Raw genomic sequence first — 57,671 nt, 5'->3', positions numbered from 1 at the left:
GGGAGCCCATGCGGTACCGAAAGAATATAAAGAAAATCCTGACGAATATGTGCACCTCATGATAGAAGAAATGATTCCAGCCATATCGCAACAGGGAATTGCCGAGTTTTGTGATGTCTTCTGCGAGGAAGGCGTTTTTTCTGTCGGTCAAAGTCGGGCTATTCTTGAAGCAGCCAGAAAATACGGGATGAAGCTTCGTATTCATGCAGATGAGGTTCACGACACAGGAGGAGCAAAACTAGCAGCCGAACTTCCCACAGTTTCAGCAGAACACTTGCTTGCAGCCTCAGAAGAGAACCTAAATGCCATGGCTCATGCAGGAGTCATAGCCAACCTGTTGCCTGCCACTGCCTATAGTCTCCGAAAACCCTACGCTTCCGCTCGACGCATGATAGAACTGGGTGTCCCTGTAGCTCTGGCCACAGATTGCAATCCCGGCTCATGCTTCACAGAGTCTATGCCTTTTGTTTTCGGCCTTGCTGTTATGAATATGCATATGACTGTTGAAGAGGCCCTTGTAGGAACCACTCTCAATGGAGCGTGGTCTTTAGGGATGGAAAAGAAAGTAGGAAGTCTGAGCGTGGGGAAACAAGCCGACTTTCTGCTTCTCGACGGAGAGTCTCCCGCTGTTCTCGCCTATCATGCAGGGGTATCTCCCGTCTTTGCCGTCTACAAAAAAGGCGTTCGAGTAGCGTAAAACGCCTTTAAATCTTGTATATAGGAGGTGTTACATATGGAATTAACAAACAGTCTCATTGCTGAGGCCATGACTATCAAGCTTGAACCAGAGCTTCCGAAATATCCTGATTTTGTTGAAGGCATTCGTAGAGCACCTGATCGTGGCTGGACCCTCTCAAAAAAAGAGACCGCGCTGGCCCTTCGAAATGCTCTTCGATATATACCGGAGGAACTTCACGAAAAGCTCGCTCCAGAGTTTATGAAAGAGCTACAGACACGAGGAAGAATATACGGATATCGTTTCAGGCCTCAAGGACGAATTTATGGCAAGCCCATTCAGGAGTATAAGGGGAAATGTTTGGCTGGGAAAGCTTTCCAGGTTATGATCGACAACAATCTGGATTTTGACGTAGCCTTGTATCCCTACGAGCTGGTTACATATGGCGAAACCGGGCAGGTCTGCCAAAACTGGATGCAATACAGGCTCATAAAAAAATATCTGGAAGAACTTACTGAAGATCAGACTCTTGTTATAGCTTCAGGCCATCCTTTGGGATTTTTTAAATCTAAGCCAGATGCACCGCGAGTCATTATTACCAACGGTCTCTTAGTGGGAATTTTTGACAATCAAGAAGAGTGGCATCGCCTTATGCAACTTGGAGTGACAAACTACGGACAGATGACTGCTGGGGGTTGGATGTACATTGGGCCTCAAGGTATCATTCACGGCACTTTCAACACCATTCTCAATGCTGCCCGCCAAAGATTTGGCGTCGGTCCCCGTGAGAACCTTGCTGGTATTTTGTACGTTACTTCCGGGTTAGGCGGCATGAGCGGCGCTCAACCCAAGGCAGCCGAAATTGCCGGGGCTGTAGCTATCGTTGCCGAAGTCGATTACTCCCGCATTGAAACCCGCCACAAGCAGGGGTGGGTATCCGAGATCACCGATTCTGCCGAGAAGGCTTTCGCCATGGCTCAAAAGGCCCTTGAAGCCAAACGGCCTCTCTCTATTGCCTATTATGGGAACATCGTTACTTTATTGGAGTATGCCGACAAAAATAATATTCACATCCACCTTCTCTCTGATCAAACTTCCTGTCATGCTGTCTACGATGGCGGTTACTGTCCTGCCGATCTTACCTTCGAAGAGCGCACAAAAATGCTTCACGAAAATCAGGAGGAATTTCGCAAGCACGTGGATGCATCTCTGAAGCGCCATTTCGAGGTCATCAAAAGGCTTACCAACAAAGGGCCTTTTTTCTTCGACTACGGCAACTCCTTCATGAAAGCCATTTTTGATGCTGGTGTAAAAGAAATTGCCAAAAATGGGGAGAACACGTACGAAGGATTTATTTGGCCTTCATACGTAGAAGACATTATGGGCCCCATCCTCTTCGATTACGGTTACGGTCCTTTCCGTTGGGTCTGCCTGAGCGGCAAACCTGAGGATCTGCGAGCTACTGACAAGGCTGCCATGGAATGTATCGATCCCAATCGCCGCGGTCAAGATTATGACAACTGGGTCTGGATTCGTGACGCTGAAAAGAACAAGCTCGTAGTAGGAACTCAGGCTCGCATTCTCTATCAAGATGCCGAAGGTCGTACTCGCATCGCCCTGAAATTTAATGAACTTGTTCGGGAAGGTAAAATCGGTCCTGTTATGCTGGGGCGAGATCACCACGATGTATCCGGTACTGATGGCCCCTTCCGCGAAACATCCAATATTAAGGACGGCAGTAACATTTGCGCCGATATGGCCTCCCACTGCTTTGCCGGCAATGCCGCTCGTGGTATGACACTCTGTGCACTCCATAATGGCGGCGGAGTAGGCATCGGCAAGTGTATCAACGGCGGCTTTGGCCTGTTACTGGACGGTCGCCCTGAAACTGACGAAATCATAAAGTCTGCCATGATGTGGGACGTGCTTGGCGGTGTCGCTCGCCGCGCCTGGGGACGCTGCGGACATGCAATAGAAGTAGCGACTCAAGTCAATAAGACACAAAACAATTCCTATCACATTACCCTTCCATACATACCTAACACAAAACTTATAGAACAAACCGTAGAAAACGCCTGGGAAAAACGATAAGACATAAAAAATGCGAAGCGAGGAGAAAAAATTCTTCGCTTCGCTAATTATATTCGCGTTATTTCCTTAAGTTTTTTGTCGCACTCATCGTGCTAAAATTTTCTGAAAGATGACTTTTGCATAGTATTGGGGTGAATTGTGGAATGTATTTGCTTACAGAACAGATTCTGAACGGCCTTGCAACTGGATCCACCTACGCCCTCATCTCTCTTGGTCTCGCATTAGTCTATGGCATTCTCGGCGTTCTTCACGTAGCTCACGCTGGGATTTATATGGCTGGGGCTTATATAGGCGTTGGCATATATACTGTAACAGGAAATATTTTTCTCGCCGCCCTTATCAGTATGATAGCCTGTGGATGCCTCGGCATAGCTATCGAACGATTGGTGTATTTCCCTCTTCTCAAATTTCCTCCCTATGTACCTCTTATCAGCAGTATCGCAATATTTACCGGTATGGAAGAGCTGGTACGTCTCGTCGCCGGTCCTACAGTTCAAACCTATTCTCTAACCCTTCCATTTCCTCACTTTGAGCTAAAGGGGATAGCTATCTCCTCAAACTTAGTAGGGATCTATGTTATTACTGCAGCAGTTTTTCTAATGCTTTGGTATTTTTCAACTCGAACAGAAACAGGACTTGCCATGCGGGCTGCGTCTCAAGATATGGCTGTAGCCAGCTCTTTGGGTATTAATAGCCAGCGAATAGTAGATTTGAGTTTCTTCATAAGTTCAGCCATTGCAGCTCTGGCAGGTATTCTCGTGGGAATTTATTACAATACTGTCTCCCCAGGCATGGGGGCTGTCCCTGCCTATAAAGCCCTAGCTCTTATTGTTGTAGGGGGGTTGGGTTCCGTGCCTGGAGCTGTAGTTGCTTCCCTCGCATTGGGTGTGGCAGAAACTGTTCTTATAGGCTATGCCCATGTGCCTCTTCCCAGAGATGCCCTGGCTTTCATTGCCATGATTATCGTGCTCATGTGGAGACCTCAAGGTCTCTTTGGTCGAAAAGGCTAAGGGGGGACAACTATGAGTTACGCTATTACCATCGCCACTTTTATCGCTATTCAGGCTATTGTAGCCTATGGCCTGAATATCATTGTGGGGTACGCCGGGCAAATATCCCTCGGACACGCTGCTTTTTTTGGCATAGGGGCCTATTCGGCAGCTCTTTTAACCACGAAAGCCGGGCTTTCTTTTTGGGGGGCTCTCCCCTGTGTCATTATTATTTGTGCTGTAGTAGGTATTCTTTGCGGCCTGCCAAGCTTGCGGGTACGAAATGATTTTCTGGCCATTACCACTATTGGAATCAACTTTATAGTAGAGGCTATCTTCCTCTACATCCCTTTTTTCGGTGGGGCTTTAGGTCTTGGCGGCATCCCCAGGGTCGTTTTTTTAGGAGTGAAACTTAAAAGCGGAAGTTATCTTCTTCTCTGCATCTTTATTTTAGGGCTTGTTATTCTTATAAACCGATGGTTTTCCAAACGCTGGATGGGATTAGCGTGTATTGCCCTTCGCGAAGACGAAATTGCAGCATCAAGCATGGGAATCTCTCCCATACGTTTTAAGCTCATAGCTTTTGTTATGGGAACTGTCATCGCCGGGATTGGCGGTTCTCTATACGCTCATCAAATGCACTTTATCGCACCCTCAGATTTTGGATTTCCAGTTTCCGTAATGCTTCTCTCCTTCGTTGTACTTGGCGGAATGGGAACCCTTTGGGGACCTTTGTTGGGAGCTATTATCCTGGGTTCCCTTCCCGAACTCGCTCGACCTTTAGCAGACTATCGAATGCTTCTCTATAGTGTGTTATTACTGCTCATGATCCGATTCCAGCCGCAAGGACTTTTAGGGAAGGGAAGTCTCCTTCTTTCCCTTTTCCCATCCCAAGAGAGGGGAGACCGATGATGGGTCGTCCAATTCTTCTTTCCGTAGAAAACATCTCCAAAAAATTTGGTGGTCTCCAGGCAGTGGATCATGTTTCTTTCCAGATTCATCCTGGAGACATATTAGGACTTATCGGCCCTAACGGAGCAGGGAAAACCACATGTTTTAATATGATTTCAGGCATCTACAAGCCTTCTTCCGGGGAAATTTATTTGGATGGACAACGTATAGATGGTTTACCTCCCCATAGCATTGCGCGTCTCGGCATCGGGCGAACGTTCCAAATTGTAAAACCATTTTCGAACCTTTCCGTCCTAGAAAACATTTTGGTAGCTCTTGGGGTCCAGCATTATGCTTCTCTATTGGATATAACTCATAAATGGCGTCCCCCCTCTGTTGTTGATGAAGGGATGGCTATTCTTAAACGGGTCGGACTGGAGAGCTATGCCTTTAAACAATCGGCAACCCTTCCTCTTGGCGACCTTCGCCGCCTTGAAATCGGGCGGGCACTAGCACTAAACCCCAAATTGCTCCTTTTGGATGAGTCTTTCTCCGGGCTTCGACAGGAACAAATCGTCAAGATGGAAGAGTTTGTTCTTTCACTCGTTTCCCAAGGTGTTTCTATCCTTCTCATTGAACATAACATGAAAGTGGCCATGAAGCTTTGTAATCGTATCGTGGTTTTAGACCACGGGCGATGGCTTACAGAAGGCTCTCCGTCAGACGTTACATTGAATCCAGATGTTATCGAAGCATATTTGGGGAAAGGAGAACTGGATCATGCTGCTGCGCATTGAAAATCTCCATATCACATACGGGCAAGTGGAGGCTGTTCATGGCGTTTCTTTTCATGTAGACAAAGGGGAGCTTGTTTCCATTATCGGAGCCAACGGGGCCGGAAAGACCTCTCTTATGAATGCCATTATGGGCATCGTCCCAGTTCATAGCGGTTCTATTTTCCTCGGTGAAGAGGATATTACATCTCTTGGGGCTCATTTAAGAGCTCGAAAAGGCATCCGACTTGTGCCGGAGAGGGCCCGGGTTTTTCCATCCCTCTCCGTGTATGAAAATCTCCTTACAGGTGTTTACGGAATGAGAGAACACATTGATCTCCAACAACGCCTGAATTGGATCTACTCTCTATTCCCAGTTTTAAAAGAAAGAAATTCTCAAGCTGGAAGCACTCTTTCCGGGGGAGAGCAACAACAACTTTCCATTGCCAGAGCCCTTATATCAAGCCCCGGCATTTTGCTTGTAGATGAAGTATCCATGGGGCTCATGCCTAAGCTTGTCAACACAGTTTTCCAAGTATTACAGCATATTAATAAGGAATTTGGCATCACCATCCTTATTGTGGAACAGAACGCTCTCGCCTCACTTCAGATATCCCATCGAGGATATGTGCTGGAAGCTGGGAACCTCGTCATGGAAGGGACGTCTCAGGAACTCATGAATGACCCAGGAGTTCGGGAAGCCTACCTGGGCATTTGAGTAGGTTACTTAAAAATTTTATTGGAGGTGCTGTTCATGAGATGCAGTCGGTTGGTCAAGGTTTTTGCTTTAGTATGCTGCCTCACCCTTGTATTAAGCGGTATGGCTCTAGCGGAAGAAACCATTAAAATCGGACTTTTAGCTCCCCTCACAGGTCCCGCTGCTGACGACGGTATCAACGTGAAAAACTCTGTCGTCATGGCAGTAGAGAAAGTCAATGCAGAAGGAGGCATCCTCGGGAAACAGATAGAGCTTGTAACCTATGATGATCGCGCCGACCCTAAAGAAGCTGTGGCCCTTGCTCATAAGCTCATTGAGCGCGACAGTGTAATAGGGGTTGTAGGAGGATCTTACAGCTTTCCGAGCAGAGCAGTAGCGCCTATCTTTCAAGAAGAGAAAGTTCCTTTTGTAGCAGCCTATGCCCTTCACCCGGAAGTTACATCGGCTGGAGAATTTTGCTTCCGCGTGGGTATGCTTGGAGACGTGGAAGGACGTGCCTGTGCCTATGTAGCCGTTCATAATTTTAAAGCCAAAACTGTGGCTCTTATTCACGCGGACAACGACTTCGGACGTACCCTCTCAACTGGAACACGAGAATATCTTGAAAAACACGCTCCAGATACAAAAATACTCATAGAACAAGCTTATCCTTTCGCAGAAAAAGATTATAAAGCGTACCTTTCCAAGATCAAGGAAGCCAATCCAGACGTGGTTATCTCCAGTGGTTATTTCTTCCAGGTAGGTCCAATGGTGAAGCAAGCCCGCGAAATGGGCATTACAGCTCCTTTCATCGGTGAGGAAGGCGCCGACTCCCCAGAAATGATTAAAATCGCCGGGGAAGCAGCAGAAGATTTTGTAATTGTCACCAACCTTGATCGAGATGACAAACGAGCTTTTGTTCAGGATTACCTTCGCCAGTACAAAGAACGTTTTGGCGTAGATACATGTATGGTAGGTGCTTCTGCCTATGATGCCTTCATGGTCATTATAAACGGTATTAAAGTGGCAGGAGAGCTGGACACACAGAAAATCAGAGATGCCATTGCCGCCTCTGAACTTGAAGGCCTTACTGGCGTCAGCAAGTTTACAGAACAGGGAGAAGTCATAAAACCCATGGTAGTACAGATTGTAAAGGATTGGGGGTTCCACTATCTTGACACAGTAGACGACCCCGCAGTGCTTGAAAAGTAGGGATCAGAAAAAGAAAAGGCTCCCGGACTTTCTTTCGGGAGCCTTTTCTTTTTTTGTAGAAAACATGAAAAAACGGGCTGCTCTACTCTCGAGAACAATTGGACTCGCTTTTTCTCATTAGGCAGAGACGTTACGTATCATTTGCAAGTCAGTGTTTATGGGCATCGACACGCCGTATGGATTTTTATTTGACAGAAGCCCCTCCTTTGATTATTATTTAAATGGATACGCAAGTGGCTACTTTATAGTTTTTTTGTGAGGGGAGAAAAGTATGTCTCTTGAGCAAAAAAAACACTCGAAAATAAAAGTAGAAGATATGGTTCAACAATATATTGTTGATGAAATCATGTCTCATAACATAAAACCTGGAGAACGCGTTTACGAGACCCAGCTGGCAGAACAACTTGGAGTAAGTCGTACTCCAGTACGTCACGCTATCGGTCGCCTCGTCTCCGAGGGAATTCTTGAAGATCCCCATCGAGAAAAGGGGTATGTTGTTCCTATCCTCACTCCTCAAGACATGAAACACGTATACGTAATGAGAGAACTGCTTGAAGGTGAAGCGGCTTTTGAAGCTGCTCAATCCATATCTCAAAAAGATATTGCGTATCTTAAGGAATTAAACGTAAAAGAAGAACAATCTTTTAAAAATAGCGATCGTAAGGCGTATACAGCTATCAATAAAGAACTTCACAGCAAAATTGTTCAAATGAGTGGGAATCTTTATTTACAACGTTTTTTCCGACAAGTTTTTTGGAAGTCCCAACTCTATACATTCTACCTTTCTAGTTTTTACTCAAGCTCCACCGAGATTTTCCCTCTTTCTTCCCAAAAACCTTTAAGTTACCTCGAACATGCTCGTGTTATTCATGCTATTGCATCAAGGGATCCTGAAAAAGCTCGCCAAGAAATGATCACCCATATACGAATGAGCTACAAAGAAAGATTTGTTGACATTGGACATTTCTTCGAATCATAGAAACTTCTCATAACACATAAAATAAGAATAAGGGATTTTTTTAAAATTAAAAAATGGATACTTTGAAGGACTCAGAAAATTTCACCAATAGTAATGGAGGGGGCGCGTTGAATATGTTGCGAAGTACCAAAGATGTTGTTGATGGACTCGACCATGCCGGTAACAGAAGCCATCTTAAGTGCATTGGTCTCTTAGAAGAAGATCTGCACAAACCTTTTATAGGTGTTATTAATACATTCAATGAAATGCATCCCGGGCATAAACATCTCCGGGAAATTTCAGAGGCGGTTAAACGGGGGGTCTACACCGCAGGTGGTATTCCCTTTGAAGTTAACACTATTTCTATTTGCGATGGAATTACCCAGAGTAACTTTGGAATGTGTTATGTTCTCCCAAGCCGCGAGATTATAGCCGATTCTGTCGAAGTCATTGCAGAAGCGCAAAGACTTGATGGCCTCGTGTTAATCGCCTCTTGCGATAAAATTGTGCCTGCCATGATGATGGCAGCTGGCCGTTTGAACCTTCCCACTGTTATTGTTACTGGTGGGCCTATGTTAGCGGGCAAATTCCAGGGTAAAGATGTTGCTATTTACGAAATACGCGAAGCTGGGGCGAAAGTAAAGCAGGGACTTCTCTCCGAATTAGAGTTCAAAGAGTTTGAAAATAATGTATGCCCCACTTCCGGTTCATGCTCCATGATGGGAACTGCAAACACTATGTCATGTCTCACAGAAGTCATAGGTCTCTCTGTCCCGGGTTCGACAACAACTCCCGCAGTGTACTCTAAAAAACTTCGTCAAGCCAAGCTGAGTGGGGAAATTGTTGTAGACCTCGTGAAAAAAAATATTCGCCCTCGAGATATTGTAACCCAGGACTCCATTGAGAATGCAGTTATTGTAAATATGGCTATTGGCGGGTCTACAAACTCTGTTTTACATCTTCCTGCTATTGCTCAAGAATTTGGTCTCCACCTTGATTCCGACGACTTCGAGCGCCTTTGTAAAAAAACTCCTCATCTCGTAAACGTAAAACCGTCAGGATATTACTCCCTCGAGGATTTCGATTTTGCCGGTGGAATTCCTGCTGTCATAAAAGAACTTGGGGAATCGCACCTTCACCTTAGTGCCCAAACTATCATGGGTGAATCGTGGAAAACGCTATGTAAAGATGCAAAAATAACAAATACGGATGTGATCCGAACCCTCGAAACAGCTCTTCACAAAGAAGGGAGCCTTGCCATACTGAAAGGAAACCTTGCTCCTGAAGGCTCCGTAATAAAACAAACAGCCGTTTCAGACAAAATGAAAAAACATACTGGACCAGCCAAAGTTTTTGATTCCCAGGAAGACGCTATCACTGCAATGCTCAATGGTGACATAAAAGAAGGAGATGTTGTCGTTATCCGTTACGAAGGACCCAAAGGTGGTCCTGGGATGCGAGAGATGCTCGGAGCAACCGCTATTTTAATGGGAGCAGGTCTCGGAGAGAGCACCGCTCTTGTTACCGACGGTAGATTTTCCGGCTGTACTCATGGACCATGCGTAGGGCATGTGGCCCCTGAAGCAGCCAAGGGTGGAGCAATCGCCTTGGTTCACGACGGAGACATGATCACTATTGACATTCCAAATCGTTCCTTAGAGTTACACGTCTCCGAAGAAGAGCTAGCAGAAAGGAAAAAGAACTGGAAACCCATTCCCTGCAAAGTAGACAGCAAATACTTACGTCGATACAGCAGAGAAGTTGAGAGTGTCTGGAAGGGTGCCATCCTGCGGGATGAGGCATAACCCAGAAAAGATATAAACACAGCATTTTTTACAATTAAGGGGGATTCAGGTATGAAAAAACGTTTTTCTTTATCCATTGTTATGTGCTTTATCGCTGTATTCGTTTTCTGTCTTGGCTTTTCCAACCAAGCACTAGCCAAGGAAGGTTGGCCCAAAACCACTGTCAACATTATTGTAGGGTACAACCCTGGCGGTTCCACAGATACGTTTGCCCGCCTTCTCGCCAAACATCTTGAGCCTGTTTTCGGTCATCCTGTAGTGGTTCAGAACGTCCCTGGCGGCGGCGGCGCTGTGGGGTATGTCAAAACTATGACAAGTAAACCAGATGGCTATACCGTTGTCGTTTCCAACGGTTCCCTTCTCACCTTAGGTGGCATTGGGAATGTAGACTTTCAGTATAGCGATTTTACGAACTTAGGACGTGTCATTGTTGAAGACGAAACCATTTGCGTAGGAAAAGACGCTCCCTGGAACAACGTTGCAGAGCTCATTGCCTATTCAAAAGAGAACCCCGGTAAGCTTCGTATCGGATTTGCTGGAATTGGCGGATTTACCTATCTTGCCGCTAACCAGTTCATCAAAACGGCTGGGATCGAGATTGACGGAATCGGATATTCCAGCGGAGCAGAAGCAGTCGCAGGTCTCCTTGGCGGTTTCGTCGATGTTATTGTTCAGCAACCTGGAGAAATTTTCTCTCACTGGCAGGGCGGTGAAGTAAAGATTCTCGGCACCATGGGTGAGGTTCGCCACGTACTCTTCCCAGATGTTATGACATGCGAAGAGCAGGGTTTGAATCTGAAACTTTTCCAGTGGCGAGGAATTTCTGGTCCTAAAAATATGCCTGAAGATATCAAAGCCGCATGGATAGACGCTCTCGACAAAGTGCAGCAGTCTGAAGCATTTAGAAAAGACATCACCGAGATCCTTTGCGCTGGAACAAGCTTCATAGGTGGGGATGATTTCGAAGACTGGCTCAAGAAAGAAGCAGACTGGATTTATCCTCTCATTGATGAGCTCGGTTTAAAACAGAAATAGAATAGCACTTTTCAAGGGGCGACCCTCTCTTAACCTATCTAAGGCTCGCCCCTTTTTTAGAACCAAGGAGGAATGTAATTATGCGTAAGGCCGATATAGCAACATCCCTTACCATGATATGTGTATCTGGCTTTTTTCTAATCCAAACAACAAAAATCAAAGATGCTTCTGGAGCTATACTTGGTCCTCGTTTTTTCCCATATGTAGTTCTTACAGGCATAATTTTGCTCTCCCTTCTGGTGCTTTTTTATTCCTGTAGGAAAGAGAAAGCTTCTTCCGAAGAGACTACATTGGATCTTCAGGGGAGAGCTAAGGTATTTGTTACGCTTCTTATCGCTTTCATCTACGTTGCACTTTTAGAGAAGCTCGGATTTGTGTTTGCTTCCGTTCTGTTTATGAGCGCTTTGGGGCTTTTCTTTTATGGAAAATTTGACAAGAAGAAAGTATTAAATATCTTTCTCTTTTCCGCTGTCGCTCCAGTGGCTCTGTTCTTTCTCTTCACAAAATTTTTCCACACATTACTTCCATAAGGAAGCGGGGGGATATAAAAAATGACGGCACTTATTCAGGGCCTTATTGGTGCCTTTCAACCAGAAGCAATTCTTTTTACTGCAGCAGGGACTATCCTTGGCATTATTTTCGGAGCACTGCCGGGGTTAACTTCCACTATGGCCGTAGCGCTACTGATCCCTGTAACATTCGGGCTCTCTCCTGTGGCTGGGATGGGCATGCTTATGGGGGCTTTTTGCGGTGGGACAGCCGGAGGATCCATTTCTTCCACTCTCCTTCGCATTCCTGGGACACCGGCTTCCATTTGCACAACTTTCGATGCGTATCCCATGGCCCAAAAAGGGCAAGCGGGGCTGGCATTGGGGACATCCCTTCTCGTCTCCCTCATCGGAGGTCTTTTCAGCGCGGGAATCCTCATGTTTATTGCTCCTAAACTAGCCCGTTTTGCTCTCGGATTCGGACCAACAGAGTACTTTTCTCTTGCAGTACTTGGTCTTACCGTTATTGCCAGCGTCTCCTCTAAATCTCTTCTCAAAGGGGTTATCGCCGGGTTTATTGGCGTTTTTATCTCATTTATTGGGACAGATCCTGTTACAGGAATGGTACGTTATAGTTTCGGAATTCCTAATCTTCTCAGCGGCCTCAATCTTTTGCCGGTTCTTATTGGACTTTTCGCCGTGTCAAAAGCGCTGGAAGACGCTGAAACCATTGGAAGTTCTGTTAAACTAACGAGCAATAAGGGACTCAAGGGAGAGTTCCCCTCTTTTGTTACCCTTCTGGAAAGGAAATGGATCATTCTCTCTTCTGCTGTTATTGGGACAATTGTAGGAATTTTGCCCGGCGCTGGTTGTAGCATTGCTTCCTTTGTATCTTACGATCAGGCCAAGCGGCTCTCTAAAACTCCAGAGGAATTTGGGAAGGGCTGTATAGATGGTGTTATTGCTTCAGAAACAAGCAACAATGCGGTAACAGGGGGAGCCCTTGTGCCCATGCTCACTCTCGGCATTCCCGGAGACTCTACTACTGCTGTTATGCTTGGAGGCCTTCTTATTCACGGACTTCGCCCTGGCCCTTTGCTTTTTAAAGATACCCCTGAAATTATTTATGGCATTTTTGCTATGTTGCTATTGGCCAACGTATTCATGTTTGCCTTCCAATATTTCGGGATCAGGCTCTTCGTAAAAATGCTCAAAATACCCAGATACATGTTGACACCCTTTATCCTTGTAATGTGCACTATAGGTGCGTACGGTGTTGGCGGAAGTTTATTCGATGTATTTGTCATGATGGTCTTTGGTGTAATTGGATATATCTTTAATAAATTGCATTATGGTGTGGCCCCTGTGGTACTTGGTTTCATTCTTGGTGGTATGGCAGAAACTCACTTTAGACGAGCATTTTTTATGTACAGAGGAGATCTGGGTGTTTTTGTAACCCGCCCTGTAACCCTTCTTTTACTCGTCCTGAGTCTGTTGTTGATAGCCATTCCAATTATCAGGAATCATAAGCAGAGCAAGAAAAACTTGACTGCTGCATAAAAAGTTAGATTTACGAAGGAGTGGTTTTATTATGGACCTGGGACTTGAATCGAAAGTTGTCATCGTCACAGGAGGTGCCAGCGGCTTAGGCAAGGCCATGGTAGAGGCCTTTGCAGAAGAAGGAGCCACTGTAGTTATTGCAGATGTAAACAAAGCAGATGGCCTTCAGTTTGCCAGCGATCTCTCATCTCAAGGGAAACAGGCAGATTTCCTTTTTCTCGACGTCAGCGATGCAGAGCAGGTAAATACTGCTATCGATTCCGTGTTCAAAAAATATGGGAAAATAGATGTCCTCTGCAACAATGCCGGTATTAACGTTAGGAAGTTTGCTCTCGACATATCTCCTGAAGAGTGGCAAAAAGTCATTAATGTGAACCTTTCCGGGATGTTTTATTGCGCACAAGCTGTAGGCCGGGTTATGGTTCAGCAAAAATCAGGGAAAATCATTAATACCGCTTCTGTTTCTGCTGTAAGAGGACACCTGAAACGAGCACCTTACGCCAGCGCCAAAGGCGGAGTGTATCAAATGACCAAAGTGCTCGCCCATGAGTGGGGGCAATATAACGTAAATGTCAACGCTATTGGACCTGGTTTTGTTGAAACTCCGCTCACATCGAAACTGATCAATGGACCTGGCGTTCGAGAAGAAATGACTTCAAAAATTCCCATGAAACGTCTTGGGAAAACGGAAGATATTGTTGGCCCTGTTCTTTTCCTCGCCTCCGACTGTTCAAGCTATATTACAGGCCAACTTATCCTCATTGATGGCGGACGAACCATCGATTAGATTTTTTAGCAGAAAGGAAGCCTATTATGAGCACTGTATTAATATATGACCCTATATCTGAAGATGGACTCAACATTCTTCGAAAAGCTGGTCACACCCTTATTACACGGCAAGAACTCAACGAAAAGAATAAAGACTCTATTGAAGGGCTTGTTATCCGAACATCCCCTTTGAAAGGAGACTTCCTTTCTCAACTTCCACATCTTAAAGTTATTGGTCGTCATGGTGTAGGAGTTGATAACATCGATCTCGACTACGCTACAAAAGCAGGCATTATTGTGGGAAACACCCCTTATGCCAATGCTGTATCTGTAGCAGAACATGTTCTTGGTATGATGCTCTATTTCATTAAAAAATATACTCTGAGCGACTCCCTTATCAGAGAGGGGAAATTTAGAGAAAGAGACCATATAGGGCTCTCAGAGCTAAATGGGAAAACCCTTGGCATTATTGGTTTTGGAAAGGTCGGCAAGGCCGTGTATCGTATCGCCCATGATGGTTTTGCAATGAATGTTGTCATCTATGATCCATACATAGAGATGCCCAAGGATGTTCATAGCATTGAAAAACTCGAAGAGCTTCTGAAGAGTTCTGATTTCGTAACAATTCATACCCCTCTCACAGAAGAAACACATTGCATGATCGACACAAAAGAGCTCTCTCTTATGAAAAAAGGCGCTATCCTCATCAACGCAGCTCGTGGCCCTGTCATTAATGTAGACGCTGTAGCTCAATCTCTTCGTGATGGACATCTTGGGGGATTAGCAGTAGACGTTTTCCCAGAGGAACCACCTCGTCCCGATTCCTCCATCCTCACAGCTCCTCATGTTCTTATGACACCTCACAGCGCAGCTTTAACGTATGAAGCCATCTATAGGATGGCGACAGGTGCTGCAGAAGCCGTTGTTCGCGTGTTAAATGGAGAAAAACCAGATTATATTGTCAACCCGGAAGTTTTAAAGGAGGGGAAGAAATAAAATGACACACTACCAAACAGAGAACTGGTGGACAAGCCCGTTCAACGAAGAATATCGTCAAACATTGGCTCTACCTGAGCATGTTCAAATTCATGACGCAACCCTTCGAGATGGGGAGCAAACTCCAGGAGTTGTCTTCACTCCTGAAGACAAGCTGAAGATCGCTCGTATTCTTGCCAATATGGGTGTTGAACGTATTGAAGCCGGTATGCCTGCCGTATCCGAGGCAGATAAGGAAGCCATTAAATCTATTGTAAAAGACAATCTTCCAGCAAAAATATTCACATTTGCCCGAGCTATGGTCAAAGATATAGAGATGGCTACGGAATGTGGGGCTCATGGAGTCGTCATTGAGGTTCCTATAGGAAAGCCCAAGCTTCTCTATCAATTTGGCTGGACATGGGAAGACGTGGCAAAAAAAACGAAAGAAGCAGTCAAAGCATCGAAAGATGCTGGCTTATATACGGTGCTTTTCCCTTACGATACAACCCGAGCTGATTGGGAAGATCTTAAGAACCTTCTAGGCTCCGTTTGCGACTATTGTGCTCCCGACAGTGTGGGAGTTGTTGACACTACAGGATGTATCCTTCCAGGAGCCATGTTCCAACTTGTACGCAGGGTCAAAAACCTTACCGGACTTTCTGTTGAAGTCCACACACATAACGATTTTGGCATGGCCCTAGCCAACAGCCTCGCTGCTGTGGAAGGAGGAGCAGACGTTATCCACACATGCTTGAATAGTTTAGGCGAACGTACTGGAAACACATCCCTTTTCCAGGTGCTCATGGCACTAAAAGTTATGTTTAATATGGACTACGGCACAGACTTTGGAGCCTTCAAAAAAATTGCCGATGAAATATCTGCTATGTGCAACGTCCCTCTTGCAGGGAATGAACCTATTATTGGCGATCGCATCTTCACCAGAGAATCTGGCATCGGCATTGAGATGTTGAGAGAAAAACCTCTTGCCATGTTCTCTCTGAATCCGGAATTTGTGGGAAATGAGCCTCAGATAGTACTTGGGAAGAAGAGCGGCGTCAAATCTGTTGAAGTCAATCTTGAGAAACTCGGTATAAAAGCAACAGAAGACCAGATGCGGAATATTCTTGCTGGAGTTAAGGATTTTGGCATAAAGAACCGTCGCCTTCTTACAGACGAAGAGTTCAAAGCTATCGCATCAAAAGAATTGCAATAGGGAAACACAAAAGCACCACACCTCCCAATACACGCTAGAACAAGAGCTGTCTTGCAAGACAGCTCTTGTTCTATATTTATAATTCAATTCTATATGATAAGAAATTCCAAATTACAGTACATAACTCCCCCAAAAAATAAGGAAGAGAAGCAATTTAAAGTTGCTGCCAAAAACTCACATAATAAACATATGAATAACACTCATGGCGATATTGACTACTACTCCCTTTTCACTTAATATGAGTCCTTGGAATAATGCATATTACTTAAACAAATAGACTAAGGAGGACACACCGTGAAAAAAGTACTTGCAGCCCTTTTATTCGCCTGTCTTGTTATGTTTTCTGGCCCCATGGCTTTTGCCAGTGCCGATAAGACCTTGGCTGGACAGACTATCAGTATTTTTATTGCAGCTACCGGTATTGATGAAATTATGGCAGAGTTTACTAAAGATACTGGCATTAAGGTAAACTACCTAAACATGTCTTCTGGCGAAGTGCTCACTCGTCTGAGAGCCGCTAAAGGCAAAATTCTTGCTGATGCCTGGTTTAGTGGTGGGGTCGATAGCTACGTGGAAGCAGCACGGGAGGGGTTCCTCGAACCTTATATATCCCCAGAATCAGAAAAAATCCCTGCGGAATATAAGGATCCCGACGGATATTGGACTGGTTTATCTGTATGCGCAGTGGATTTTCTTATTAATAAAGACGTTATGAAAGAAAAAGGACTCCCTATGCCAAAGAGCTGGGCAGACCTTGGGAAACCAGAGTATAAAGGGGAGATTCTTATGAGCAATCCTGCTATCTCCGGTACAAATTACTCTGTCCTTTTTCACCTTATTCAAATTTTTGGAGAGGAACAAGGTTGGGAGTACATCAATAAACTCGACTCTAACATCCCCTTTTATACTAAAAGAGGAGCTGCCCCTCCTAATAAAGCTTCTCTTGGAGAAGTCGCCATTGGCATCGATCCCTATGACTGTGGCGTAAAGCTTATTGAACAAGGGTACCCTGTAGTATCAGTTTTTCCAGAAGAAGGAACACCTGGCTTTATTTCACCCATTGCTATCATGAAGGGCGCAAAAAATATGGAAGCAGCTAAAGCTTTCGTCGACTGGTGTCTTTCAAAGCGAGGACAAGAAGTCCAAATGGCTCACACTGCCAAAGTTGGGACAAGACCTGACGCAGATGTCCCAGAATATTTGCGGGGGCTTAAAGAGGCCAAGATTGTTGTTGTCGATGCTGTAAAGTCCGGTGAAATGAGAAAGAGCATCATTGAAAGGTGGCAGAAGCAATTTGGCAGTAAAGCGGAACAGTAAACTTTGCGGGGCATCTTTTGATGCCCCCTTTTGTCTTTATCTTTTTTTGGCCGTTAATGTTTTTATCTTCATTCTCTGGCCCACTTTAGCTGTATTGAAAGAGAGCGTTTTTGTTCATGGTGTTTTCAGCCTTGAACACTACAGAGATCTTTTTACTATCAATCAGTTTCTTGTGCGTAACAGCCTTTTTGTAGGACTATGGACTACTTTTTTCGCCCTCTTTATCGGCCTTTGCTGTGCTCTTTATGTTACCCATTCAAAAAATAAGGGTAAAAAGGTAGTGCTTGCGGTTCTGCTTCTTTCTCTTATTTCTCCCCCTTTCGTATCGTCATTGGCATATATCATGCTTTTTGGCCGACGTGGGCTCGTTACATGGAAACTGCTGGGCTTTCATTGGAGTCCTTATGGCCCCCATGGCGTTATTCTCATTGAATCTATTAGTTTTGCCACCATTGCTGCCTTCCTAATTATTGCTGTTCTTCGGGGAGTTGATCGAAGTCTGGAACAGGCTTCTCTTGACTTGGGGGCCAGCCGTTGGCATACTCTTTGGCACATTACCCTTCCTTTAGCAAAGCCCGGAATTATCACGGCAGCTCTTATTGTTTTTATTCGTTCCCTTTCTGACTTTGGAACTCCTATGTTCATTGGTGGGAATTATAATGTTTTAGCTACGCAAGCATATATGACTGCCATCGGGAGCTACGATTTCCCGAAAGCCTCTGCTATTTCCACGCTTCTTTTAATCCCTGCTTTCATCGTCTTCCTTCTGTACAGAAAAATCCTGGGAAAAGTTCCCATGTTTTCTCCAAAAACAGCAAGCGTAGATGAAGACTTACTTGGATTGCCTTTATGGGTCAACTGTATAGTCTTTATTGGTACATGGGGATTTGTTTTCTTTGAACTTATGAAGTATGGAACTATTTTCTGTGGTGCTTTTACAAAAACCTGGGGAGTGAACTTTTCTTTCACCCTTCAGCATATAAAAATCTTGAAGCTCGCCAAACTCAGCAGCCTTATTCGCAGCATCCAATACTCTGTAATAGCAGCGCTGACAGCAGGCATTATGGGAGTCCTTCTCGCCTGGTTTTTAGGAAGAAAGAATAGGCCTATGGCAAGAGTCATTGATTTCATCGCCGACCTCCCTTTTATTTTACCGGGTCCATTTTTCGGGATTGCCTACCTTCTCGCCTTTAACTGGTTACCAGAGTTTTTTCTAGGAACTGGCTTCCTTGTTATCACGAACTGTATTTACCGCCAGTTGACTCTGGGCATAAAAAGTGGAATTTCTGTGCTCAATCAAATCAACACAGAGCTTGAAGATGCCGTGAAAGACCAGGGTGGAAACGATATTTACGTGTTAAAAGATGTTATTCTGCCTCTCTTAAAATCTACTTTTTTGGTAAGTTTCATTAACACCTTTACTTTTACTATGACTACTATTGGTGGCATTATTTTCTTAATTACCCCTTATACAAAAGTTGCCACCGTCGAAATGTTCGATGCCATACAACAAGGGGATATAGGAGTAGGGTCTGTTATGGCCTCCGTTATTATTATTGTGGTAATGATCATTAACGCTGCTTTCTCTTATGTTTTGCTTCACAAGGGAAAGAATTCGTCTAAAAAAGTGAGGAGAAACCATGTACCTTCAATTGAAGCGACTCGATAAAAAATTTGGGCACCTTTATGCTGTGCACAATTTTTCTATTGATATAGAAGAAGGGGAACTTGTAGCTCTTCTTGGTCCAAGTGGCTGTGGAAAAACCACAACGCTCCGCATGGTGGGAGGGTTTCTTAAGCCAGACAATGGACACATTATTCTCGAAGGGGACGATATTACAGCTCTTCCTCCGGAAAAACGACCAACAGCTACTGTTTTTCAAAGCTATGCTCTTTTCCCTCATATGACAGTACTTGAAAATGTAATATACGGACTTAAGTTTCGAAAAATTCCCCGGGAAAAAGCCTGTACTATGGGAATGGAGATGCTCGAGAAAGTAGGACTCCCTCTCTCCGGCTCAAAAACAATCGGTCAATTAAGCGGAGGAGAGCAGCAACGAGTCGCTCTTGCCAGAGCTCTTGTAACAAGACCTAAAGTTCTTCTTCTTGACGAACCTCTCAGCAATCTTGACGCGAAGCTTCGGGTACGTATGAGGCGCGAAATTTGCCAGATTCAAAGTAGTTTAGGAATTACAACCCTTTACGTTACCCACGATCAGGAAGAGGCCCTAGCTCTCTCCCATAGGATTGTCGTTATGGAAAAAGGACAAATCATACAAATTGGGCCCCCTCAAGACATCTATAGGCGCGCAGAAAACTCCTTCGTCGCCGATTTTATTGGACGAAGCAACATCATAACCCTCAAGGGGGGAGAGAAAGTAGCCATTCACCCAGAAGATCTTTCTTTCTCTTATGAGAAAGGCATCCTTTCAGGATATATTAGCGGGCGCCAGTTTAAAGGTGCCATAACAACCTATTTTGTGGACGTAAGTGGGCAAACCATTGAAGTAGATATTTTAAGCCGGAAAGATCGCCAGAGGAGTGACGGGGAAAAAGTAGAGATTTCTTTCAATAAAGGCAGCGAAATGCCTCTCACAAGAGATTAACCGCGTTCTTCCTCATGCTATTATCTGTAATTCCTTGTGCATTTACCCTTTTGGAAGGTACAATTAAAGAACTATAAGCATAGCATTGTTTTCATCGTAGCTGTGCCAAGCAGGTGATATTCATGGAAACAGTTTTTCCTATGGGCATTGATCTTGGTTCAACTACAGTGAAGGTTGTGGTATGTCATCCCGAGGGGCAGTTGCTTTTTTCTGCTTATGAACGACACAACACAGATCCTTCTGGAACTCTTCTTTCCATTCTTCACTTATGCGCTGAAAAATTAGGAGATATGGCTCTTGACGTCGCTATCACCGGTTCGGCAGGAATGAATATGGCCTCACAGTTTTCCCTCCCCTTTGTGCAGGAAGTAGTGGCAGCAGCTCGCTATATTCGTCGCAGGATGCCGAAAGTGCGAACCATGATAGAACTTGGCGGAGAAGATTCTAAAATGATCTTCTTCGACGATAACCTCAACCCCGATATGAACATGAATGGAGCTTGCGCCGGTGGGACAGGAGCTTTTATCGATCAAATTGCATCGTTGTTAGGTGTTGGTCTCGATTCTCTCAACACTCTCTCTTCCAAAGGGAAAGCTATTTACACTATTGCCTCTCGATGTGGAGTTTTTGCCAAAACAGATATTCAGTCTCTTCTGGCACAACGAGCTAAACCGGAGGATATTGTCGCCTCTGTCTTTAAGTCTATTGCCCTTCATGTTCTCTCCTCACTCTCTCGTGGGAGAGCCATTCGCGGTCAAGTACTCTTTGCCGGCGGCCCCTTTTCCTTCTTCCCCGGCTTGCGCCAGTCTTTCATCTCTTATCTGGGCCTTGATCAAAATCACGACATTGCTGCATATGACCATCCCAGATTATTGCCAGCCCTCGGCACTGCCCTTTTTCATGAAAGCAACGAGAAAAATAGCGTATCTTTGGGCAAACTTATATCTCGTTTATCAGAAAAATCGGGGCATATCCATATCATTAGGACGGATTTACCTCCTCTATTCGAGAGCAAAAAAGAGAGATTCCTTTGGGAAGAACGTCACAGACAATACGCCCTTCCTTCCGTTTCAGTCCAAAAAGCAGAGGGGCCTCTCTTTCTTGGTGTAGATTCTGGTTCCACTACTACAAAACTCGTCCTCATAGACAAAAATCACAAGATGGTTCTTTCCCACTATGAAACAAATAAAGGGGATGTTCTGGGAATTACCCATCGTGCCATGACCAGTTTTAAGAAAACTCTCATGGGAAACCATCGAGAAGACCTCTCTATTGTGGCAGGAGCCAGTACTGGTTACGGGGAAGATTTAATCAGGAAAGCTTTGGACCTTCACCATAGCCTTGTAGAAACTATGGCGCATTTTATCGCGGCTCGCACCCTATGCCCCAACGTCTCTTTTATTCTCGATATCGGTGGACAAGACATGAAGGCCATGAGCATCAAAGACAACCACCTAGAAACTATAAAACTCAATGAAGCCTGTTCTTCTGGGTGTGGAAGCTTTATCCAAACATTTGCCGAGTCTCTGGGGCTTTCTATGGAATCTTTTGCTCAATATGCTTGCGAAGCTGGACACCCTTGCGATCTTGGAACTCGATGTACGGTTTTTATGAACTCAAGCGTGAAGCAGGCTCTTAATGAAGGAAGAGATATTCGAGACATTGCCGCAGGCTTGGCATACTCTGTAATACGAAATTCTCTCCATAAAGTCCTTAAAATACGTGACTATAGCGAACTTGGACCTGTTATTGTCGTTCAAGGAGGGACATTCCAAAATCCTGCAATCCTAAGAGCACTCGAAGTCATTACCAAGCGCCGCGTAGTAAGGCCAGTAGAAGCTGGTCTTATGGGGGCATGGGGAGCAGCTATTTATGTAGCAAAGCAGTGGCAGGAGGAAGCGGTGGAAGGGAAACATAAGGATATTTTCCATATTCTGGAGACATGGGAAGAACCTTCCGCCCAAAATTTCCGCTGTCATGGATGCACCAACAGCTGTACCGTAACAAGCCTTACTTTTTCAAGTGGGCAAAAATTTTATACTGGGAACAGATGCAGAAAGATTTTCAATAATGGACAAAGAGTTACTCGAGGGGATAATTTCTTCAAGACTCGCTACGACACTCTCTTCAACTGTCCCACAGAGCCGACAGGCTCCCCCGCGGGGACCATTGGGATTCCCAGGGCATTAAGCATGTATGAGCTTTATCCTTTCTGGTGCACGTTCTTCAGAGAGTGTGGTTATAAAGTGGTACTTTCTCCCCCTTCCAATGAAAACATCCATGAACGAGGCGTATCGTCCGTTATGGCTGAAAACATCTGCTTCCCGGCAAAACTTGCTCACGGTCATATTGTAGCCCTTACGGAAATGGGAGTAGACCGTATCTTTATGCCTATTATTGTTCATGAGCGGAATGAAATTAGAACAGCAAATAACAGCTATAATTGCCCTGTCGTCTGTAGCTACGCCGATGTAATCAGAAGCGCTCTCGACCCCGAAGGGCAATATCACATCCCCTTGGATAGCCCTGTTTTTTCCTTAAGAAAACTCGTCCTTTTCAATAAACAAGTCCACGAGTATGGGAAGTTCTTGGGAATAAACAGGCATCGTGTGGCAGTTGCTTTTAAAATGGCTCTCCATGCTCAACAACATTACGAAAAAACGGTACGAGAGGAAGCCCAAAAAGCTCTCGATGAAAGCAGAGCTGCGAAACGACATATATTGGCCATAGCCTGTCGCCCTTACCATATGGACCCTCTCATTAATCATGGGATATTTGACCTTATCGCTGATCTCGGGGCTGATGCCATACCGGCTGACCTCCTAACAGCACATTTCCCAGGGCATAGTCTCAGTAACTGCAAGGTCGTCACTCAATGGGCCTATACTAACCGTCTCTATGCTGGTGCCAAGGCTACCGCCAAGGAAGGCCTCGATTTAGTTCACATATCCTCATTTGGATGTGGGGTTGACGCTGTAACAGGAGATGAGCTGGAAGCTATCGTACGAGAAGCAGGATGCAGTTACTCTCTCATAAAAATAGATGAGATCGCTAATCTTGGAGCAGCAAGAATTCGACTCCGCTCCATTCTTGAATTCAATCGACCTTCACCTTCACAAAAACATGAAATTTTCTTCCATGAGGAACAAAAGATTTCACGAAAGAAAATCGTTATGCCTTGGTTTTCTGCTCTCTATTCACCTTTGTTACCTTCTCTTCTACAAGGATTAGGCCTAGAAGCAGAAATTCTTTCTCCGCAAACGCAACAATCCGTAGACATAGGGTTGGAATATGTTCATAACGATATGTGTTATCCAGCTATTGTAGTTATTGGTGACATTCTCAAAGCCTTTATGGAAAAGCAATATACAGCTAAAAACGCCGCTGTTCTTCTCACTCAAACTGGGGGACAGTGTCGAGCAACCAATTATGTGCCACTCGCCCGAAAAGCTTTAGCAAGCGCCGGTTTCCCCGATGTGGAAGTCCCTACTTTCGGTGTAGAAAATTTTGAAACGGCGGGATTTTATGTCTCTAAAAAAGATGCCGCACAGGGCCTACTCTACGGCTTACTCGGAGCTGATCTTTTAGCCTCTCTCTTTCTCTCTACGGCCCCAAGAGAGTTTTCAGGTGGAAGTGCAAAGACCATTTACCTGAAATACCTTCGCCATCTTGGAGATTTCCTTAAAAATAGAGGAACTTTTTCAGAACTTATAGACCTTATGGAAGAAGCAGTCGCTACATTTAATGGGCTTCCCATGAAAGAAGAGGATATTCCGCGAATAGGAATTGTGGGAGAGATATTTGTAAATTATAACGAGTTCGCCCAAGATTTTCTTGTAGATAAACTTATCGCCCATGGGGTTGAACCAGTGCTGCCTCCTCTCTCATCCTTTTTCTTTATGAAGTTCCGAAGCGATGTCTATAACTGGAAGGCGTATCTGTGTGAACCAGGATTACTCGATGTTCTAGGAAATCTCTTTATGGAAACGTTAACAGGTTATTTTGAAAGTAAATTAGAGGCCGTTTTAAAGAATTTCCGTTTCGCACTGCCTCGTCAAACTCTTAAAGCCCTCTCTAAGAAAGTAACTCGCGTCACCAGTCTAGCTAACCAGGCTGGAGAAGGGTGGTTACTCCCCGCAGAAATGATTGATATGTTAGAGAAGGGCATCAATCATATCGTATGCCTTCAGCCTTTTGGATGTCTTGCCAACCATATTACAGGTAAAGGAGTGGAAGGTGTATTGCGTCGGCTCTACCCTGAGCTGGATTTGCTCTGCCTCGACCTCGATCCCGGTACAAGTCGAACAAATAACGACAACCGTTTACAACTTTTAATTATGGCAGCAAAAGATGCTCTCATTCATGGGCAGGAGAAAAAACGGCTCGCTTAACTTTTTCTGTAAAAACGTCCTATCCAGACCTAGAAGGGGCATCCCTTCTAGGTCTAGCGCTGTGGAATAGAGAATTGGCATAACGAATGCGCTATTCTTCCACAAAACCTGCTAATTCCAGAATAGAAGCAAGAAGAATATCTGCACCCTTCTTAATATCTTCAACGTCTGTCTCTTCCTCTGGACAATGACTTCGCCCCCCAATGCTCGGGACAAAGATCATGCCCACATCAGTTATAGACCGAAGCAGTACCGCATCATGAACAGCTCCACTATTTATTTTTTTGTAAGGGGTACCTAGCTCTTTAGCTTTTTTCTCTAAAACTTCGATAACTTGAGGGGAGAGACGTACCGCTTCCAAAGAAGCAAGGGAAGAGATCCTGCTTTCTACATGACATGCTGTTGCAATATCTTGGATGCGCTCTTTCACTTTCTCTACAATCCTATCCATCGTCTTCTCACAAACATCGCGAATATCAATAGAAAAAGTTGCTCTCCCCGGTATAATATTCCATACATTTGGGCTGCACTCTATGTGTCCTACAGTTCCCACTGTAGTATCAGCCCCTTCCTTCCGCACAATTTCTTCTACCGCTAAAATCATACGGGAAGCAGCAAGAAGACTATCTTGCCGCAAGGCCATGGGAGTTCCGCCGGCATGATTCGCCACACCCTGAACATCTACCCTCATCTGCCGAAGACCGTTAATAGCTTCTACAATTCCTATTGGAACACCTGCTGCGTCAAGAGATGGCCCCTGTTCTATATGAAGCTCTAAAAAAGCTTTCACATCTCCAGGACGTAAAACACTGTTAGGCATGGAATCCGGATTATAGCCACACTCTTGAGCCATAGTGTACATAGACATACCCGCTGGGTTTTTCAGTTTTTTCAAGTCTTTCACTGTATATCGGCCAATCATAGCTTTGCTGCCAGCACAGCAAGGCCCAAAATTCGACCCTTCTTCTTCAGAGAAAATAACAACTTCCACCGGATGTATCGGAACAATCCCTTCATCTACCATTGTTCGCACCACTTCAAGAGCCGCGACAACACCGGCCACACCGTCAAATTTTCCGCCCTGTCGCACAGAATCAATGTGAGAACCACTCATCACTATAGGAGCATCAGGGTTCTTTCCTTCATATCGAGCACGAATATTACCTACCCCATCCACTGCAATAGAGAGATTCAGACCTTGAAGCGTTTCAATCAAAAAATCACGAACGTCTTTGTCCTGTTGACTATAGGTAAAACAGGTTCGTCCGGCCTTGTCTTTCCCCAATGAAGCAATGTGTTTTATATCGCGCTGAATACGTACCGGCCTTGTTTCGTAAACGGGAGCACAGGCCACTGATCATTCCTCCTTCGTATATTTATATTTGTTTATATAGTTTGACATTAATATATTATACCGTTAAATCCTGGATAAACCAAAAAAGGGCTAGACCTTCAGAAAAGTACACCCCAAATGTTAGATTTGAAATCTAACATTTGGGGTGCTGAACAAATGGGTAATGACGGCATCTACATGGTCTTACAAGCTGCACCATATCGTCTACGTGCCTTGAGGAAAAAGTTGCTTCTTTTCAATATCCATTTCGCCGAATTACGAGAGCATCTGCAGCTATTGCCCCTTCTCCTTCAGGCATAACGAAAACAGGGTTGATATCGAGCTCTAGTAAATCTTCTTCTATGCATGCCAACTGAGAGACCTTACTCACAATTTTCGCCAACGCCTCCACATCTCTATGGCGCTGTCCCCTCGCTCCTGAGAGGAAACCGTAGCCTTTCAACTTCTTAATCATGCAGAGGGCTTCTTTTTCATCTACCGGGGCATGACGAAGAGATACGTCGCTGAGCACCTCTACATAAATACCGCCTAAACCTACCGCTACAATAGGGCCAAAAACTGGATCCCGCTTTACTCCCACAATACACTCCATGCCGCCTTTTACCATTTCCTGAACGAGAAACCCTTGTATTTCGTGATCTGAAACATGTTTTTTTAAATTTTCTCTCGTCCTTTTCAAAGCATGGCGCATTTCATCAAAAGAGCGAATATCTAATGTGACAATATCAGCTTCCGTTTTATGAAGAATTTCTGCAGACATACCTTTGAGTGCCACGGGAAAACCAAATTCTTCTGCCGCATCAAAAGCCTCCTCCATATCGCGACAAAGCCGTTCCTTTGTTATAGGAATACGATATCTATCCAGTAATCGCTTTGCATCGTACTCTGTCAATTTAGGAGGGAAAGAGCGCAATATAGGATCTCGATACGCTACTTTCGTGATAGGGAAGGGGAGTCGATTCTCCCAATTTCTTAAAGCCTTCAAAGCCCGTGCACACTGTCTGAAACTTTGAAATATAGGGAAACCGGATGTTTTAAGGCGCTCAACAAAGGCTCCTCCATGATCGTTATCAATCATCCATACCGCTGCTTGAGGCTTATTGGTATTCTGGTAGCTCTTAACCAACTCATCTGCCATAAGGGCCCCCGCATCGCCAACAATCATGGAGAGAGCGGTGATCACCATGTCTATATTAGGATCATGAAGAGCCGCATTAAGAACGTGACGGAAATTCTCCGGCTTTTCTGAAATTTGAACGGTCATGTCCACTGGGTTTCTCGAAGCGCCAAATGAGGGAATCGCCTTCTCAATCTCTTGGCGAGCTTGACTTGAAAACTCTGGAACCTTCATTTTTAAATCGCTAAGACAATCAGCCATGACAATACCAGCACCACCGGAAGTCGTGAGAATAGCAGCCCTATCACCAGCAGTGCGGGGAGAAGCGCCAAAAAGCTGTCCAATACCAATAATATCGTCCATGTCTTTTAAAGGAATAACGCCATATTGGGCAAAAATTGCGTTCCAGACAGCATCATCTCCCGTAAGAGCGGCCGTATGGCTTCGTGCAGCTTCCTGAGCAGAGGGGGAACGCCCCGCCTTTAAGACGGCTACGGCAATATCTCGTTCTCTCGCTTCTCGAACCAGTTCCAAAAAGCGTTCCCCGTTTTCAATGCCTTCGAGATACATCATGAGAAGGCGAACTTCCGGATCGGTAATAACATATCCGGCACACTCTACAGCGTCAATATCAGCTTGATTCCCTGTCGTCACTACGTATCGATATCGAACGCCATGATCAAGCCCCACTCCAAAGGAAGAGAAACCAAAAGCTCCGCTTTGAGAAACAAAGGCCACGTGTCCAGGCGCTGGGGGTTCTGCATTGTAAAGAGCTCCTGAAAAAGTGAGGGGAATTCCTTCAGAGAGGTTCAGAAGCCCTTGACAGTTAGGCCCAAGAATGCGGATACTTCCTTTACGAGCGACATCCATCATTTCTTTTTGGAGCGATCCGTCGCCAGCTTCAGCGAAACCAGAAGAATAAATAATCACATGATGAATATCTTTTTCAATGCATGTTCGCAAAATAGATGGGACAAGATGGGCCTTAACACTAATAAGAGCCACATCAGCTGAAGTAGGGATATGAGCTAAATCTTTATAGCAGGGGAGGCCTCCCACTATATTGTACTTGGGGTTAACAGGGTAGATAGTCCCATCATATCCAAAATGTTGTAACGCTTTAACCGTACGTCCAGTAAGGCTATCAAGATTGGCAGACGCACCCACAATAGCAATGCTACGTGGAGCAAAAAGAGGAGAAAGGGGATGGTTCTGACAATTCATTATGCGATGGCCTCCTTTTCACTACTACACCATAAAGGTTCTAAAAGCCTCAAAGAACGGAGGCAGGCTCGGCAATATAAAAGATAGATCTTTATTGTCTCGCTTGAAGACTCTGAAGCAACAGCGCTCATCCAATCTCGAGCAGCATTGATAAGATTGAGGTGAGCTTCAACAAAGAGAGCCTTTTCTCTGCCCTTGAGTTGGATGTCTTCTTCGTGAGGAACAGAAATAGCCTCAATATCTTTCCGCAATGTGTTAATGAGTAAGCGCGTATTCTCAAGAAAATCTGCGGAAATTACAATATTTCCGTCCCTGTTCAAAGATCCGTTCACATAGGAAATGTATCGATCTATGGAAGAAAGGATGGTGCTGCGTGTATCTTCTTCTGGAAGGGACGCGTCATTTGCTTCCAGCGCATTTACCGTCTGCTCAAGCAAAGTAAACCCACTTGGATTTACGGAGTTCTGGAACAAATCCACGTGCTCTCGCTTCATAACTCTCATCCTCCTATAATAGAAAATGGCCGTCCCCCGAGGACGGCCATCAAAGGCTAAGAGCTTAAAAGCGAAATTGCCCCTTTATTTCAAGAGAGGCTTTTCCACAAGCCTTCCCGAATCCTCGCGGGAACTTGCATCTCTTCATCAGGCCGGTCTCCTGGCTTGCTCTCACTCTTTGGGCCCCCTTCCCAGAAAAGAACTCTTTCCAGTGGCATGTGGTCCCATCGTCAAGCACACAGTGGCGGGTCCGCGCCGGCTTTTCACCGGACTTCCCGTACACCTGCTGAAGTTTTATTGTATTTATTACTTTACACTCTATTCGACAAAAAAGTCAATACAATTTATTTTTTAAAAGCATTTTCTCTTTTTTCATAAAAAATTATTCCTTATTAATAATATTTTTGAGATAAAAAAGATAAAAACAATGAGACCTCAATACTCTTCACATTCATGTAAATAAAGGAGTCAGGCAGAAAAGGAGAGCCTAAAAAATATTCTATTTATTTTTCCCTTCTTTTCCTTTACAATACCACCATGTTTCCTATAAGGAGGTAAAGAAGATGGACTGGGGTATGGTTCCTGGAGAAACTGTGGTCATTAAGTCGAAGGACATTACGCTCCGTGACATAGTGCAGGCTATAGTAGATGGTGCTGATACAGTTCCTGCAGTAAAAGAAACTTTTGGTCTCACCGATGCTGATGAAGGGGTGAACGACCTGGAAGACATTCTAGATGTGTTCGTACCTGCTATCGACGCTCTCCGTAACGGCGGGTGCAGTGGATGCGGTGGAGGCTGTTCAGGCTGTCACGGTCATTGCTAGTGTAGAAAATACAGAGACCGCCTAAAAAGGCGGTCTCTTCTAACTTTTAAGTGGGCAGAGCCCTTTTAGAAGGGGGCTTTGTCCATGTGTTCTTTTGACTCTTGTATCGGGATCTTTTAGGAACGAATCCGCATGGAATTCAAAATAACAGAGATGGAACTAAACGCCATGGCTGTTTCAGCAATTGCAGGGTGGAGCAGGGCCCCCATGGCTAACGGAATAGCAATGATATTATAGGCAAAAGCCCAAAAAAGATTTTGACGAATAACCGTAAAAGTTTGCCTTGAGATATGAATGGCATCAACAATAGCAGAAACTCCACCTTTCACTACTACCATATCTGCGCTGTCAATGGCAAGATCAGTGCCAGAGCCAATAGCTACGCCAATGTCTGCGCCTTTTAATGCTGCCGCATCATTCATCCCATCTCCAACCATAAGAACTTTTCGTCCCATAGTTTGATATCTTCTCAATATATCCAATTTTTCTCCCGGTCGAACTCCGGCATAAACTTCATTAATTCCTACTTGCTTGGCAACCGCCTGCGCAGTCCTTTCATTATCTCCTGTCACCATTACAGGAACGATGCCAAGCTCCTTCAGATGAGATACTGCCCGAACCCCATCCTCCCGAAGAGAATCTTCTATCGCAAGAAACCCCACAACTACGCCACCCTTTTGAACCTCTACTACTGTACGCCCCAACAGAAGCTGTTCATTGTACCTTGAAGGATCCTGAGGTTTCCCAATAAAGTATTCCTCTCCTCGTATGGTTCCTTTAACTCCCTCTCCCATAATCTCCTCCACGGAATTAGGTTCTATGTCTGTTCTTTTCACTGCCGCTACAGCTTTTGCCAAGGGATGGAGAGAATGTCGTTCTAGTGCCGCAACAGCTTCTAAATCCTCTTCTGAGACCTGGATATCTACAACAGAAGGATGCCCTTGGGTGAGAGTCCCTGTTTTATCCATGAGCACAATCCCAACTTCTTTTGCCGTTTGGATAGCTTCGGCATTTCGAATAATAAGTCCCTTCCTTGAAGCCGCGCCAGTCCCCGTAATAAGAGCCATAGGAGTGGCAAGCCCCAAGGCGCAGGGACAAGCAATGACAATGGTGGATATGAAGCCAAAAATGGCAAGAGAGAGGGGATCTCTGACAGTTGTAACCCATGGGAGGTAGCGAGCAGCGGTATCAAGAAAAAAGCCGAACCGATCCACTCCAAAATACCAGAAAAAAGCACTTATAAGGGCAAGAGTTGCTACGGCAGGAACAAAATAATTCGTTACACGATCGGCAAAGGCCTGTATGGGAATTTTCGCCCCTTGGGCTTCCTGAATAAGAGAGATCATCTGTGAAAGAAAGCTATCCTCTCCAACGTGTGTCGCCTGAACTTTTAAGGGACCTGTAAGGTTCAGAGAACCTCCCGTTACTCCGTCACCTTGTTTTTTCTGCACAGGTAAGGATTCCCCAGTAATCATAGATTCATCTACTGATGTGATTCCATCTGTAATACGCCCATCTGCAGGAATTCTTTCTCCTGGGCGAACAACGAGGGTAAAGCCTTCTTTTACTGCTTCAATAGGAATAGCTATTTCCTTGCCGTTTTCGTCAAGAACTCGTGCTTCTCGAGCTTGAATTTCCAATAAGGCCTTTATCTCCTTGGAAGCCCGGTCTCTTAAGTGAGACTCAATAAAACGGCCAGTTACATGTAAAGCAATAATCATTGCTCCAATAGACCCAAAAGAGGTTACATGCACACCGCTCAAAGAGAGAAAAGAAGTAGCCCATGCTGCGAGAGCACCTAAAGAAACAAGAACATCCATATTCGCATGGAAATGTGTAAGAGCAATCCAAGCCCCTTTCATAGAAGAGCGCCCCGCCCCAAAAAGGACAATAGCACCGCCCAGAATTTCTATAAATGGGAACCACGACATATGAAAACCTGCCATATGAGCAAACATGAAGGCCATTAGAGGGGCAGTAATAATCCAGCTGAGGGTTAAATTTTTACGCGCGATTTGGTAACGACGACGATCCAGATCTTCCGGTGCTTCGTAGGAGACATTATATCCAGCGCTACGAACTGCTTCTTCTAAAATTTCCATGGGAACGTCCTTCTCAAGAACAACAAATGCCGTCTCTGTGGCAAGATTCACTCCGGCAAAAATGACACCATCCACTTTTTTTAGAGATCGTTCAACCATTCTGGCACAGGTTGCGCATGTCATACCTGTTACAGAAAAAGAAACTTTTTTAGCGCTTTCCCCATTTCCCATTATTTCCTTCACTCCTTTTTCTCTCTATAAAAAGACTATCAAAAAGATAGGATTTATAAATATCATATCATAATACCCTATATATGTATGTAAAAAGAGCCGACCTCTCTCTGTCTCAGAAAGAAATCGGCCCTTGCCAAGGTACTTTATTATATATCTACCAATCTACACTCGTCCTCTTATTTTCCAACAGGAACAAGACCTATCCGATAGTCTCGACACTCTTCTCCCTGTCGACAAAGAGCGCTCATATGTTCCAAGCTTTTTACCAATGTCTGGCTTATCTTTAACGCCTGAGCGCATACATTCTTAGCATCTTGGCTTTTTCCTGCTTCCATAGCGTCAAAAACGCTGTGACCGAGACGATGCAGCTCTTCATGGCATTTCATAAGATCGTTCCACTGGTGTTCATCAATAACTTCTGGTTTCTCCATAAAGGAAAGGAATATCCCAAATTGACATCGAGTAGGATCTGTTTCCACATCCCATTTCCCTCCGTCTATATACTCCTTAAGGTGAGAGATCCATCCTTTGTGTGCTTGAATAGCCCCATCGGCAATTTCGGCAAAATCACATCGTTCTATTACTTGGACACGAGCCATATTTTTTAAAAGGGTATAGGCTTGACTTGAGCCTTCCTGAGTAAAAGCAAGGAGTTCTGCCACCGATTCCGTGAAAGAATCTACATTCCTCCCTAAAAGCTGAAATTCATTCTTCATGCAACCAGTGAGTTTGGTAACAGTCTCTGCAGAAGTCGCCAACTCTTGCGATGAAGCAGAAAGCTCCTGCGCGCTTGATGCTACCTGATGAGTGGATTCAGTGACACTTGTAATATCGCTCAAAATATCTCCCACTCCTTGTAGAGCATCAGAAACATGAACTACAGTTTGTTCTACTCGCTCTACAATAGCAGAAGCGTCGTTAGAAGCTCCCTGAACTTCGGAAACTAGCTCTTCCAGATTATCCCCTATATCTCGAGCCGCCTTGCGACTTTCCTCTGCCAGCTTACGAACTTCTTCAGCCACTACGGCAAAACCTCGTCCTGCCTCTCCAGCTCTAGCCGCTTCTATGGAAGCATTTAAGGCCAAAAGGTTTGTCTGATCTGAAATACCTGTCAAAACTTGAACCACAGATTGGATTAAAGCCACTTTTTCAGAGAGAGAGGCCGATCGTTGAGCCACTCCTAAGACATCTTTGCCAAGCTCTCGAATAGAACTTTCTGCATCGCCGAGCTTCTTTTGCCCATCGCCAGCCCGATCAGAAACACGGGTTACCACCTCATTCAGATTCTCCGCTAGATGGGCAAGGGATTGAGCCGTTGTTGAAATCTCTTCTGAACTAGCGTATTGGGCCTGCATAGCATCTGTAACTTGATTCCCAGCTTGCACTCCCTCGTTTACTTCTCGAGCCATCTCTTCAAAAGCACGAGAAAAAGAACCTAGCTTTCTTTCAAGCCGAAAAAAAACAAAAGTGAAAGAATGTAATTTTTGTATTATTTCTAAAAAAATCTTTCGGAATGTCGTTATGAAATCTGTAAGCATACGTCCCAACTGCCCCATCAAAGAAGATTTCTTCGTAATAGAATCTGGCGCGGAATTTCGCAAATCCACTGTTTCCCCCGAATTAACAGAATGAAACCACGCAAGAATCTTTGCTGCAGGAACAGCAAAAACATAACGGTCCTTCAAAAGACAAACACAAGCTAAAAGCAGAGCCCATACAAGAAGGACTATATCTCGACCAGGTCCTCCATACCATTTGTAAAGAACGGGTCCCCATAGAAAAACAAAAGCTGCAACGCAATAAAAAAAAGAACGATTATGTACCATATAAAAACGAAGCTCCCTTTCTATACTTTCTATTTCTCTTTTATGCCACAGAAGCAGAGTATCCTGCCTCTTCAAGAGTTTCCAAAACAAAAGCAACGTTATCGGTCTCGATAACGACAGATTTATTTTCCAATATCACCTCAAAGTTTCTAAAACCCTTTTCTTCAAGAGCTTTTGTAATTCTTTTTACACAATGTCCACAAGCCATATCTGGAATGTTCAGTACATATTTCTTCATGAAAATCACTCTCCTCCTCTCTTTATTTTGCATTCACAATGATATAGTTCTCAAACTAGTATCTTTTATAGTCTAAATACCCTTCTCTGTAAAGTTTTTGTCATGAAAAATTCTTAAAATGAATACTATATTGAGTACAAATCTCAACTTTATGGAGAACCCGCTACTGCAATTGGGGGAATACCAGATAGGAAATGAGTTTATGCCATATACAATTGCAAATTTTCGTCCTTTTGGCGTAGAATAAGGGCAATTAAAGGGGTGAGATTTATTTTGTTGTTCTTTTGTTCTTTTGTTCTTTTGTTCTTTTTTCCTTCCTTCCACCCTTCTTTATATGGTCTCACTCTTCAAGCTGTTTTTCACGGCGCCACTTTTTTACTCACTAAAGAGGGAGGTATATAAATGAACCTGATCCACTTTATTGACCCTGAGTTGGGAGCTGCTATTGAAGGGGAAAAACAGCGCCAAAATTTGACCATTGAACTCATCGCATCAGAAAACTTTGTTCCAGAAGTTATTCTTGAAGCCCAGGGATCTCTCCTCACGAACAAATACGCTGAAGGATACCCTGGGAGGCGATACCATGGTGGTTGCGAGTTTATTGACATTGTCGAAAATCTTGCCATCGAAAGGGCTAAAAAACTTTTTGGCGCTGATCATGCCAATGTTCAGCCCCATTCTGGCGTTAATGCTAACCTCGCGGTTTTTATGGCTATTTTAGAGCCTGGAGACGCTATCCTTGGGATGGACCTCCGCCATGGAGGACACCTTTCTCATGGAACACCCGTCAATATTTCGGGGAAATTTTTTAAAGCTCATTCTTATGGAGTAAAAAAAGAAACTGGCCTTATAGATTATGAGCACGTGGAAGAAATGGCCCACACCCTTCATCCTAAGCTCATTATTGCCGGCGGCAGCGCCTACTCGAGATATATCGATTTTGAACGGTTCGCTCGTATAGCTCACGAAGTTGGCGCTTATTTTATGGTGGACATGGCCCACATTGCAGGGCTGGTTGCTGCAGGCGTCCATCCTAGCCCTGTTCCACACGCTGATTTTGTAACTTTTACCACTACTAAAACTCTTCGAGGAGCACGGGGAGGAAACATCCTTTGCCGAAAGGAATATGCTGACCGTATCGATAAAGCTATCTTCCCTGGGATCCAGGGTGGCCCCATTCCTCAAATAATGGCGGCAAAAGCTCTTACTTTTAAGCTCGCCATGACAGAGGAGTTCAAATTATATTCCCGCCAAATTTTAAAAAATGCCCAAAAGATGGCCGAAATACTTCAGCTTCACGGTTATACCATCGTCTCAGGGGGAACGAACAATCATCTCATGCTTGTGGATCTGCGCAATAAACGTATAACAGGTCGGGAGGCTGAAAAGAAACTGGAAAAAGCTGGCATTACAGTAAACATGAACCTCATTCCCTTCGACCCAGAAAAAGCCACCGTAACAAGTGGCATTCGAATTGGATTGGCCGGAGTAACGAGCCGCGGGTTCCGGGAAGAAGAAACAGAAGCTGTGGCACAGCTCATAATAAAAATTCTAGAAAACTCCCAGCCCCAAAAGATCCAGGAATTCAGAGAAGAGGTAGAAACTCTCTGTGTAGCTCATCCAGTATATATGTCTCGCACGGAGCTTGCCATAAAACGCAACAACTGAGAAGGAGAATGGGGAGCTTTTCTATTCACCGACTGGAGTGAACATTTCGTCATAGGCAAACGGAGGAGGGAGAAATATGTCCCTTGAACTCAATCTTGCCACTATATTAATATTTTTTGCCCGATGTACTGATGTTTCTCTGGCTACAATGCGTATGCTTCTTCTTGTCAAAGGCCAGCGCTTCAAGGCATCGGCCATTGGTTTCGTCGAAATATCTCTCTACCTCATGAGTTTAAAATATGTTCTCGACGCGGGTTTAAACAGTCCTTTAAGCTTTATCGCCTATGCTCTTGGTTTCTCTACGGGAAATTTCCTAGGCTCTTTATTGGAAGAAAAGCTTTTAAAAGGACATACTATCGTAGAAATTATTCTAAACGATACCGAAGAAAGTCGTCATCTTGCGGAAAGGCTTAGAGATGAAGGCTTTGGAACCACTATTGTTGAAGGAGAAGGGAAAGACGGCCCCCGGCTGATTCTTAAGGTCATCTGCGACAGGAATGATCGTCAAAAGGTAATGCAAATAGGGAGTCAGGCCGGAGGCTTTGTCTTTATGGTCGATATTCGAAGCATATGGGGCGGATATTTTAATAAGAAAAAATAGCCACGCCCTCTCGATCTGCTACATATTCCTGCTACGGTGATGCTCCTATTGCAACTAAGAGAACTCGCTATGCACCTGTCATAATAGCTACAATAATATCCCCGATTGTATAAAGATCTCGCTCGGAAATATATTCTTTTGTGGTGTGGACATTCTGAGCTCCAGTTCCGAGGTTCACTGCCGGCAAACCCTTTTCGTTAAAGATATTAGCGTCGCTTCCCCCTCCAGTGGAGATAAGCACTGGAAGCAACCCACTTCTCCTAACGGCAGAGGTCGCCCACTGTACCACTGGGGAGGTCTCTTTTAGAGAAAAACCTGTATAGGATTTTTGAACTTTCGTCTGGACGGAAGCCCCACGTTTTGCTACCCTTGCCTCCATAGCATCTACCATGCTCTTTACAAGGTCTTCCAGCTTTTTTTCACAGAAAGAACGGGCTTCTCCTTCTACATAAACGCTATCGCAAACAATATTTGTGGCTGTACCCCCACGAATAATACCCACATTCGAGGTTGTCTCATGATCTATTCTGCCAATATTCATGGCAGCAATCCCTTCAGCTGCTGCTACAATAGCATTCACACCTTTTTCAGGGGCAATTCCTGCATGAGCCGCTTTTCCGGCAACAATCCACGAGAGGTTCACATGAGAAGGCGCCTGTACTACGATATGGCCTGGATCGGAAGAGCTATCTACAATAAAAGCCATAGAAGCTTGTAAATCTTCGCTTGTTAGACGCTTGGCCCCGACAAGCCCTTCTTCCTCTGACACGGTAAAAATCACTTCGATACCAGGGTGGGGCAATCTCTTTTCTATAACCGTTTCGAGGGCCTCGAGAATGGAAGCAATCCCCACTCGATCATCAGCTCCAAGAATAGTATTCCCGGAAGAATAAATCGCCCCGTCTCGCAATACAGGTTTTACAGGGTTCTCTAAAGGGACCGTGTCCATATGAGCAGCTATAGCAATCCACCCACTCCGTCCAGGGGTAGGAGAAAGAGTCGCAATAACATTACCACTACTGTCTTCTCCGTTCTTTTTTACCGAAAGCCCAAGCCTATGAAGACGGGGAGACAAATGTTGAGCAACAGCTTCTTCCCTACCTGATTCTGCTTTTATTTGCACAAGCTCCAAAAAAGTACGAAGCATGCGGGCATTATTTATCATTCCACAGCCCCCTAAATTAATTTGCTCCTATTATGCGTTTTTTTTCACAGAACGCAAGGATCACGAGACTTTTCAGAATAGTCTGTCCATTCCAAGCGCTATGGTAACGTCTCTTGAGAGTGCCCGACAAGAGCTTTAAGGTAATTCTCCAGAGTTCTGTCTATTTCCATGTTGAGATCATACATAAGAGACAAGGCTTCATTTCGAACAGATGCGCAAAACTCTTCATCCGAAAGTAAAGCAAGATTTGTTATGGCCGTAAGACACGATGACACCACAGTCCCTCTAATTAAAGCAAGGCCTGTTATGGCGTCGTTCACCGCAACTCTACATCCCAAAGCTGCCACATCTCGTAGCAAAGGGACAACTTCACGACAACATCGCAAGACCTCCAGAGGCACCACTACCGCTTTTTTCATGGTCTGCTCTCGAAAATGATCTCGAATATCCTCCTCTTCCGGAGTTTCTGTGGGAAGATGGCCTGTCTCGAGAAAAGAAGCATAGGCTTGAACGTCCTCTTCCATAAGGTAAAGGAATCGTTCGGCAAAGACCGTTGTTTTGTCTCGAATATGTTCCATATCAGGCCACACATGGTTATACCCCTCTTTCGAGCGAGTAAGGCGGGCCACCAAACCTCCCAGCGCTGATGCCAGAGCACCACACAGAGCAGCAACACTGCCTCCTCCCGGTGATGGGGTACCAGCAGAGAGCTGATCCACAAAACTTGCTACCGTCATATGTTGAAGCCTCATACTTCTTCACCTCCTTTTACCATCTTACACCATAATTTTCTCCGAAACGTCAGTCCAATACCCCCACAGCTTCTTCAACTGCATGAAGCACTTCGCTGCGATCCATAAGCTCGATAACTCTCCGAATAAGGGGGTGAATATAGTCGTCATGCTTCAAGAAGGGGACTGCGCTCCGAATAGAATCATAAGCGGCTCTCGTTCCTTTCCCCGGTTCCAACAAAATGCTGAAGTCCAAAGCTTGAGCAGCAGTAAGAAGTTCTATAGCTAAGACCTTGCGGGTATTATTCAAGATCATTCGACCTTTTCTTGCCCCATACGTTCCCATAGAAACATGGTCCTCCTGATTGGCAGAGGTAGGTATGGAATCCACAGAGGAAGGATGCGCAAGGACCTTGTTTTCAGAGACTACAGATGCTGCTGCGTATTGGGGAATCATAAAACCACTGTTAAGGCCACTTTCATTGATAAGGAAGGGAGGTAGCCCTGAAAGAGACCCATCTACAAGACGGGCAACTCGACGTTCTGAAATATTAGCCAATTCGGCCATGGCGATGCCGAAGAAATCCATAGCTAATGCTATTGGTTGCCCATGAAAGTTCCCCCCACTAATTGCTTCTCTGTCGTCTACAAATATAAGAGGGTTATCTGTTACAGCGTTGATTTCTACAGCAACCTTATCTCGAACATAGTCGAGAGCATCTCTACTTGCTCCATGAACTTGAGGAACACATCTGAGAGAGTAGGCATCTTGGACCCTGTTCTTCTTAAATTTCTCTATAATTTGGCTTCCTGAAACTATTCGGCGTACATTTGAAGCGACAGTCAGCTGACCATGGTATGGACGAAGAGCGTGGGTCCTTTCATCAAAAGCATAAGGAACGCCATGAAGGGCCTCAAGAGAGACACATGCCGCAATATCCGCTATTTTAGCCGTATTGTACCCATCATATACAGCAAGAGCAGCAATAGCTGTCATGACAGTTGTTCCATTATTAAGAGCAAGTCCTTCCTTCGCTTCTAGGGAGAGAGGTGTCATGCCAAGTTTACGAAGAACTCGTCGAACAGGCTGACGGCGCCCCTGATGAAAAACTTCCCCCAAGCCTAAGAGGGTTATAGCGAGATGTGAAAGAGGGCACAAATCACCGCTGGATCCAACAGATCCTTGAGAAGGTATAACAGGATGAATTCCACTATTTAGATAATCAGTAAGGCGTTGTAAAGTGCTCACTCGAATGCCAGAGTGCCCACGAATCAACGTGTTAATCCGAAGAAGCATAATGGCCCGAACTGTCTCTTCGTCAAAGGGTTCTCCTATGCCACAAGCGTGACTTTTCAGAAGGTTTTCTTGAAGTTGACGACGATCTTTTCTCGAAATAGGAACAGTGGCCAAGTCGCCAAAACCGGTATTGATCCCATAGATAACGTCGTTTCCTGAAGCCCATTCAGCAACAAGAGCAGAAGCTTTTTCAACCGCCTCAAGAGCCCCTTCGTCTAATTCCACTTTGGCATTATACCTTGCAACTCGTACGACATCTTCAATAGTAAGAGAGCAACCGTCGAGTTTTACGACGCCATTATGCATTAAGAGCCACCTCCTGGTATAATCGTAATATTTTAATTTAGTGTATACCTAAAAGCACACTTCTGGCAATCACTTTTCCCAGGAAGGACGAAAAAAATTCACAATTCTTTCTTTTTAGAATAAAAGCCAGGAGTCCTTATTTCTCCTGGCTTTCTTGTAAAAATGTTTACGCTCGGTAATTCTAAAAGTATTCGTTACCCCAGAATGGCTTTTAAATCTTCTTCCGGCGTCGTAATGGGCATGAGATTCAACTTTTCATGAAGGATATCGAAGGCAGGCTTTTTCACAAAAGCTGGTAGACTTGGACCAAGTCGCATATCTCGAATACCGAGATAGAGCAGGGAAAGGAGAATACAAACAGCTTTCTGTTCATACCACGAAAGTATCATGGAAAGGGGAAGGCTATTTACGTCTGTCTTAAAGGCATCAGCGAGAGCCATCGCCACTCGTACTGCCGAATAGGCATCGTTGCATTGCCCCATATCGAGAAGACGAGGGATCCCTTCGATTTCACCGAAATCCAGCTTGTTGAAACGATATTTGCCACAAGCAAGAGTTAGAATTATCGTATCTTTAGGTGTCATCGTAGCAAAATCAGTATAGTAACTCCGTCCAGGCTTCGCCCCATCGCATCCACCAATAAGGAAGAAATGGCGTATTTTACCTGCTTTCACAAGGTCTATAACTTTATTAGCAACAGAAAGAACTGTATTTCTAGCAAATCCTATGGAAATTCGATGTTCTGGTGAATCCTCAAGAAATCCAGGGGCATCAAGGGCTGCTTCAATGACAGGGGTAAAATCTTTTTCAGGACCAATATGTTTTACCCCAGGCCAAGCAACAAGCCCTGTAGTAAAAATCCTATTTTTGTACGAGTCCTTGGGCTTCTGTATACAATTTGTGGTCATAAGAATAGCACCGGGGAAACGATCAAATTCTTCCCGTTGATCTTGCCAGGCCCCACCATAATTCCCCACGAGGTGTTTATATTTTTTCAGCTTTGGATAGGCAAGACATGGTAACATTTCGCCGTGCGTATAGATATTGATATCCTTCCCTTCCGTCTGCTGAAGAAGAAGGTCTAAGTCTCGCAAATCATGACCTGATACTACTATAGATTTGCCTTTAAGCGGGGTTACTCGAACAGCGGTAGGCTCTGGATGGCCGTAGGTAGACGTATTTGCCTTGTCGAGAAGTTCCATAACGGAAATATTCCATTTCCCTGCCTCAAGAGCTTTCCCTACCAATTCATCTACGGTAAAAGTTTCACCACTGAGATAGCTCAAAAATTCATGGAAAAAACCGTAAATTGCCGGATCTTCCATTCCAAGAACATGAGCATGATCAGTATAGGCTGCACTTCCCTTCAGACCGAATAATATTAAGTCCCGAAGGCCCTGTATAACCTCCCCATATTTTGCGCTCCACGCTTCAGGGGTAACAGTAGCGCCATCTCTGATCATATCGTCTCTGTTTTGAGGCAGTACATAACGTGCTGGCCCAACAAGTATTTCTGGGATCTTCCCCGCAGTAGAACAGGCAACCTCATAGAGATGACGGGCTCTGTCTTTCATTGCCGCAGCCCGACGAAGCATGCTCTCCATCCGTTCTTCATCGAAGTTTACATTCGTAATTGTTGTAAAAAGAGCTTCTACAACAAAAACGTCCAATTCATGGTCACTAGAGCCGAGAAGCCTCGATCTGTGAGCATACATTGAAATTCCCTTTGTAATATGGATCAACAAATCCTGAAGATCGGCAACTTCCGGCGATTTGCCACATACTCCAAAAGCAGTACAACCCGTCCCTTTCGCAGTCTGTTCACATTGATAACAGTACATTTCTTCGTTCCCCTCCTTTTCTTCTCTCATCGACTCTATTAAGAAAATATATATTTTATAGACTCGCGATTTAAAATATCTCCGCGTATGCCTATCTTTACTACGTTCAAAGTAAGATTTACTTTTGCTTTCTCAATAGCGTTTCCCATAAGATGAATCAGGCCACTGCAACACGGAACTTCCATATGTACAACCGTAATGGTAGGGGGGGTATTCTCAGTAATAATTTGGCTCATTTTCTCGGCATACTCTTGAGCATCATCGAGCTTAGGGCATCCTATAAGACACACCGTGTCCTCTTTTTCAAGAAAATGTCTGTGGAAGTCAGCAAAGGCATAGGCTGTACAATCTGCTGCTACTACAAGATTCGCATTTTGAAGATATGAAGCATGAGCAGGTATAAGACGAATTTGAACTGGCCAGTTTCCGAGGCGAGACGATATGGGTTCTTTTTCTATTGTGTTTCTTATTTTACTTGAAGAAGAAACGTTTCTCAAATCTCTTGCCATAGATCCTGGGCAGCCACAAGAAAGAAGAGACGTATTATCTTTTACTCTAGATGCCAAATGAAGTTTCACCGCTTCCTCATCATAAGGAGCCGCTTCCCTTTCTTCAAAAGTAATGGCTCCTTGTGGACACTCTCCAATACAGTCTCCAAGACCATCGCAATACGATTCACTTACCAAACGGGCCTTTCCATTCACTATTTGAATGGCTCCTTCGTGACAAGCATGGGCACATATTCCACACCCATTACACTTTTCTTCATCAATTTTGATAATTTTCCGTTTCATACCCTCTCTCCTCTCTTCTTCCACTTCTCATAAAATCAGCTAAATTTTTTTCTTTCAAATACTCTATGAACGCTCGTGTCATCTTTTGTAACTCCCCTCCAAAAAGGCAGGAAGCAAAAGGACATTCCTCCGCTTTTAAAAGGCAGTATTCTCCAGAAGGTTCCCCTTCGATCTCCACATAAATCTGAAAAAGCGAAATACTATCAGCTGAACGAGCAAGTTGGAATCCACCTCCCGGACCACGAGATGACACAACAAGCCCTGCTCTGACAAGACGTTGAAAAACCTTGGCAAGATGTGTTTCTGAAACGCCTATTCTTTCCGCTATTTCTCTTGCACTCATACGTTCCCCTGAAATCGCCAAAAGCCCCATACCGTGGAAAGCCAAAGAAGCAGCTTCTGAAATGGCAATAATAGTATTCATAAAATAACCCCCAATAATCAATTCAAGAATTATAGTACTTAAATTCTTTATCTTGTCAAGGCCTCTTTGACAGCTATCAATTTCGAGATTAAACTTTTAAACGATATCGTTCTTTGACTTGCGAAAATGTTGGAGCCATCTTGCTTGCCAAGAGAAAGAGTAGGTGCCCCTTATGTCCATACGCGTCAAAACCTGCTTAATAATATTGTTGGCTTTCATCGCCAGCACTCTCGTCGCCTTCTTTATAGCTGACCATGTGGTATTACAGAAATTTATTGGATTGGAAGAAGCTTCATTTGAAGAAGATAACAAAAAAATCTTACAGTCCCTTAATGCTCTTCGCACGAGACTAGAAAGTATTGCAGGAGACTGGGCTCCGTGGGATGCTACGTATAATTTTCTTCAGGGAAATAACACTTCTTTTATAAAAAATAATCTTATGAATGAAACTTTCGAAAACCTCCACCTCAACATTTTTTTGTTATTCGATAGAGAGGGAAAGCTTGCTTATGGTACTCTTTTTGACCTAAAAAAAGTTCAGGAAACACCTCTTCGCGATGACCACGTTCAAGAGATTCAACATATGCTTTCTACTCTTGACGTAGGAAAAGAGTGGAAAGCAACAGGGTTCCTCAGTATAGAAGAACACATGATCTTAGCCGTAGCACCCGTGCTTAAAAGTGATTATTCCGGTCCCCCCATGGGGACACTTGTTATAGGTGAATTTTTTGGAGAAGAACAGCTTCAAAACATCGGATCGCTGCTTGGTCTTTTCCTCCGCATCGAACCTATTGATAAAAAGATGTCTTCTTCTCATAGAAATTGGGAAACAGTGCTTTTAGGAAAAACAAACGCCCGTGTTGAGGGTAAAATATTAATTCCTGACATTACGGGAGCCCCTCTTTTCTGTTTAACGGCCTCAAAACCTAGACTTCTCTTTCAATCTGGGAAAATGACCGTACGCATTATTCTTCTCTGGTTCACTATAGCGCAAGGAGCTATCGCTATGCTTCTCCTGTTACTTTTTCACACTACAATTTTATTTCGGTTGCAATCTATGGCAAAACAGATCCAGAACATATCTGAAACTGCTGACCTCCACCTTCGATTGGATGATCAAGGGGAAGACGAGATTGGTTTTTTCTCTCAAAACATCAACTCGATGCTCGAAAACATTCATAAACTTATAGATAAAGCTCCTGACCTATTTTTTCTTTGCAACTATGAAGGGAATATCGTTCTCGCTAATGAACTGGCTCATCATACCCTTGGCTATGAAAGCAATATGCTCGTAAATCAACCTCTATCCTCATTCATGAGAATAGCTCATTTCCCTCTCCTCGCTCCGAGAGAGACAATTTTAACGAAAAGAAATGGAGGGAAACTGCCAGTAGAGATGTATGTTCAAAAACTTACACTTGGCAATAACCACTTAATCCTCGCCATTGCAAGAGATATTTCGAAGAGAAAAAATCTACAGAACAAGCTGTACCATATGGCGTACCGAGATTCCTTAACAGGGCTTCCCAATCGGGCCAGTTTTATGGAAAAACTTTATCGCATGATTGAAGGCAATAAACGAGGGGAAAAAATCCCTTTTCTTTTCGTTATGTTGGATGTAGATAACTTTAAATCAGTTAACGACACTTTTGGGCACTTAAATGGTGACAGGGTTCTGCGGGAAGTGGGAAAAAGAGTTTCAAAACTTCTACGAAGCCAAGACATTCTAGCCCGATTGGGAGGTGATGAATTTGCCTTACTTCTTCCTGGAAGAAGCTGGGAGGAAGGCATTGCTTTCGGTAACGCGGTAAAAAATAGTATGGAACCACCTTTTAAAGCAGGGAAAACAACGATTCACCTATCGTGCAGCATAGGTATTGTTGCCCACTCTTTTCAATATCATTCTATAAATACCCTCTTCCAAGACGGGGATAAGGCTCTCTATAGGGCTAAGAGGAGGGGGGGAAAACAAACCGTTATTTTCGAGGAAGGGAAAGAAGAAAACCCTGCCCCAGTAAACAGGACCATGGAGCAGGATTTTTTCGCTTAACCCTTTAGAGCTTCATAGGTGCTGTTAAAAGAGCTTGAAGGGCCTGAAGACAACAATCTATATCTTTCTCCGTATTGAAGTAGCCCATGGATATGCGCAGCGCTCCTCCCATGCTGTCCGTACCAAGAGTCTTGTGGGCTGTCGGTGCGCAATGCAGGCCTGGCCTCGTTTCGATGCCTGCTTTTTCTACTAAATCGGCTGCCACAAGAGCATGGTCCAGACCTCGAAAATTAAGAGGAAAGACTGGGAGCCGCCTATCCATCGTTTTTTTCCCCGCCAGAAGAACTCCAGGAATTTGCTGTATTCCCTTCAGGAAACGGGATCCAAGAGCTTTTTCTTTGGCGTGAATATTATGAATTCCCTCCGCTATAAGCCATTTCATTGCTGCCCGAAGGCCAGCAATGCCAGGCAAATTAGGGGTTCCAGCCTCAAACTTATCAGGAAGAAGATCTGGCTGATACTCAAGGTGAGAAAAGCTCCCTGTCCCCCCTTCAATAAAACAATCAACTTGTTCTGCAAAGTCGGGACGCCATATAATGCCGCCAATACCTTGGGGGCCCATAAGGCCTTTATGCCCTGTAAAACAAAGAGAAGCAATATCAAGACCTGCTACATCTATAGGGATAATACCTGCTGTCTGAGCTGCATCCACAACAAGAGGAACGTTATGACTTTTACATAGTTTTGCTATCCCCTCAAGATCTTGAATTGTGCCGCATACGTTACTTGCATGATTGATCATAACCAAATCACAAGGACTTTCTAAAGCCTCTGTTAAAACGTGAAGAGGAAGATCTCCCTCTTGGGTGCAAGGAAGAACAGAAAGAATTACGCCCCGTTGTTCCAGACGTCTGAGAGGGCGCATAGAAGCGTTGTGCTCCATACTGCTTGTAAGCACTCTCATTCCTGGTTTGAGATAACCTTTAAGCACTACATTAAGAGATTCAGTTACATTGGCAGTAAAGGTAACATAACGAGGATCTCCATCTTCAAATCCATGAAAAAACTCTGCTAAGATTTCGCGACATTCCAGCACAAGATCCATAGTGCCAAGATCTCGCTTCGCCGCTGTACCCCTGGCTAAATTGGCTCCTGAATTCACCATAAAATCATACATAGCCTGTGGAACCACTTGAGGTTTCGGCCATGATGTTGCTGCATTATTTAAATAGATGGACATACTGTTTCACCATCCGTTATAAGATTTATAGATATATATTATCACCAAACATAAAAAAAGCCCCCCCTTTAAAGAGGACCCTTTACACTTTACTTCAATTGTATTAATTTGCCCTTTTAAAGACGCCGATGTCAATAAGCCTATTTATATGGTACTGAATATAGAAAATCAAGAAGAAAAAGGTCATAATGCCAGATCTCGCTACACTTTTCAATGCTTCCTCATCAGCAAAACCAGCTACATATTCACGAAGCATTTTTCGCATTTTAAAGGACAAGAAAACCCACGTCACAAAAGACAGAAGGGCTAAAATTTGTTCCCCTTCTCCTTCGTTTGCTCCCAAAACAAAAGAGACACCCCATAATATGAGGGGGAGGAGAGCGAGCCAGTCTTGAATTTTTTCGCTTACTTTCAACTGATTAAAAGAATTTCGCCTTAAAAAAACCCAAAAAGCCGGATACACTCCTAACGTAATGATGGAGAGAAATAATACAAGTCCCACACTAATTCTTTTAAACGCTATTCGTTCCCCAGGTAGTTTTATAGCAATAACACCCTCTGTTGCCCCTTCAACGCTCTGTACTTTTGGAAGCATAGTTCCGCAATAAGCACAATATGCTGTTTTTCCTTCATTTCTGGCTCCACAGGAAGGGCACACCTGCCTCTTTTCCACGTTCTCCGACGACATGTACGTTCCTCCTTGAAAAAATTACTTTATACGAGCGAGAAGAGCTTCTCTATCTTCGAGTCGCCTCATTAATATTTGTACTCGTTGTTTCATTTCTTGAACAATAGAGCTTTTCTTCTCATCCTCAAAATCTACCGATATTTCATCTATCTGTCGAGCCAGCCACTGTATATCCTCTACTATATCTTCTTCTAAATCGGCTGATTCGTCAGAACCTAATGGGTCTGTATAACGTACCTTTCCTAATGCCTTTTGGAGCATCTCTATAAGATCTTCATCGAGTTGATTAGCTTTCCCTTGCCGAATCATGCGGTTGATCTGGTCATCCCACAAGCGAATTGTATATCTCCCCTTTGTTTCGCGTCCTTCGCGCTCTGTAATGGACATGGCCGACATAAGAGCCATTCCTGATAGAGATAAAAACATAGCCAAACCAACGATATGAGTAACACTATAGGCGATAAGGGAAAACTCAAAACCTTTCCATGATACGACAGGGTTTATCACTAGAAAAAGGTCATAGAGGACAATAAGGGTTCCAATACTGAAAAATGCAGGAGTTGGGAGACCATGGTCCAAATGAATCCGAATCTGCAAAAAACCAAAAACACCAGAAAGAACTATTCCCAGAACAAGAAAAGCGAAGGTCATCCAGAAATACCCGGTCCTGCTGGCTGTATCAGTTGTCAAGAAAGATATGGACACAAGAGCCGTAAGTACAACTACCATGACAAAAAGCAACACAAGACTTATACGGTTTTTCGTCTTCATGAGAGACTCCTTTCCCAGCTAAAGCTAGTCTCTTTCAATTTTTTTGCCGCAAGAGGGACAAAAATGGGCCTGTGGTTCTATCTTTTCACCACAAACAGAACAAACTTTACATAAAGCCTCTCCGCAGAAAGGACAGAATTTCATTCCTGGGTTGATTTCCCTTTTACAATGAGGACACTCTACAGATAAAAGGGCTCCGCAATGAGGGCACTCAGATACCCCTTGAGGAACGGGGTTACCGCAGAGTGGACATCTGTTAATCTGGAAGCCACACTGGGGACAAAAACGTGCGTTCTTAGGAAGCTTTGCTCTGCAGGATGGGCACGACCCAAAGTCTGTAACTGCCATTTGGTTGCCCATCTGGTCTGAGACTTGTCCAAATGTTTTTCCTAGCCCAACTCCCATTCCTAGCCCTAAACCAGCCTGCATAGCTAACGCCCCGCCCCCCTCGTTACTAGCAGCTGTTTCCAATGTATCGAAACTTCTTTGCTGTTGATACGAATATCCTAAGATATCCATTTCAGCTCGTTTGGCTAAAGCATTTTTGAGCTGGATTACAGCAGGGTCATCATCAGGTACGTTAATAGAGTTTACAAAAAAATTCACCATCTCAATGCCGAAATCTTGCAATATGGGACGAAGAGTTTCTTCCATGTGAGTGGAAAATTCGTTGAGGAAGGCATTTAATTCCAAAATGCTCTTCTTTTCTAGCACTATATAGCTCGAAATAAGATCTTTAATGCGAGTCGTAAGGATTCCCCTAAAGAATTGAACGAGATTCTCCTTATTGAAAGCCGCTACGCTTCCTACAAGTTTGATGAGGAACTTCCTCGAATCAGCAATGCGGATACCGAATTGACCATGAGATCGAACTGGGAGCCATGCTCCGTAGCGAGGATCTTGAATTTGAATAGGAGTTGGAGTGCCCCACTTTATATCGAGAGAGTAAAGCTTATTTACAAACCATATTTCTGCCTTAAAGGGAGATTTTCCCCCTGAAGGGAGGTTCATAAACGTAGCCAGGAGGGGAATATTATGAGTGCTAAGAGTGTGTCGCCCAGCTGTAAAGAGATCGAAGGCCTGGCCATTTTTAAAAAGAATCGCCTCCTGAGCTTCCCGTACAATTAATTGAGTCCATGTAGAAAGCTCATCAGATCGGCCTGTTCTGTCAGTAAACTTCCACGCAAAAGTTTCATGGGGATCAGGCCCCTGATACTCTACTATTTTGACCACTGCCATCCTCGATCCCACCAATCTTTTTAGATTCTTATATCGGCCTTATTTTTACCAACTTCTTCTGTCTTCTACAAGGTACTCCTTTTCAAATCCTTTCCTTTTACGGCAAACCATATAGTTCCTGCCGCGCCACAAGCAAAAGCGACGTAAAAGTTCAAGGCTGGGCTGACCATCCATAAAAAAGCGCCACCAAAGGCCGCTATTGACACTATCACATCCCGAATTAAGTAGTAAAGCCCAAACATTGCCGCTTTTTTATCGCCAGGGGCGAGATCAAGAATAAGAGATTTGCGCGTCGGCTCCCCAAACTCTTTCAATCCTCTTATGACAAAAGCGCCTGCGAGAGGCCAGAAAGAGCGAGCATGATAAAGGACAAGAGGAAAGATTGTAAAAAAGCAAAAAGTAATAACTACAAAAATTTTCTTTCCACCTCTATCGGCTAGCCAAGCCACTGGAATATAGATCAACATAGCAACCGCCATTTCAATAGTGGTTAAAATACCAAACTGGAAAGCCGATACTGGATGCTCAATCACTTTCATAGCCCAGACTACGGCAAAAGCATAAGGAATCTGCTCACAAAATCGTACGAGTATATCAGAAATTAACAAATTTTTCAGTGCAGGACTCATCAGACGAAAAACAACAAGAGGGTTCTTTTCAGGGCGCTCGATTGCACTCTGATTCTCTTGAATAAGTTTTTGCTGCAAAACAAGGGCTACTCCGGCAAAAAGTAAGGCTAAGGCAAAAGCGACACGAACCCCTGTCGTTTCTCCCCAAAGGCCTATCATAATACCCCCTATAACAGGGCCTAAAGCCATAGGAATTCGTCTTACAAGAGAATGGAGAGAGACACCCATCGTTCGTTTATTTTGAGGAAGTACCTCCGAAATGAGTTTCATCGTAGCAGGAAGAGAGACAGCCGACCATGAAAGGAAAAGAAAAGATGCTCCAATAACAGCCCACCAATGGGGAACTAAAACCACAATCAAGAAACCTGACATGGCTAAGAGATTAAAAAGAGCCAACGCTTGTTTCGTTCCAAGTTGGTCAGCTAAATAGCCACCAGGGTAGGAATAAAGAGCGGAAAGAAGATTATCAAGTCCATTGAGGATTCCTACAGAGAAAGACCCCCCCCCTAAAGCGATGAGATAAATGGGAAGGAATCGCTCTGCCAATCTTTCTCCAAGCCCTACAAAAATTACCATCGACAAAAGACCAATCATACTTCGTCGAAGCCCCAAAAAATGAAGAATTTTTAGACGTTTCGAGGAAAAGCTCATGCTTTCACCTCCGCACTACGTTCTTAAGAATGATCCTCTCCCATTGCCGCCCTCAACAAATCTCCCAAGTTCGTACCCACTGATCGTTCCCGCTCCCGAATTGTCTGCACTGCAGTATAGAGCGAATTTTTGATCTGATCTTGAGAGTAAAAAGGAGGGAAATAAAGGGCAGCCGAATCATCATGTCCTCCCCCTCGAACTTTCTTACCATCCCGCAAGATTCCTACAACTTTCCCAGCCATGCCACTGCGACTGCGTAATGAAAGAACCCAGTCACCTATAGCCCTTCGCGCCGCCACAGCTACGAGGAAAGGGGGATTTTCGAGACGATCTAGCACAAGGCCTCCAAAATCCGATACATCTCCAAACTCCAATATTCCATCCTCCACAAAAGCTATATCCTTGGAATGACCTATAATGTTCAGAGCTCGAGTAAAACGATTCTCCTGTCTCTCTATAAAATAACGCGCCGCTTTTTCTTCAAAGGACCGAAGCTTCGAGGAGGGGTTCGCTGTTAAGCGCATCAGTATGCTTTCAGGGCCACATAAAGTAATCATAGCTTGCCAAAGACGGCTCTCTTCCTTCTCGTTCAACCATAAATCTCTATCATTAGCTATAACGACCAGATCGGCTAAAGAAGAGGCTGGCGTTTGGGGATATCTATGAATAATCCAGTTAAAATACACTTGAGCGGCGCACATAGAGGTGTCCACAACAAGCCATGGACGGTTGGCATATCGTTGGGCTGTCGTTTCATGATGATCAAAAAGAAAAGGGGACGAGTCCTCGCGGAAATGGCGGTCAATTTCTTCAATGGTGCGTTCTTTTTGGCAGAAAAGATCTAAAACAACCACCTCTTCTTCTGCTTTAAGACTTTCCAGAACAAGTCCATCCACACCGCCGTATCCTGTGAGAGAAACTTTTATGGGCATTATATCTCTATAATGATGCCACGCTACAGCAGCAGCAGTAATTCCATCAAGGTCTGTATGACTAATGATATGACAAATATTGGCGGTCATTTTATCCCTCCTCCGCATCATAATAATCTTATCTAGAATATATTATTGTAACCCGTCTTTTCCAAAGATGTGTAAAAATTATCCACAAGAAGTGGCAAAAAATATGATATGATTCCACCTGCATATAAAATGTTCTGCTTTCTCTTGAAAAAGAAAGTAATTTATCCACACTTATCCACAAGAAGTGCATAAGTTGTGGATAAGCTCGTATCCCCCCTTAACTGGGAATGGTAAGGAATAGTCATTTTGACACTTAATTTCTAAAAACTTCACTATGAGAGATATCACGCGGGTTTGCGCAATGTTAATAAATCGTGGATATATCGTGGATATGTGGATAACTTTTGTGGATGAGCTGTGGTAAGATGAGGTAAATCCATCGGTCGAGGTGAATAAATTGGTGGATAAAGGGATAAGTGACATTTGGGATGACGTTATCAACAAAATAGAAGAGACTATACCAGAAGGGACAGCAGACTTATGGCTTAAAACATGTGTCCCTCTCTCTATCGTTGACGATGTTCTTGTTGTGGATGTTCCTAATGTATTTGTAAAAGAACAAATTTCAAAACGTTTCCAAAATATTATTGAAGATGTTCTTACAGATAATGGGTACGCACATAACCTTGATCTCAAAGTAGCGTCAGAAACAAGAAAGGATGAGCAACAAAGAGCAGAAAGGGCTGCTCAGCAGACAAGCGCAATTTCTCACAGTGGATTGAATCCGAATTATGTTTTTAATACATTTGTTGTGGGCAAATCAAACCGCCTTGCTCATGCAGCTAGTCTTGCTGTCGCCGAAACACCTGGTGAAGCTTATAACCCTCTTTTTATATGGGGGGGAGTTGGCCTTGGAAAAACTCACCTTATGCACGCTATTGGGCACTACGTGCTCAATAAAAATAGTTCTCTGAAGGTAACATATGTGAGTTCAGAAAAATTTATTAACGAATTTATTCAATCTATTAAAAACAACAGGACTCAAGAATTTAAGTCTAAATATAGAAATGTAGATATTTTACTTATCGACGACATTCAGTTCCTCGGCAATAAAGGTAGCAGCCAAGAGGAATTTTTTCACACGTTTAATCAGCTTCATGTCAGCAAAAAGCAGATCGTCATCTGTTCCGATCGTCCTCCAAAAGAGATTCAAAACATAGAAGATCGTCTTGTAAGTCGTTTTGAATGGGGACTTGTAACTGATATTCAGATGCCCGATTTAGAAACGCGCATCGCTATTCTTCAGAAGAAGGCCCAAATACGAAATTACGAGGTTCCCGAAGATGTTCTCTCCTTTTTGGCCCAAAACGTCCCCAGTAATATTCGTGAACTTGAAGGAGCTTTAAATAGAGTTGTAGCCTGTGCTGAACTCAACCAGGAACCTATTACGGAAGACAATGCTGCACTATGGTTAAAAGATATTATTCGTCACGACGCAAGAGGGCCTATAAGTATTGACACCATTCAACAAATTGTCGCAGAAAATTTTAGCCTTACTGTGGAAGACTTGACTGGAAATCGTCGAACTTCGGACATTGCTTTAGCAAGACAAGTGGCAATGTACCTCTGTCGAAAACTTACAGAATCCAGTCTACAACAAGTTGGATTAGCCTTTAGAAAAAAAGATCATACTACAGTTCTCCACGCCCAAAGAAAAATAACAAAGCTTATAGAAGAACAACCTCGAATGAAAGAAATTGTGGATAACATTGAGTCTAAGCTGTGAAAATGCTCTGGATAAACTGTGAATAAAAGTTATTTCTAAGTTTTTCACAATTTTAATGTGGACAATGTGCATAAGTATGTAAAAAGTTGTGAGTACTTATCCACCTAAGAAACCATCTCTTCATCAAGGTTTGCTGTGATTTCCACATTATCCACAGGGGTTATTACTACCATTACTATATAAACTAAAATAATAGAGATAATAGCTATAGGAGGGAATAAGTCATGAGACTCCAGGTGAGCAAGCCAGATTTTATGAAAAGCTGGCAAACAACTGAACGAGTTACAAGCACAAAAAGCACTATTAGTTCTCTCGCCGGAATTCTATGTCGAGCTCACACTACCTCTCTGACTCTTGAGGCAACAGATCTTAAAACATCTATAAAATGTAATGCCGCTGGAGTCCAAATAGAAGAAGAAGGAGAGGCTATTCTTCCTGTTAAAGTCGTAGGGGAACTTTTTAAAAAAGCACCTACTGATACATTTACAGTCTCTGTAGAAGACGGGAAGGGAATTATCTTTGCAGGTCGAAATACATACCGTTTTTCAACTTTCGCAGTAGAGGAATTTCCTCACCTGCCAACGTCAGATAACGGACGTCCCTTCTGCACAGTAACAGCTGGAATGCTTTCCCAAATTCTAAGCGAAGGGACAGTCGCAAGTACTTTAGGAGAGGAGTTTCCGAAGTATTTAGGCGCTGCGCTTATTCAACTAAAAGCTGAAGACCTACATGTTGTTTCTACCGACGGCCGACGCCTCTCTCTTTCCAAATCCTCTATTGTTGGAGAAAATATTTCTTCAGGTAAAGAAGGAACTGATAGCAATGGGAAGGAAATACTTCTTCCACTTGCTGGATTGAAAGAATTACTCCGACAACTATCCTCTCTGGAAGAAGATCATCCGATACATATTCTTTACGATGATTCTTTAGCTTATTTTCAAATGGGGGACATGGAGTTTTCTGTTCGTAAAATTGAATCATCTTTCCCAAATTACGAAAAGATACTCAACCCGCAAAGCACTACAACACTAAAAATAGATCGTAATAACTTCATTAATGCCCTCGAACGTGTAGATGTGGTAGTTCGAGATTATAGTCGCATGGTTATTCTTAAGCTTTCTCCTAATGGAGACCTTCGGATGATTGGCCGCGCTCCTGAAATTGGCGAAGCAGAAGAAATATTGGATGCCCAAATAGACGGCGAGCCACTATTGATTGCTTTTAATGTTGGATATCTTTTAGATGGTTTGAAGGCTATGTATGGAGAACAGGTTTATATGACTTTTAATGGACCAGAAGGGCAAATGAGCATGCTTCGACCAGGTGTAAATGATTTCTTGTATATGCTCATGCCTATAAAGTTAAATGAGAGTGACATAGCCAGTGAGACGAATCCATCGTAGAGATGTTTTTTGAATATAGATGGTTTACTGTCATTTAACATCCTGGCGAAGTTTCAGGAATTTAGTGCCTCGTCGCCTTGAATGGGCTACGGGGCTTAATCTTCTTGTAGGAGACAATGGTTCGGGAAAAACAAATGCTCTAGAGGCTATTCATATACTTACTGGCTGGGGCCCGTTTCGGCCTTTACGGAAATCAGTGTTAGTGAATTGGAATGGAGAAGATAAACAAGCTTTTCTTCGAGGCTTTTTTTCTGGAGAAGAAGATTTTGACGTCGTAGCTACAGTGGGAGAAAAGAACATTATCCAATGTGATGGAAAACGTACGACTTATAGCACCATACGGTCCAATCTTCCTACATTGGCTTTTTTGCCTGGAGATATGGCTATTGTTGATGGAGCACCTTCCGTTAGGCGACAGTTTTTAGACCGTTTGTGTACATTACTTTTCCCTCTCTATGCGCGGAAACTTAATGATTGTCGTAAAGTGCTTCGGCATCGTACAATTCTTCTTCGAGAAAGGCGAGATCCTTCTCTGACCTCAAAAGTACTTGCGCCCCTTGTAGCTTGGCTCTGGTCTACACGTGCAGCTGCGATCGATTTATTAAATATAGGGCTTTCAGAATTTAAAGTGCTCCTTCCTGCAAAAGTAGAGCTTCTTTTTTTGAGAGGCGGTACAGTAGGTCTTGAGGATCCTATGGCCGATTACTGGGAATCGCTGCGAAAATGGCGAGATAAAGAACGTATGACGGCTATTCCACAAGTGGGGCCTCAAAGGGATGATATTGCTGTATTGTCAGAAGAAAGATTAGCTTCTGTTGTTATGAGTCGAGGTCAACGTCGCCGAACTGCAGTGGCTCTAATGTTAGCAGCTGGATGGGCTGTAGAGCGAAAAATGCGTCGTAAGCCCATACTTATACTTGATGAAATAGCTGCTGAACTTGATGAAGAAGGACGAAAAACACTTGTAGATGCTCTCGTGGCATCGTCATGGCAAATTTTCGCTGCTACAGCTGAAAGCTCTATGAATCAATGGCCTGGGTCAATATGGAAAGTGCATCGAGGCGAAATATGGAAAGTTTCAAAATAGGATCTTAGAGATGAGTAAAGGTGAGATGAAATATGTCACAAACTTCCTTTGACGTTATAGTAGTGGGAGGTGGACATGCAGGATGCGAGGCAGCTCTTGCTGCGGCTCGTATGGGTGCTCGCACTCTCATGTTAAATCTCTATCTTGATAATACGGCTTTAATGCCGTGTAATCCTTCTATTGGAGGACCAGCTAAGGGGCATCTCGTAAGGGAAGGGAATGCCTTAGGAGGCGAGCAGGCGCGAGCTGCAGATGCTTCAACGATGCTGATCCGATGGCTGAATACATCAAAGGGACCTGCTGTTCAGGCTCTTCGAGCTCAGTGTGACCTCCACGATTATCGAGATCATTTCATATGGGCTCTTGAGGTGACGAAAAATCTTGAGGTTCACCAAGATATTGTTACAGATTTATGGGTAGATGAAGGACGTATTCGCGGTGTAAAAACTCGTTATGGTTTTACATACGAAGCAGGGGCTGTCATCTTAACAACAGGGACATACCTTAAGGGGCGAGTACATATAGGGCTTTTAAATTACGAATCTGGACCTATGGGACAGATGGCGGCTACTGATCTTAGTTGTTCTATGAGAGAACATGCCCTTGAAATGTACCGCATGAGAACTGATACGACTCCCCGTATTCATCTCGATACAATTGACACCGCATCTCTTTTGGAACAGAACAGTGCAGAGGAACCTCTTTGTTTTGATTTGTGGGGAGAGAAGAAAATCTATAGCGGCTATTCCTGTTACCTTACCCGTACCCATAGACGCCTCCACGATATCATTCGTGAAAATCTTGAGCGATCCCCTTTGTGGACAGGTCGTTTGCAGGGGCTTGGTCCGCGATATTGTCCCTCAATAGAAGATAAGGTTATTCGTTTTCCTGAAAAAGATAGCCATCTCGTGTTTTTAGAACCAGTTTCTCGGCGGAATAAAGAAGTGTATCTTCAGAATTTTTCAACAAGTTTGCCTTATGATGTTCAGGTAGAGATTGTTCATGCCTTACCGGGGTGCGAGAAGGCACAAATTACCCGTGCTGGTTATGCCATTGAATATGATTATGTAGAACCTACCCAATTGATGCCGTGGCTTGAAACGAAAAAAATCAGAGGACTTTTCTGTGCTGGACAAATTAACGGAACTTCAGGTTACGAAGAGGCAGGGGCTCAAGGACTTATGGCAGGCATCAATGCGGTTCTTTCTCTCAGGAAGGAAGAGCCGTTGGTTTTAGAGAGGTCAGATGCTTATATAGGGGTTTTAATTGACGACCTTGTGACTAAGGGTACTGAAGAACCCTATAGAATGTTAACGAGCCGATGTGAATATCGCCTTCTTCTCCGCTTTGATAATGCTGATCGTCGCCTTGCCCCAATTGGACGACGTTTAGGACTTATTGATGACGAAAAATGGACAAGACTCCTTAAAAAGTGGAAAAATGTGGATGAAGAGAAAGAAAGGCTTTCTTCCTTTCGTGTCCTCCCTTCTGAAGAAGTAAACCAATGGTTACGACGAATAGGTTCTTCTCCTGTTCAAGAAGCTCTTCGGGCATGGGATTTGTTATGTCGGCCGGAAGTTACGTATAAAGAAATTGAGACATTCCTTCCTGCTTTGAGTTCTCCTCTCACTGAAGATGAGAGGAGAAGCGTGGAGATTGAAATTAAGTATGCGGGATACATTGAGAGGCAGGAACGGCAAGTTCGGCAGCTTCAAAAGTCTGAGAAGGTTTATATACCAGAAAAATTCTGTTATGAAGATGTTCCTGGTCTATTAACAGAAAGTCTTCAGAAATTAAAAAAAGTGCAACCTCGTACTCTTGGGCAGGCGAGTAGAATTTCCGGAGTGACGCCGGCAGATATTCAACTTCTTTCGATATATTTGGAAACGCGAAGGAGGCGAAAAGGAAGTGGGAGTACGACGGCATAATCAGGCTAATTCTATAGCATCTCTTTTGGAGGGTACTTTTTCTCGAGTAGCGAAAGAACGAATTTTGCTCGCGCATCTAGCCAAACGTTGGGGAGATGTGGTGGGAGAAGGTATAGCAAAGCGAAGCCAACCTTACTCCCTTGAAGAGACTATGCTTTGTATTCGTGCCGATAGTCCTGCTGCAGCTCAACGTATTTCTATGATGGGAGCTTGCATTGCTCGAAAGGTGAGAGAAGAATGGGATCTCCCTGTTTCAGGAGTTCGAGTTGTAGTTGGGCATATTTCCTCTAAATCGACTCAGAAGAGTATTGAAAGACAGAGGCGTATTATTACTCCGGCACCCAATGATATAGCGAAAAATCTAGACCGCGTAAGGGAACGGGTTGGGGATCCCGATGTGGCGCTTTCTCTTGCTCGTCTTATGGCTTTATGGACACGAAGGTTTGGCAAAAAATAAAGGCCTCTTTTGATCAAAGCGCTTCGTTGATTATTGGAAGCGCACTTTATTTGATGCTATGAGAGTTCTACAACCAAAATAGACTTTCTGGTGGGAAGCCCTCAATGTAACGAGGGCTGGAGGTGGCAAAGATGAGGAAGTTAAAGTGGAAGTATCTCTGGGCTATGAGTGTGGTTATCGTGTTTTGCACGGTTCAGATCGCTGGAGCTACA

47 protein-coding genes and 1 riboswitch (2 of these 48 running past the window's edge) are annotated in these 57,671 nt (G+C 44.0%); of the genes, 29 read left to right on the top strand and 18 right to left on the bottom strand.

Going from position 1 to position 57,671, the window contains the following annotated elements:
• From hutI to B4J50_RS05455, 19 genes are all read left to right on the top strand, one after another.
• Positions 1-697 carry the 3' portion of an imidazolonepropionase gene (hutI, locus tag B4J50_RS05545; protein ID WP_286847700.1) on the top strand. Its footprint begins 548 nt before the window's first position, so 697 of the gene's 1,245 nt are visible here — the last part of the coding sequence; its start codon lies beyond the left edge, outside the window; its stop codon occupies positions 695-697.
• A gap of 36 nt (positions 698-733) precedes the next feature.
• A complete protein-coding gene (locus B4J50_RS05540; RefSeq protein ID WP_286847701.1) occupies positions 734-2,767 on the top strand; it encodes a urocanate hydratase in 2,034 nt (677 codons plus the stop codon).
• Between the two features lie 143 nt (positions 2,768-2,910).
• Positions 2,911-3,777 (top strand): branched-chain amino acid ABC transporter permease, encoded by an 867-nt coding sequence (locus B4J50_RS05535; protein ID WP_286847702.1) that lies wholly within the window; start codon positions 2,911-2,913, stop codon positions 3,775-3,777.
• Between the two features lie 12 nt (positions 3,778-3,789).
• Positions 3,790-4,668: a branched-chain amino acid ABC transporter permease gene (locus tag B4J50_RS05530; protein ID WP_286847703.1), complete on the top strand. Its 879-nt coding sequence runs from the start codon at positions 3,790-3,792 to the stop codon at positions 4,666-4,668.
• Positions 4,665-5,444, top strand: a complete 780-nt coding sequence (locus B4J50_RS05525) for an ABC transporter ATP-binding protein (RefSeq protein WP_286953979.1) — start codon at positions 4,665-4,667, stop codon at positions 5,442-5,444. Before B4J50_RS05530 ends, B4J50_RS05525 begins: the two co-directional genes overlap by 4 nt.
• Positions 5,428-6,138, top strand: coding sequence for an ABC transporter ATP-binding protein (locus tag B4J50_RS05520; protein WP_024821312.1), 711 nt, complete (start codon positions 5,428-5,430; stop codon positions 6,136-6,138). Before B4J50_RS05525 ends, B4J50_RS05520 begins: the two co-directional genes overlap by 17 nt.
• Before the next feature lie 36 nt (positions 6,139-6,174).
• Positions 6,175-7,329 carry an ABC transporter substrate-binding protein gene (locus tag B4J50_RS05515; protein WP_024821311.1) on the top strand — a complete coding sequence of 385 codons (1,155 nt, stop codon included), beginning with the start codon at positions 6,175-6,177 and terminating at the stop codon, positions 7,327-7,329.
• Between the two features lie 271 nt (positions 7,330-7,600).
• On the top strand, positions 7,601-8,308 hold the full coding sequence (locus B4J50_RS05510; protein WP_024821310.1) for a GntR family transcriptional regulator: 708 nt from the start codon (positions 7,601-7,603) through the stop codon (positions 8,306-8,308).
• 113 nt (positions 8,309-8,421) lie between these two features.
• A complete protein-coding gene (gene ilvD / locus B4J50_RS05505; protein ID WP_286847705.1) occupies positions 8,422-10,092 on the top strand; it encodes a dihydroxy-acid dehydratase in 1,671 nt (556 codons plus the stop codon).
• Positions 10,093-10,143: 51 nt separating this feature from the next.
• Positions 10,144-11,127 carry a Bug family tripartite tricarboxylate transporter substrate binding protein gene (locus B4J50_RS05500; RefSeq protein WP_286847706.1) on the top strand — a complete coding sequence of 328 codons (984 nt, stop codon included), beginning with the start codon at positions 10,144-10,146 and terminating at the stop codon, positions 11,125-11,127.
• An 80-nt stretch (positions 11,128-11,207) separates the two neighbouring features.
• Positions 11,208-11,657, top strand: coding sequence for a tripartite tricarboxylate transporter TctB family protein (locus B4J50_RS05495; RefSeq protein ID WP_286847707.1), 450 nt, complete (start codon positions 11,208-11,210; stop codon positions 11,655-11,657).
• Between the two features lie 21 nt (positions 11,658-11,678).
• Positions 11,679-13,175 carry a tripartite tricarboxylate transporter permease gene (locus tag B4J50_RS05490; protein WP_286847708.1) on the top strand — a complete coding sequence of 499 codons (1,497 nt, stop codon included), beginning with the start codon at positions 11,679-11,681 and terminating at the stop codon, positions 13,173-13,175.
• A 31-nt stretch (positions 13,176-13,206) separates the two neighbouring features.
• Positions 13,207-13,962, top strand: a complete 756-nt coding sequence (locus tag B4J50_RS05485) for an SDR family NAD(P)-dependent oxidoreductase (protein ID WP_286847709.1) — start codon at positions 13,207-13,209, stop codon at positions 13,960-13,962.
• 26 nt (positions 13,963-13,988) lie between these two features.
• Positions 13,989-14,939, top strand: coding sequence for a hydroxyacid dehydrogenase (locus B4J50_RS05480; protein WP_286847710.1), 951 nt, complete (start codon positions 13,989-13,991; stop codon positions 14,937-14,939).
• 1 nt (position 14,940) lies between these two features.
• Positions 14,941-16,134 (top strand): homocitrate synthase/isopropylmalate synthase family protein, encoded by a 1,194-nt coding sequence (locus B4J50_RS05475; protein ID WP_286847711.1) that lies wholly within the window; start codon positions 14,941-14,943, stop codon positions 16,132-16,134.
• A gap of 294 nt (positions 16,135-16,428) precedes the next feature.
• On the top strand, positions 16,429-17,451 hold the full coding sequence (locus B4J50_RS05470; protein WP_286953977.1) for an ABC transporter substrate-binding protein: 1,023 nt from the start codon (positions 16,429-16,431) through the stop codon (positions 17,449-17,451).
• A complete protein-coding gene (locus B4J50_RS05465; RefSeq protein WP_286953975.1) occupies positions 17,429-19,120 on the top strand; it encodes an ABC transporter permease in 1,692 nt (563 codons plus the stop codon). Before B4J50_RS05470 ends, B4J50_RS05465 begins: the two co-directional genes overlap by 23 nt.
• Positions 19,092-20,057, top strand: a complete 966-nt coding sequence (locus B4J50_RS05460) for an ABC transporter ATP-binding protein (protein ID WP_286847714.1) — start codon at positions 19,092-19,094, stop codon at positions 20,055-20,057. Before B4J50_RS05465 ends, B4J50_RS05460 begins: the two co-directional genes overlap by 29 nt.
• Positions 20,058-20,179: 122 nt before the next feature.
• Entirely contained in the window at positions 20,180-24,448 is a 4,269-nt protein-coding gene (locus tag B4J50_RS05455; protein ID WP_286953973.1) for an acyl-CoA dehydratase activase-related protein, read from the top strand.
• A 91-nt stretch (positions 24,449-24,539) separates the two neighbouring features.
• On the opposite strand, the gene B4J50_RS05450 is transcribed toward B4J50_RS05455, so the two are convergent.
• From B4J50_RS05450 to B4J50_RS05440, 3 genes are all read right to left on the bottom strand, one after another.
• On the bottom strand, positions 24,540-25,802 hold the full coding sequence (locus tag B4J50_RS05450; RefSeq protein WP_286847716.1) for a M20 family metallo-hydrolase: 1,263 nt from the start codon (positions 25,800-25,802) through the stop codon (positions 24,540-24,542).
• A gap of 235 nt (positions 25,803-26,037) precedes the next feature.
• Positions 26,038-28,143, bottom strand: a complete 2,106-nt coding sequence (locus B4J50_RS05445) for an acetate--CoA ligase family protein (protein ID WP_286847717.1) — start codon at positions 28,141-28,143, stop codon at positions 26,038-26,040.
• Positions 28,143-28,637: a hypothetical protein gene (locus B4J50_RS05440; protein ID WP_286847718.1), complete on the bottom strand. Its 495-nt coding sequence runs from the start codon at positions 28,635-28,637 to the stop codon at positions 28,143-28,145. Before B4J50_RS05440 ends, B4J50_RS05445 begins: the two co-directional genes overlap by 1 nt.
• A 133-nt stretch (positions 28,638-28,770) precedes the next feature.
• A riboswitch (cobalamin riboswitch) is annotated at positions 28,771-28,939 on the bottom strand.
• Positions 28,940-29,200: 261 nt separating this feature from the next.
• Here B4J50_RS05440 and B4J50_RS05435 point away from each other — a divergent pair.
• The gene (locus B4J50_RS05435; RefSeq protein WP_286847719.1) at positions 29,201-29,461 is read left to right on the top strand and encodes a hypothetical protein; all 261 of its coding nucleotides are present in this window, start codon (positions 29,201-29,203) and stop codon (positions 29,459-29,461) included.
• Positions 29,462-29,577: 116 nt separating this feature from the next.
• Here the strand turns inward: B4J50_RS05435 and B4J50_RS05430 are convergent, their stop codons facing one another.
• The 3 genes from B4J50_RS05430 to B4J50_RS05420 form a co-directional block, all read right to left on the bottom strand.
• Positions 29,578-31,734, bottom strand: a complete 2,157-nt coding sequence (locus tag B4J50_RS05430; protein ID WP_286847720.1) for a heavy metal translocating P-type ATPase — start codon at positions 31,732-31,734, stop codon at positions 29,578-29,580.
• A 179-nt stretch (positions 31,735-31,913) separates the two neighbouring features.
• Positions 31,914-33,563, bottom strand: coding sequence for a methyl-accepting chemotaxis protein (locus B4J50_RS05425; protein ID WP_286847721.1), 1,650 nt, complete (start codon positions 33,561-33,563; stop codon positions 31,914-31,916).
• A 40-nt stretch (positions 33,564-33,603) separates the two neighbouring features.
• Positions 33,604-33,801, bottom strand: a complete 198-nt coding sequence (locus B4J50_RS05420; RefSeq protein ID WP_286847722.1) for a heavy-metal-associated domain-containing protein — start codon at positions 33,799-33,801, stop codon at positions 33,604-33,606.
• Positions 33,802-34,203: 402 nt separating this feature from the next.
• Here B4J50_RS05420 and glyA point away from each other — a divergent pair, with 402 nt between their 5' ends.
• Positions 34,204-35,469, top strand: a complete 1,266-nt coding sequence (gene glyA / locus B4J50_RS05415; protein ID WP_286847723.1) for a serine hydroxymethyltransferase — start codon at positions 34,204-34,206, stop codon at positions 35,467-35,469.
• Between the two features lie 76 nt (positions 35,470-35,545).
• The gene (locus B4J50_RS05410; RefSeq protein WP_286847724.1) at positions 35,546-36,070 is read left to right on the top strand and encodes a DUF2179 domain-containing protein; all 525 of its coding nucleotides are present in this window, start codon (positions 35,546-35,548) and stop codon (positions 36,068-36,070) included.
• Positions 36,071-36,137: 67 nt separating this feature from the next.
• Here the strand turns inward: B4J50_RS05410 and B4J50_RS05405 are convergent, their stop codons facing one another.
• From B4J50_RS05405 to B4J50_RS05380, 6 genes are all read right to left on the bottom strand, one after another.
• Entirely contained in the window at positions 36,138-37,235 is a 1,098-nt protein-coding gene (locus tag B4J50_RS05405) for a M20/M25/M40 family metallo-hydrolase (protein WP_286847725.1), read from the bottom strand.
• A gap of 98 nt (positions 37,236-37,333) precedes the next feature.
• Entirely contained in the window at positions 37,334-37,987 is a 654-nt protein-coding gene (locus B4J50_RS05400) for a cyclodeaminase/cyclohydrolase family protein (RefSeq protein WP_286847726.1), read from the bottom strand.
• A 49-nt stretch (positions 37,988-38,036) separates the two neighbouring features.
• Complete coding sequence (gene hutH, locus B4J50_RS05395) at positions 38,037-39,569, bottom strand: histidine ammonia-lyase (RefSeq protein ID WP_286847727.1); 1,533 nt, start codon at positions 39,567-39,569, stop codon at positions 38,037-38,039.
• A 194-nt stretch (positions 39,570-39,763) separates the two neighbouring features.
• Entirely contained in the window at positions 39,764-41,410 is a 1,647-nt protein-coding gene (gene hcp / locus B4J50_RS05390; protein ID WP_286847728.1) for a hydroxylamine reductase, read from the bottom strand.
• A 38-nt stretch (positions 41,411-41,448) separates the two neighbouring features.
• The gene (locus B4J50_RS05385) at positions 41,449-42,204 is read right to left on the bottom strand and encodes an ATP-binding protein (protein ID WP_286847729.1); all 756 of its coding nucleotides are present in this window, start codon (positions 42,202-42,204) and stop codon (positions 41,449-41,451) included.
• Entirely contained in the window at positions 42,179-42,628 is a 450-nt protein-coding gene (locus B4J50_RS05380; protein WP_286847730.1) for an RrF2 family transcriptional regulator, read from the bottom strand. Before B4J50_RS05380 ends, B4J50_RS05385 begins: the two co-directional genes overlap by 26 nt.
• Before the next feature lie 172 nt (positions 42,629-42,800).
• On the opposite strand from B4J50_RS05380, the gene B4J50_RS05375 reads away from it, so the two are divergent.
• The gene (locus B4J50_RS05375) at positions 42,801-44,678 is read left to right on the top strand and encodes a sensor domain-containing diguanylate cyclase (protein WP_286847731.1); all 1,878 of its coding nucleotides are present in this window, start codon (positions 42,801-42,803) and stop codon (positions 44,676-44,678) included.
• Between the two features lie 4 nt (positions 44,679-44,682).
• On the opposite strand, the gene B4J50_RS05370 is transcribed toward B4J50_RS05375, so the two are convergent.
• The 6 genes from B4J50_RS05370 to B4J50_RS05345 form a co-directional block, all read right to left on the bottom strand.
• Positions 44,683-45,858 carry an aminotransferase class V-fold PLP-dependent enzyme gene (locus B4J50_RS05370; RefSeq protein ID WP_286847732.1) on the bottom strand — a complete coding sequence of 392 codons (1,176 nt, stop codon included), beginning with the start codon at positions 45,856-45,858 and terminating at the stop codon, positions 44,683-44,685.
• A gap of 103 nt (positions 45,859-45,961) precedes the next feature.
• Positions 45,962-46,546, bottom strand: a complete 585-nt coding sequence (locus B4J50_RS05365; protein WP_286847733.1) for a DUF4234 domain-containing protein — start codon at positions 46,544-46,546, stop codon at positions 45,962-45,964.
• 21 nt (positions 46,547-46,567) lie between these two features.
• Positions 46,568-47,317: a hypothetical protein gene (locus B4J50_RS05360; protein ID WP_286847734.1), complete on the bottom strand. Its 750-nt coding sequence runs from the start codon at positions 47,315-47,317 to the stop codon at positions 46,568-46,570.
• 24 nt (positions 47,318-47,341) lie between these two features.
• Complete coding sequence (locus tag B4J50_RS05355) at positions 47,342-48,556, bottom strand: SPFH domain-containing protein (protein ID WP_286847735.1); 1,215 nt, start codon at positions 48,554-48,556, stop codon at positions 47,342-47,344.
• A 65-nt stretch (positions 48,557-48,621) separates the two neighbouring features.
• A complete protein-coding gene (locus tag B4J50_RS05350) occupies positions 48,622-49,836 on the bottom strand; it encodes an MFS transporter (RefSeq protein WP_286847736.1) in 1,215 nt (404 codons plus the stop codon).
• A gap of 23 nt (positions 49,837-49,859) precedes the next feature.
• Entirely contained in the window at positions 49,860-50,858 is a 999-nt protein-coding gene (locus tag B4J50_RS05345; RefSeq protein WP_024821277.1) for a DHH family phosphoesterase, read from the bottom strand.
• A gap of 400 nt (positions 50,859-51,258) precedes the next feature.
• On the opposite strand from B4J50_RS05345, the gene dnaA reads away from it, so the two are divergent.
• The 6 genes from dnaA to B4J50_RS05315 all read left to right on the top strand — a co-directional run.
• Positions 51,259-52,584 carry a chromosomal replication initiator protein DnaA gene (gene dnaA / locus B4J50_RS05340; RefSeq protein ID WP_024821276.1) on the top strand — a complete coding sequence of 442 codons (1,326 nt, stop codon included), beginning with the start codon at positions 51,259-51,261 and terminating at the stop codon, positions 52,582-52,584.
• A gap of 224 nt (positions 52,585-52,808) precedes the next feature.
• Entirely contained in the window at positions 52,809-53,987 is a 1,179-nt protein-coding gene (dnaN, locus tag B4J50_RS05335) for a DNA polymerase III subunit beta (RefSeq protein WP_286847737.1), read from the top strand.
• Between the two features lie 19 nt (positions 53,988-54,006).
• Positions 54,007-55,074 carry a DNA replication/repair protein RecF gene (gene recF, locus B4J50_RS05330; protein WP_286847738.1) on the top strand — a complete coding sequence of 356 codons (1,068 nt, stop codon included), beginning with the start codon at positions 54,007-54,009 and terminating at the stop codon, positions 55,072-55,074.
• Positions 55,075-55,106: 32 nt separating this feature from the next.
• Positions 55,107-57,002, top strand: a complete 1,896-nt coding sequence (gene mnmG, locus B4J50_RS05325) for a tRNA uridine-5-carboxymethylaminomethyl(34) synthesis enzyme MnmG (RefSeq protein WP_024821273.1) — start codon at positions 55,107-55,109, stop codon at positions 57,000-57,002.
• Positions 56,983-57,459 (top strand): DciA family protein, encoded by a 477-nt coding sequence (locus B4J50_RS05320; RefSeq protein WP_024821272.1) that lies wholly within the window; start codon positions 56,983-56,985, stop codon positions 57,457-57,459. Before mnmG ends, B4J50_RS05320 begins: the two co-directional genes overlap by 20 nt.
• Before the next feature lie 131 nt (positions 57,460-57,590).
• A protein-coding gene (locus tag B4J50_RS05315; protein WP_024821271.1) for a hypothetical protein crosses the window boundary here: on the top strand, positions 57,591-57,671 show its start. 675 nt of this gene lie beyond the right edge of the window; the window shows 81 of its 756 coding nt (coding positions 1-81); the start codon lies at positions 57,591-57,593; its stop codon lies beyond the right edge, outside the window.

This window comes from Aminobacterium sp. UBA4908, assembly GCF_002398115.1.
Taxonomy (GTDB): Bacteria; Synergistota; Synergistia; order Synergistales; family Aminobacteriaceae; genus Aminobacterium; species Aminobacterium mobile.
Note: the sequence above shows the minus strand (reverse complement) of the source record. Positions and strands in the feature narration are given on the sequence as shown.

Bases quoted from the DNA above. Each gene is read 5' to 3' on its own strand.
- B4J50_RS05540 (WP_286847701.1), top strand. From the start codon at position 734: ATGGAATTAACAAACAGTCTCATTGCTGAGGCCATGACTATCAAGCTT.
- B4J50_RS05535 (WP_286847702.1), top strand. From the start codon at position 2,911: ATGTATTTGCTTACAGAACAGATTCTGAACGGCCTTGCAACTGGATCC.
- B4J50_RS05530 (WP_286847703.1), top strand. From the start codon at position 3,790: ATGAGTTACGCTATTACCATCGCCACTTTTATCGCTATTCAGGCTATT.
- B4J50_RS05525 (WP_286953979.1), top strand. From the start codon at position 4,665: ATGATGGGTCGTCCAATTCTTCTTTCCGTAGAAAACATCTCCAAAAAA.
- B4J50_RS05520 (WP_024821312.1), top strand. From the start codon at position 5,428: ATGCTGCTGCGCATTGAAAATCTCCATATCACATACGGGCAAGTGGAG.
- B4J50_RS05515 (WP_024821311.1), top strand. From the start codon at position 6,175: ATGAGATGCAGTCGGTTGGTCAAGGTTTTTGCTTTAGTATGCTGCCTC.
- B4J50_RS05510 (WP_024821310.1), top strand. From the start codon at position 7,601: ATGTCTCTTGAGCAAAAAAAACACTCGAAAATAAAAGTAGAAGATATG.
- ilvD (WP_286847705.1), top strand. From the start codon at position 8,422: ATGTTGCGAAGTACCAAAGATGTTGTTGATGGACTCGACCATGCCGGT.
- B4J50_RS05500 (WP_286847706.1), top strand. From the start codon at position 10,144: ATGAAAAAACGTTTTTCTTTATCCATTGTTATGTGCTTTATCGCTGTA.
- B4J50_RS05495 (WP_286847707.1), top strand. From the start codon at position 11,208: ATGCGTAAGGCCGATATAGCAACATCCCTTACCATGATATGTGTATCT.
- B4J50_RS05490 (WP_286847708.1), top strand. From the start codon at position 11,679: ATGACGGCACTTATTCAGGGCCTTATTGGTGCCTTTCAACCAGAAGCA.
- B4J50_RS05485 (WP_286847709.1), top strand. From the start codon at position 13,207: ATGGACCTGGGACTTGAATCGAAAGTTGTCATCGTCACAGGAGGTGCC.
- B4J50_RS05480 (WP_286847710.1), top strand. From the start codon at position 13,989: ATGAGCACTGTATTAATATATGACCCTATATCTGAAGATGGACTCAAC.
- B4J50_RS05475 (WP_286847711.1), top strand. From the start codon at position 14,941: ATGACACACTACCAAACAGAGAACTGGTGGACAAGCCCGTTCAACGAA.
- B4J50_RS05460 (WP_286847714.1), top strand. From the start codon at position 19,092: ATGTACCTTCAATTGAAGCGACTCGATAAAAAATTTGGGCACCTTTAT.
- B4J50_RS05455 (WP_286953973.1), top strand. From the start codon at position 20,180: ATGGAAACAGTTTTTCCTATGGGCATTGATCTTGGTTCAACTACAGTG.
- B4J50_RS05445 (WP_286847717.1), bottom strand. From the start codon at position 28,143: ATGAATTGTCAGAACCATCCCCTTTCTCCTCTTTTTGCTCCACGTAGC.
- B4J50_RS05440 (WP_286847718.1), bottom strand. From the start codon at position 28,637: ATGAAGCGAGAGCACGTGGATTTGTTCCAGAACTCCGTAAATCCAAGT.
- B4J50_RS05435 (WP_286847719.1), top strand. From the start codon at position 29,201: ATGGACTGGGGTATGGTTCCTGGAGAAACTGTGGTCATTAAGTCGAAG.
- B4J50_RS05430 (WP_286847720.1), bottom strand. From the start codon at position 31,734: ATGGGAAATGGGGAAAGCGCTAAAAAAGTTTCTTTTTCTGTAACAGGT.
- B4J50_RS05425 (WP_286847721.1), bottom strand. From the start codon at position 33,563: ATGGTACATAATCGTTCTTTTTTTTATTGCGTTGCAGCTTTTGTTTTT.
- B4J50_RS05420 (WP_286847722.1), bottom strand. From the start codon at position 33,801: ATGAAGAAATATGTACTGAACATTCCAGATATGGCTTGTGGACATTGT.
- glyA (WP_286847723.1), top strand. From the start codon at position 34,204: ATGAACCTGATCCACTTTATTGACCCTGAGTTGGGAGCTGCTATTGAA.
- B4J50_RS05410 (WP_286847724.1), top strand. From the start codon at position 35,546: ATGTCCCTTGAACTCAATCTTGCCACTATATTAATATTTTTTGCCCGA.
- B4J50_RS05405 (WP_286847725.1), bottom strand. From the start codon at position 37,235: ATGATAAATAATGCCCGCATGCTTCGTACTTTTTTGGAGCTTGTGCAA.
- B4J50_RS05400 (WP_286847726.1), bottom strand. From the start codon at position 37,987: ATGAGGCTTCAACATATGACGGTAGCAAGTTTTGTGGATCAGCTCTCT.
- hutH (WP_286847727.1), bottom strand. From the start codon at position 39,569: ATGCATAATGGCGTCGTAAAACTCGACGGTTGCTCTCTTACTATTGAA.
- hcp (WP_286847728.1), bottom strand. From the start codon at position 41,410: ATGTACTGTTATCAATGTGAACAGACTGCGAAAGGGACGGGTTGTACT.
- B4J50_RS05385 (WP_286847729.1), bottom strand. From the start codon at position 42,204: ATGAAACGGAAAATTATCAAAATTGATGAAGAAAAGTGTAATGGGTGT.
- B4J50_RS05380 (WP_286847730.1), bottom strand. From the start codon at position 42,628: ATGAATACTATTATTGCCATTTCAGAAGCTGCTTCTTTGGCTTTCCAC.
- B4J50_RS05375 (WP_286847731.1), top strand. From the start codon at position 42,801: ATGTCCATACGCGTCAAAACCTGCTTAATAATATTGTTGGCTTTCATC.
- B4J50_RS05370 (WP_286847732.1), bottom strand. From the start codon at position 45,858: ATGTCCATCTATTTAAATAATGCAGCAACATCATGGCCGAAACCTCAA.
- B4J50_RS05365 (WP_286847733.1), bottom strand. From the start codon at position 46,546: ATGTCGTCGGAGAACGTGGAAAAGAGGCAGGTGTGCCCTTCCTGTGGA.
- B4J50_RS05360 (WP_286847734.1), bottom strand. From the start codon at position 47,317: ATGAAGACGAAAAACCGTATAAGTCTTGTGTTGCTTTTTGTCATGGTA.
- B4J50_RS05355 (WP_286847735.1), bottom strand. From the start codon at position 48,556: ATGGCAGTGGTCAAAATAGTAGAGTATCAGGGGCCTGATCCCCATGAA.
- B4J50_RS05350 (WP_286847736.1), bottom strand. From the start codon at position 49,836: ATGAGCTTTTCCTCGAAACGTCTAAAAATTCTTCATTTTTTGGGGCTT.
- B4J50_RS05345 (WP_024821277.1), bottom strand. From the start codon at position 50,858: ATGACCGCCAATATTTGTCATATCATTAGTCATACAGACCTTGATGGA.
- dnaN (WP_286847737.1), top strand. From the start codon at position 52,809: ATGAGACTCCAGGTGAGCAAGCCAGATTTTATGAAAAGCTGGCAAACA.
- recF (WP_286847738.1), top strand. From the start codon at position 54,007: ATGGTTTACTGTCATTTAACATCCTGGCGAAGTTTCAGGAATTTAGTG.
- mnmG (WP_024821273.1), top strand. From the start codon at position 55,107: ATGTCACAAACTTCCTTTGACGTTATAGTAGTGGGAGGTGGACATGCA.